The 56,946-nt window shown below is 69.4% G+C and carries 43 protein-coding genes, 1 tRNA gene and 5 pseudogenes (1 of these 49 only partly in view); 14 read left to right on the top strand and 35 right to left on the bottom strand.

Going from position 1 to position 56,946, the window contains the following annotated elements:
• From fusA to ACZ48Z_RS31155, 3 genes are all read right to left on the bottom strand, one after another.
• Window positions 1-956 carry the start of an elongation factor G gene (gene fusA / locus ACZ48Z_RS31165; RefSeq protein WP_468739219.1) on the bottom strand. 1,093 nt of this gene lie to the left of the window's left edge, so only the first 956 of its 2,049 coding nucleotides appear in the window; it begins with the start codon at window positions 954-956; the stop codon falls past the left edge of the window.
• Window positions 957-1,481: 525 nt separating this feature from the next.
• Window positions 1,482-2,585, bottom strand: coding sequence for a serine hydrolase domain-containing protein (locus ACZ48Z_RS31160; protein ID WP_468739218.1), 1,104 nt, complete (start codon window positions 2,583-2,585; stop codon window positions 1,482-1,484).
• A 581-nt stretch (window positions 2,586-3,166) separates the two neighbouring features.
• Window positions 3,167-3,251 (bottom strand) — tRNA-Leu (locus ACZ48Z_RS31155).
• A 159-nt stretch (window positions 3,252-3,410) separates the two neighbouring features.
• Between ACZ48Z_RS31155 and ACZ48Z_RS31150 the strand changes: the two genes are divergently transcribed.
• Window positions 3,411-3,836 carry a PAS domain S-box protein gene (locus ACZ48Z_RS31150; protein ID WP_468739217.1) on the top strand — a complete coding sequence of 142 codons (426 nt, stop codon included), beginning with the start codon at window positions 3,411-3,413 and terminating at the stop codon, window positions 3,834-3,836.
• Between the two features lie 67 nt (window positions 3,837-3,903).
• Here ACZ48Z_RS31150 and frc read toward each other — a convergent pair whose 3' ends face one another.
• Entirely contained in the window at window positions 3,904-5,061 is a 1,158-nt protein-coding gene (gene frc / locus ACZ48Z_RS31145) for a formyl-CoA transferase (RefSeq protein WP_468739216.1), read from the bottom strand.
• A gap of 2 nt (window positions 5,062-5,063) precedes the next feature.
• Between frc and ACZ48Z_RS31140 the strand changes: the two are divergent.
• Both ACZ48Z_RS31140 and ACZ48Z_RS31135 read left to right on the top strand, forming a co-directional pair.
• A pseudogene (locus ACZ48Z_RS31140) lies at window positions 5,064-5,441 on the top strand (MFS transporter); the annotation flags it as partial.
• Between the two features lies 1 nt (window position 5,442).
• A pseudogene (locus tag ACZ48Z_RS31135) lies at window positions 5,443-6,857 on the top strand (OFA family MFS transporter).
• 352 nt (window positions 6,858-7,209) lie between these two features.
• Here the strand turns inward: ACZ48Z_RS31135 and ACZ48Z_RS31130 are convergent.
• A complete protein-coding gene (locus tag ACZ48Z_RS31130) occupies window positions 7,210-7,884 on the bottom strand; it encodes a GntR family transcriptional regulator (RefSeq protein ID WP_468739321.1) in 675 nt (224 codons plus the stop codon).
• A 211-nt stretch (window positions 7,885-8,095) separates the two neighbouring features.
• Between ACZ48Z_RS31130 and ACZ48Z_RS31125 the strand changes: the two genes are divergently transcribed.
• The gene (locus tag ACZ48Z_RS31125; RefSeq protein ID WP_468739215.1) at window positions 8,096-9,067 is read left to right on the top strand and encodes a 2-dehydropantoate 2-reductase; all 972 of its coding nucleotides are present in this window, start codon (window positions 8,096-8,098) and stop codon (window positions 9,065-9,067) included.
• A gap of 371 nt (window positions 9,068-9,438) precedes the next feature.
• Window positions 9,439-9,873 (top strand): annotated as a pseudogene (locus tag ACZ48Z_RS31120) (molybdopterin dinucleotide binding domain-containing protein); the annotation flags it as partial.
• Between the two features lie 290 nt (window positions 9,874-10,163).
• On the opposite strand, the gene ACZ48Z_RS31115 reads toward ACZ48Z_RS31120, so the two are convergent.
• From ACZ48Z_RS31115 to ACZ48Z_RS31050, 14 genes and pseudogenes are all read right to left on the bottom strand, one after another.
• The gene (locus tag ACZ48Z_RS31115) at window positions 10,164-11,204 is read right to left on the bottom strand and encodes a sugar phosphate isomerase/epimerase family protein (RefSeq protein WP_468739214.1); all 1,041 of its coding nucleotides are present in this window, start codon (window positions 11,202-11,204) and stop codon (window positions 10,164-10,166) included.
• Between the two features lie 56 nt (window positions 11,205-11,260).
• Window positions 11,261-12,658, bottom strand: coding sequence for a nucleotide pyrophosphatase/phosphodiesterase family protein (locus ACZ48Z_RS31110; RefSeq protein WP_468739213.1), 1,398 nt, complete (start codon window positions 12,656-12,658; stop codon window positions 11,261-11,263).
• Window positions 12,655-13,824: a metabolite traffic protein EboE gene (gene eboE, locus ACZ48Z_RS31105; protein ID WP_468739212.1), complete on the bottom strand. Its 1,170-nt coding sequence runs from the start codon at window positions 13,822-13,824 to the stop codon at window positions 12,655-12,657. The genes ACZ48Z_RS31110 and eboE overlap by 4 nt, the downstream gene beginning before the upstream one ends.
• A 3-nt stretch (window positions 13,825-13,827) precedes the next feature.
• A complete protein-coding gene (locus tag ACZ48Z_RS31100) occupies window positions 13,828-14,676 on the bottom strand; it encodes a TatD family hydrolase (RefSeq protein ID WP_468739211.1) in 849 nt (282 codons plus the stop codon).
• Complete coding sequence (locus ACZ48Z_RS31095) at window positions 14,676-15,410, bottom strand: EboA domain-containing protein (RefSeq protein ID WP_468739210.1); 735 nt, start codon at window positions 15,408-15,410, stop codon at window positions 14,676-14,678. Before ACZ48Z_RS31095 ends, ACZ48Z_RS31100 begins: the two co-directional genes overlap by 1 nt.
• On the bottom strand, window positions 15,407-16,315 hold the full coding sequence (locus tag ACZ48Z_RS31090; protein WP_468739209.1) for a sugar phosphate isomerase/epimerase family protein: 909 nt from the start codon (window positions 16,313-16,315) through the stop codon (window positions 15,407-15,409). The genes ACZ48Z_RS31095 and ACZ48Z_RS31090 overlap by 4 nt, the downstream gene beginning before the upstream one ends.
• 409 nt (window positions 16,316-16,724) lie before the next feature.
• Window positions 16,725-16,925, bottom strand: a pseudogene (locus ACZ48Z_RS31085) (inositol-3-phosphate synthase); the annotation flags it as partial.
• A 95-nt stretch (window positions 16,926-17,020) separates the two neighbouring features.
• Window positions 17,021-17,170, bottom strand: a pseudogene (locus ACZ48Z_RS31080) (3-keto-alpha-glucoside-1,2-lyase-like domain-containing protein); the annotation flags it as partial.
• Window positions 17,171-17,317: 147 nt separating this feature from the next.
• The gene (locus ACZ48Z_RS31075; RefSeq protein WP_468739208.1) at window positions 17,318-18,316 is read right to left on the bottom strand and encodes a sugar phosphate isomerase/epimerase family protein; all 999 of its coding nucleotides are present in this window, start codon (window positions 18,314-18,316) and stop codon (window positions 17,318-17,320) included.
• A 15-nt stretch (window positions 18,317-18,331) separates the two neighbouring features.
• Entirely contained in the window at window positions 18,332-19,534 is a 1,203-nt protein-coding gene (locus ACZ48Z_RS31070; RefSeq protein ID WP_468739207.1) for a Gfo/Idh/MocA family protein, read from the bottom strand.
• Between the two features lie 106 nt (window positions 19,535-19,640).
• The gene (locus tag ACZ48Z_RS31065) at window positions 19,641-20,693 is read right to left on the bottom strand and encodes a substrate-binding domain-containing protein (protein WP_468739206.1); all 1,053 of its coding nucleotides are present in this window, start codon (window positions 20,691-20,693) and stop codon (window positions 19,641-19,643) included.
• Between the two features lie 17 nt (window positions 20,694-20,710).
• The gene (locus ACZ48Z_RS31060) at window positions 20,711-21,730 is read right to left on the bottom strand and encodes an ABC transporter permease (protein WP_468739205.1); all 1,020 of its coding nucleotides are present in this window, start codon (window positions 21,728-21,730) and stop codon (window positions 20,711-20,713) included.
• A complete protein-coding gene (locus ACZ48Z_RS31055) occupies window positions 21,727-23,247 on the bottom strand; it encodes a sugar ABC transporter ATP-binding protein (protein WP_468739204.1) in 1,521 nt (506 codons plus the stop codon). Before ACZ48Z_RS31055 ends, ACZ48Z_RS31060 begins: the two co-directional genes overlap by 4 nt.
• A gap of 192 nt (window positions 23,248-23,439) precedes the next feature.
• A complete protein-coding gene (locus ACZ48Z_RS31050; RefSeq protein ID WP_468739203.1) occupies window positions 23,440-24,621 on the bottom strand; it encodes an ROK family transcriptional regulator in 1,182 nt (393 codons plus the stop codon).
• Window positions 24,622-24,914: 293 nt separating this feature from the next.
• On the opposite strand from ACZ48Z_RS31050, the gene ACZ48Z_RS31045 reads away from it, so the two are divergent.
• Window positions 24,915-25,757: an NAD(P)H-binding protein gene (locus tag ACZ48Z_RS31045; protein WP_468739202.1), complete on the top strand. Its 843-nt coding sequence runs from the start codon at window positions 24,915-24,917 to the stop codon at window positions 25,755-25,757.
• Window positions 25,758-25,760: 3 nt separating this feature from the next.
• Here ACZ48Z_RS31045 and ACZ48Z_RS31040 read toward each other — a convergent pair whose 3' ends face one another.
• From ACZ48Z_RS31040 to ACZ48Z_RS31025, 4 genes are all read right to left on the bottom strand, one after another.
• Window positions 25,761-26,438: a GntR family transcriptional regulator gene (locus tag ACZ48Z_RS31040; protein WP_468739201.1), complete on the bottom strand. Its 678-nt coding sequence runs from the start codon at window positions 26,436-26,438 to the stop codon at window positions 25,761-25,763.
• A gap of 174 nt (window positions 26,439-26,612) precedes the next feature.
• Window positions 26,613-27,551 carry a beta-ketoacyl-ACP synthase III gene (locus ACZ48Z_RS31035; protein ID WP_468739200.1) on the bottom strand — a complete coding sequence of 313 codons (939 nt, stop codon included), beginning with the start codon at window positions 27,549-27,551 and terminating at the stop codon, window positions 26,613-26,615.
• A 148-nt stretch (window positions 27,552-27,699) separates the two neighbouring features.
• Complete coding sequence (locus ACZ48Z_RS31030; RefSeq protein ID WP_020141330.1) at window positions 27,700-27,837, bottom strand: MFS transporter small subunit; 138 nt, start codon at window positions 27,835-27,837, stop codon at window positions 27,700-27,702.
• A complete protein-coding gene (locus ACZ48Z_RS31025) occupies window positions 27,803-29,137 on the bottom strand; it encodes an OFA family MFS transporter (RefSeq protein ID WP_468739199.1) in 1,335 nt (444 codons plus the stop codon). Before ACZ48Z_RS31025 ends, ACZ48Z_RS31030 begins: the two co-directional genes overlap by 35 nt.
• 381 nt (window positions 29,138-29,518) lie before the next feature.
• On the opposite strand from ACZ48Z_RS31025, the gene fdhD reads away from it, so the two are divergent.
• A complete protein-coding gene (fdhD, locus tag ACZ48Z_RS31020) occupies window positions 29,519-30,367 on the top strand; it encodes a formate dehydrogenase accessory sulfurtransferase FdhD (RefSeq protein ID WP_468739198.1) in 849 nt (282 codons plus the stop codon).
• Window positions 30,368-30,478: 111 nt separating this feature from the next.
• Here fdhD and ACZ48Z_RS31015 read toward each other — a convergent pair whose 3' ends face one another.
• A complete protein-coding gene (locus ACZ48Z_RS31015; RefSeq protein WP_468739197.1) occupies window positions 30,479-31,006 on the bottom strand; it encodes an isochorismatase family protein in 528 nt (175 codons plus the stop codon).
• 19 nt (window positions 31,007-31,025) lie between these two features.
• Entirely contained in the window at window positions 31,026-31,463 is a 438-nt protein-coding gene (locus ACZ48Z_RS31010; RefSeq protein ID WP_468739196.1) for a MarR family winged helix-turn-helix transcriptional regulator, read from the bottom strand.
• Between the two features lie 89 nt (window positions 31,464-31,552).
• On the opposite strand from ACZ48Z_RS31010, the gene ACZ48Z_RS31005 reads away from it, so the two are divergent.
• Together ACZ48Z_RS31005 and ACZ48Z_RS31000 are read left to right on the top strand one after the other, a co-directional pair.
• Window positions 31,553-32,470, top strand: coding sequence for a quinone oxidoreductase family protein (locus tag ACZ48Z_RS31005; RefSeq protein ID WP_468739195.1), 918 nt, complete (start codon window positions 31,553-31,555; stop codon window positions 32,468-32,470).
• A gap of 198 nt (window positions 32,471-32,668) precedes the next feature.
• Window positions 32,669-33,898 (top strand): DUF4185 domain-containing protein, encoded by a 1,230-nt coding sequence (locus ACZ48Z_RS31000; protein ID WP_468739194.1) that lies wholly within the window; start codon window positions 32,669-32,671, stop codon window positions 33,896-33,898.
• On the opposite strand, the gene ACZ48Z_RS30995 is transcribed toward ACZ48Z_RS31000, so the two are convergent.
• Window positions 33,834-34,850: a bile acid:sodium symporter family protein gene (locus ACZ48Z_RS30995; protein WP_468739320.1), complete on the bottom strand. Its 1,017-nt coding sequence runs from the start codon at window positions 34,848-34,850 to the stop codon at window positions 33,834-33,836. The two genes, ACZ48Z_RS31000 and ACZ48Z_RS30995, sit on opposite strands and share 65 nt — an antisense overlap.
• A 183-nt stretch (window positions 34,851-35,033) precedes the next feature.
• Between ACZ48Z_RS30995 and ACZ48Z_RS30990 the strand changes: the two genes are divergently transcribed.
• Together ACZ48Z_RS30990 and ACZ48Z_RS30985 are read left to right on the top strand one after the other, a co-directional pair.
• Window positions 35,034-35,897 (top strand): LysR substrate-binding domain-containing protein, encoded by an 864-nt coding sequence (locus tag ACZ48Z_RS30990; RefSeq protein ID WP_468739193.1) that lies wholly within the window; start codon window positions 35,034-35,036, stop codon window positions 35,895-35,897.
• Window positions 35,898-36,542: 645 nt separating this feature from the next.
• Window positions 36,543-38,369, top strand: a complete 1,827-nt coding sequence (locus ACZ48Z_RS30985; RefSeq protein ID WP_468739192.1) for an AMP-dependent synthetase/ligase — start codon at window positions 36,543-36,545, stop codon at window positions 38,367-38,369.
• Window positions 38,370-38,376: 7 nt separating this feature from the next.
• Here the strand turns inward: ACZ48Z_RS30985 and ACZ48Z_RS30980 are convergent, their stop codons facing one another.
• Genes ACZ48Z_RS30980 through ACZ48Z_RS30960 form a run of 5 tightly spaced genes read right to left on the bottom strand, consistent with a single transcriptional unit; the run spans window position 38,377 to window position 47,891 of the window.
• Window positions 38,377-40,407, bottom strand: a complete 2,031-nt coding sequence (locus tag ACZ48Z_RS30980) for a PQQ-dependent sugar dehydrogenase (RefSeq protein WP_468739191.1) — start codon at window positions 40,405-40,407, stop codon at window positions 38,377-38,379.
• Window positions 40,408-40,418: 11 nt separating this feature from the next.
• Window positions 40,419-42,668 (bottom strand): alpha-galactosidase, encoded by a 2,250-nt coding sequence (locus tag ACZ48Z_RS30975; protein WP_468739190.1) that lies wholly within the window; start codon window positions 42,666-42,668, stop codon window positions 40,419-40,421.
• On the bottom strand, window positions 42,665-45,904 hold the full coding sequence (locus ACZ48Z_RS30970; protein WP_468739189.1) for a glycosyl hydrolase family 28 protein: 3,240 nt from the start codon (window positions 45,902-45,904) through the stop codon (window positions 42,665-42,667). Before ACZ48Z_RS30970 ends, ACZ48Z_RS30975 begins: the two co-directional genes overlap by 4 nt.
• A gap of 12 nt (window positions 45,905-45,916) precedes the next feature.
• Entirely contained in the window at window positions 45,917-46,708 is a 792-nt protein-coding gene (locus tag ACZ48Z_RS30965; protein WP_468739188.1) for a Tat pathway signal sequence domain protein, read from the bottom strand.
• Window positions 46,709-46,712: 4 nt separating this feature from the next.
• Window positions 46,713-47,891 (bottom strand): glycoside hydrolase family 88/105 protein, encoded by a 1,179-nt coding sequence (locus tag ACZ48Z_RS30960; RefSeq protein ID WP_468739187.1) that lies wholly within the window; start codon window positions 47,889-47,891, stop codon window positions 46,713-46,715.
• Between the two features lie 298 nt (window positions 47,892-48,189).
• Here ACZ48Z_RS30960 and ACZ48Z_RS30955 point away from each other — a divergent pair, with 298 nt between their 5' ends.
• Window positions 48,190-49,026, top strand: a complete 837-nt coding sequence (locus tag ACZ48Z_RS30955) for an aldo/keto reductase (protein ID WP_468739186.1) — start codon at window positions 48,190-48,192, stop codon at window positions 49,024-49,026.
• 95 nt (window positions 49,027-49,121) lie between these two features.
• On the opposite strand, the gene ACZ48Z_RS30950 is transcribed toward ACZ48Z_RS30955, so the two are convergent.
• Together ACZ48Z_RS30950 and ACZ48Z_RS30945 are read right to left on the bottom strand one after the other, a co-directional pair.
• On the bottom strand, window positions 49,122-49,823 hold the full coding sequence (locus ACZ48Z_RS30950) for an SDR family oxidoreductase (RefSeq protein ID WP_468739185.1): 702 nt from the start codon (window positions 49,821-49,823) through the stop codon (window positions 49,122-49,124).
• Between the two features lie 294 nt (window positions 49,824-50,117).
• Window positions 50,118-51,050, bottom strand: a complete 933-nt coding sequence (locus ACZ48Z_RS30945; RefSeq protein WP_468739184.1) for a class I SAM-dependent methyltransferase — start codon at window positions 51,048-51,050, stop codon at window positions 50,118-50,120.
• Between the two features lie 114 nt (window positions 51,051-51,164).
• On the opposite strand from ACZ48Z_RS30945, the gene ACZ48Z_RS30940 reads away from it, so the two are divergent.
• The gene (locus tag ACZ48Z_RS30940; RefSeq protein WP_468739183.1) at window positions 51,165-51,977 is read left to right on the top strand and encodes a phytanoyl-CoA dioxygenase family protein; all 813 of its coding nucleotides are present in this window, start codon (window positions 51,165-51,167) and stop codon (window positions 51,975-51,977) included.
• Between the two features lie 18 nt (window positions 51,978-51,995).
• On the opposite strand, the gene ACZ48Z_RS30935 is transcribed toward ACZ48Z_RS30940, so the two are convergent.
• Complete coding sequence (locus ACZ48Z_RS30935) at window positions 51,996-53,711, bottom strand: glycoside hydrolase family 6 protein (protein WP_468739182.1); 1,716 nt, start codon at window positions 53,709-53,711, stop codon at window positions 51,996-51,998.
• Window positions 53,712-53,776: 65 nt separating this feature from the next.
• The gene (locus ACZ48Z_RS30930; protein ID WP_468739181.1) at window positions 53,777-55,186 is read right to left on the bottom strand and encodes a cellulase family glycosylhydrolase; all 1,410 of its coding nucleotides are present in this window, start codon (window positions 55,184-55,186) and stop codon (window positions 53,777-53,779) included.
• Window positions 55,187-55,594: 408 nt separating this feature from the next.
• On the opposite strand from ACZ48Z_RS30930, the gene ACZ48Z_RS30925 reads away from it, so the two are divergent.
• A partial coding sequence (locus ACZ48Z_RS30925) for a glycoside hydrolase family 48 protein (RefSeq protein WP_468739180.1) occupies window positions 55,595-56,946 on the top strand: 1,352 nt, incomplete at its 3' end.

Raw genomic sequence — 56,946 nt, 5'->3', positions numbered from 1 at the left:
GGGGTGGCGTTCACCTTGAACGCCAGCCCCGCGAAGGGCGCCGAGGGGTCGGCGTGCCGTTCCTGCTCCTCGCCGTCGTGCATGCCGCGTACGGCGGGCACGTCGAGCGGCGACGGCAGATAGGCCACCGCGGCGTCGAGGAGCGGTTCGATCCCGCGGTTGCGGTAGGCCGAACCGCACAGGACGACCACGCCGTCGCCGCTGTGGGTGAGGTCCCGCAGGGCGGCGGTGAGGGTGTCGGCGGAGAGCGTCTCCCGGTCGCAGAACTCCTCCAGCGCGGCCGGGTGGCGTTCGGCGACGGCCTCCTCCAGGGCCCGGCGTCGCCGTAGGGCCTTCTCGCGCAGACCGTCCGGCACGGGCCCTTCCGCAGCCGACTCGCCGGCGTCGGTCCAGGTCAGCGCCCGCATCCGGATGAGGTCGACGACGCCGGTGAAGCCGTCTTCGCTGCCGATGGGCAACTGCACGACCAGCGGGGCCGGATGGAGCCGCTGCCGGATCGACTCGACGGCCGTGTCCAGGTCGGCGCCGGCGCGGTCCAGCTTGTTGACGAACGCGATCCTCGGCACACCGTGCCGGTCGGTCTGCCGCCACACCGACTCGCTCTGCGGCTCCACGCCCGCGACCGCGTCGAACACCGCGATCGCCCCGTCGAGCACCCGGAGCGAGCGCTCCACCTCGTCGGCGAAGTCGACGTGCCCGGGGGTGTCGATCAGGTTGATGCGGTGTCCGTCCCACACACAGCTCACGGCCGCCGCGAAGATGGTGATCCCGCGGTCCCGCTCCTGCGGGTCGAAGTCGGTGACGGTGGTGCCGTCGTGGACCTCGCCGCGCTTGTGCGTGGTTCCGGTGGCGAACAGGATCCGCTCGGTGACAGTGGTCTTGCCGGCGTCGACGTGGGCGAGGATGCCGAGGTTGCGGACGACGGCGAGCAGGTCGGTGTTGATGGTGGTGCGCACGGCCCAGGGCCTTTCGGGTGATGTGATGACAGGGCGGCGCGATGGCCCGTACGACGGCATGACGGCTCGTCAAGATGACTTGCTAAGACAGGAGTTGAGAGGTCAGACAGTCGTCACGGGCGTCCGGTGCCGGCCGCGCAGCGGGCACCGGAGGGCCGAGGACACGAGGATCACGTCGTACGACGTCCGGGGAACGGCGACAGCGCTGCGCACGCACACGGCCGTACTCCCCTCACTCGTCGTTCCTCGTCATGGGCTGCGTGGTGAGTGTAGGGAAAGGGGCAGGGGGGGGGGGGGGGGGGTTTCTCCCCCCCCCCCCCCCCCTTTCGTGGGTTTCCTGTCTCAAACCCCGCAAGTCCTCTCAGGGGGAAACGACGAGGTCCCACCCCCGCTTGTTTTTGCCCGGGTCCCGCCCCTCTCTCTTTTGTTTCTTTGCGTGGTGGGGGGGGGGGGGGGGGGGGGAGGGGGGGGGGGGGGGGGCCGTTTTCTTCCCCCCCCCCCCCCCCTGCCTGTGGCGGGTTCGTCCTATCGCAGGCCCTGAAGGCCGTCGTAGGCGGACATGACGAGGTCCAACCCGCGTGTGTCGTCGCCGGGTTCACGCATCTGGTTGGTCACGTACGCCACCACCATGCGGGCCTCGGGCTCGATCATGACGAGGGAACCGCCCCAGCCGCCCCAGCCGAACGTGGTGCCGAAGAGGCCGAAGCCCAGTCCGTACCGCTGTGTCATGCCGATCACGCGGTCCTCGCCGCTGAACTGCTCCTCCCTCGCCCGCTCGGCGCCCGCCGCCGACAGCAGCCGTACGCCACGGACCGTCCCCACGCACGCAAGCGCGGACTGGACGAGCGCGACGGAACGGGCGTTGCCGAATCCGCTGGCGGCCGGGATCTGCGCGCGCCGCCAGGCCACGCTGTTGCCGTCCCTGACGCGGATCGCGGTGCCTTCGCTCGGCGGAGCCTCGGCGGCGGCCGCGCCCGCGGTGTAGTCCTCGTCCCGGGAGGGCGGCGGGACGGTGCGGGCGACGCGGTGGTCGTGTTCGGCGGAGAGTCCGATGTGGAAGTCGGCGCCGAGGGGCCCGGTCACCTCGTGGGCCAGGAACTCGCCGACGCTGCGGCCGGTGATCCGCCGCAGGACCTCACCGACCAGGAAGCCCTGGGTGAGCGAGTGGTAGCCGGCCGCGGTGCCCGGCTCCCAGAGCGGCACCTCGGCGGCGAGCCGTGCGGTGGCGGCCTGCCAGTCGTAGATCTCCTCGACCGGTCCGGTCCAGTGGGGCAGACCGGCCGTGTGCGAGAGCAGGTGCCGTACCAGCACCTTGTCCTTGCCTTCGGCGGCGAACTCCGGCCAGTACCGGGCTACCGGGGCGTCCAGGTCGAGATCGCCGCGGTCGGCGAGGATCAGCGCGCACAGCGCCGTCATCGTCTTGGTCGTGGAGAAGACGTTCGTGATCGTGTCCCGCTCCCACACTGCGGACCGGTCCGCGTCGGCGAAGCCGCCCCAGACGTCCACCACCGGTTCGCCGTCCACGAAGACGGCCACGGCACCGCCCACGTCCCCGGCGTCCAGCAAGGCAGCCAGCGTGTTGGGCACCGAGGAGAACAGATCGTCGTACGAGCCCTGAATGTCGGCCATGCCGGGTATTCAGCCCCCGGCGGACGGGCCGCGTCAATCGAATTACGGCGTACCGGGGAAAAGAGCACGGTGCATACCGTCTCCCGTACGGCGGGCGGCCTTTGAGTGGAGGACAACGCCGCGGCAGCTCACTGCGCCACCCGGGCGGGACGCTGTTCCGGCGGGGCAGGCGCAATGATCGTGGGAGCCGCTCCGGGCGGCGCCGGAGCCTCCGCTCCGAGCACCTGGCAGCGTGAGAGGCCGTGCCAGGACCACAGAGCGGCCGTCCACGCGCAGAGCAGCGCGTCGACGAGGTCTTCGCGATGCTTGTAGAGGGCGTCCCGTTCGGGCGAGGGTCGATCTTTCGGCGGCCGCCTCGGTCATCCATGCGATGGTTTCCTCGACACCCCGGGTCCAGCCGCAGTCGAGCACCGTGCCGGTCCCGTCGATGACCGCGACACCCGTCTCGTTGGGCCCGCCCCGTCTGCCGGTCCGCGCCCAGGCCAGGTCGATGCCGATGAATCGCCGCATTCCCATGCACCGGTGGTACCAGAGGAGTTCCGAAACGCAGAAGACCCCTGCTCAGCAGGGGTCTTCGCCAGTGTCCGAGGGGGGACTTGAACCCCCACGCCCGATAAAGGGCACTAGCACCTCAAGCTAGCGCGTCTGCCATTCCGCCACCCGGACAAGGTGTCTGCCGCCTGGCCGGAGGTGTTCCCCGCGGCGACACGGACAACAATACCAAGCTTTGGGAGCCCCCTTCACCTGCATATCCGTCCCGCAAGAGGGGCCTGAAGACTGTATTCTGTATACTGTCGTCTCCGATGGCTCCGGCTCGGAGGCGACATGGAAGATCTGGATTCCGCGGTGGTGCTGGGCATGGCAATCCAGGCGCCCGACGGTGTGGTGATCATCGACAGCGAGGGGCTGATCCGCTACTGGAACCGGGGTGCGGAACGCATCTTCGGGTTCCCGGCTGCCGAGGTGGCGGGTCGAAGTCTGGACGTCATCATTCCCGAGAGGCACCGCAAGCGGCACCAGGACGGCTTCGAGGCCGCCGTGGAGCGGGGGTACAGCAAGTACGGGGACGCGGACCTGCTGAACGTTCCGGCGCTGACCGCGGACGGCCGCACACTGTCCATCGAGTTCAGCGTGGTACTGCTGTCGGGCCCCGACGGCAGCAGCTACTGCGGCGCGGTCGTCCGGGACGTCACAGCGCACCGTGAGCGGGAGCGTGAGCTGATGCGGCGCCGGTCCGAGGCCTCGGCCTGAGTTCCACCGGACAGCGTGGAAGCGGCCGTCGCCTTCGGGCCACGGCCGCTTCCACACCGGCTCCACGTCAGACGATGACCCCGCTCTCCTTCAGCCGGCCGATGGTCTCCTCGTCGTAGCCGAGTTCGACCAGGACCTCGGAGCTGTGCTCGCCCAGCAGGGGCGCCCCCACGATGTCCGGCTGGAAGGACGAGAACTTCACCGGGCTGCCCACGGTGAGATAGGTGCCGCGGCCCTTCTGCTCGACCTCGACGACCGTGCCGCTCTTGCGCAGGTCCTCGTCGTAGGCGAGTTCCTTCATGCTCATCACCGGGGCGCAGGGCACCTCCCACTCACGCAGGATGTTCACCGCCTCGTACTTGGTCTTGTCCGCGAGCCACTTCTCGATCTCCTCGAAGATCTCGAAGATGTGCGACTGACGGGCGCGCGCGGTGGCGTACTCCGGGTGCTCGGCCCACTCGGGGCGGCCGATCACCTCGGCGGTGCGCTTCCAGTTCTGCTCCTGGACGGTGAAGTAGATGTACGCGTTCGGGTCGGTCTCACAGCCCTTGCACTTGAGCACCCAGCCGGGCTGCCCGCCGCCGCCCGCGTTGCCGCCGCGCGGGACGACGTCGGTGAACTCGCCGTTCGGGTACTGCGGGTACTCCTCCAGGTAGCCGACCCGCTCCAGGCGCTGCTGGTCGCGCAGCTTGACCCGGCAGAGGTTGAGCACGGCGTCCTGCATGGACACGGAGACCTTCTGGCCCCGGCCCGTCCTGCCCCGGTCGATGATCGCGGTGAGGATGCCGATCGCCAGGTGCATCCCGGTGTTGGTGTCGCCGAGGGCACCGCCGGAGATGGTTGGCGGGCCGTCCCAGAACCCGGTGGTGGAGGCGGCGCCGCCCGCGCGCTGGGCAACGTTCTCGTAGACCTTGAGGTCGTTCCAGGAGGACTGGTCGTTGAAGCCCTTGACCGAGCCGAAGATCAGTCGCGGGTTGAGCTCCTGGATGCGCTCCCAGGTCAGACCCATGCGGTCCAGGGCGCCCGGGGCGAAGTTCTCCACCAGCACGTCGGCGTCGGTGATGAGCGTCTCCAGGACCTCCAGGACCTCCAGGCCCTCGGCGGTCTTGGTGTTGATGGCGAGGGACCGCTTGTTGCTGTTGAGCATCGTGAAGTAGAGCGCGTCGAGGTCTTCGATGTCCCGCAGCTGCTTGCGGGTGACGTCGCCGCCGTTGGGGCGCTCCACCTTCAGGACGTCTCGGTGTCCTGATCTCGGGCCGGATGGGCATCATGCCGTTCTTCCTCTTCTGCTCGATGGTCTCCGGCTTCGGCGGTGGCGCGATCTTCCCGCTGTTCGCCGCGATGACGGCCGACTACTTCGGTGAGAACAACAACGCCTCCAACTACGGCATGGTCTACAGCTCGAAGCTCATCTCGGGCCTGGTGGGCTCCGGCGTCGGCTCGATCGTGGTCGGCGTGTGGGACTACGAAGGCGCGTTCGTCCTGGCCGGATGCATCGGCCTGGGCTCCGCGGTGCTGGCGACGTTCCTGAAGGCGCCGGGCAGGCCCAAGACCAGTCGCAGGACCGTCCCCAACCCGCAACCGCTCGGCGAGGAAATGGCCTGACATGACGGCAGATCCGTACGCAGCACACAGCGAGACCGACAAGACCGCACACCCCACCGCCGCGCACCGTCCCTACCGAGAAGTGACCGACGCGGGCGGCCGCGTCTACCGGGTCGGCGAGACCGACCGGGACATCCTCGGCCACTCCCGCAAGCTCATGGTGTATCTGCCCTGGCTCACCATGATGGCCATCAGCGTCTTCGAGTTTGCGTACGGCTCGGCCGAGGACACCCTGTCCCACGCCCACGGCTGGACGCAGAGCAACACCTTCTGGATCCTCAGCGTCTGGGTCTTCTTCCAGGCCGGCATCGCCTTCCCGGCGGGCTGGAAGACGGAGAAAGGCATTCTGACGGCTCGTCAGGCCATGTACATCGGCTCGGGCATGTGCATGGTCGGGTTCCTCGCACTGTCCCACCTCGACGACGTCCTGCTGGCGATCCTGGGATTCGGCGTCGTCGGAGGCATCGGCGCCGGGCTGGTCTACGCGACCTGCATCAACATGGTCGGCAAATGGTTCCCCGAACGCCGGGGAGGAGGACCGGGTTCGTCAACGGCGGCTTCGCGTACGGATCACTGCCGTTCATCTTCATCTTCAACTACGGCTTCGACACGGCCAATTACCACCGGGTCCTGGACCTCATCGGCTGCTACATCCTGATCGTGGTCGTCGGGTGCGCGTTCTTCTTCAAGGATCCGCCCAAGAACTGGTGGCCCGCGGACATCGACCCGCTCACCTACGGCGGCAACGGGAAGGGAGCCGTCGCGCTCGCCAAGAACCCCCCGGCGGTACGGCAGTTCACGCCGAAGGAGGCCATCAGGACCGGCATGGTTCCCCTCATGTGGGTCGCCCTCGTCATGACCGCGGGAGTCTCGATCTTCGGCATCTCCTTCCAGGTCGACTACGCGAAGGAGGTGGGGTTCGGCCCGCTGGTGGCGGCCTCCTCCATGGACGTCATGGCGGTCATCAACGGCGTCGGCCGCGGGGTGGTGGGCTGGCTGTCCGACAAGTGGGGCCGCAAGTCCACGCTGGTGTTCGTGATCGTCGTGCTGGGTCTCGCCCAGTTCGGTGTGATCTGGGCGGGCGACATCAAGAGCCAGTCGCTGTTCCTGGTGTTCGCGTTCCTCTCCGGGTTCGGCGGCGGCGCGTTCTACCCGTTGTTCGCGGCGCTGACCCCGGACTACTTCGGGGAGAACTTCAACGCCTCCAACTACGGTCTGGTGTACAGCGGCAAGCTGATCAGCGGTCTGTTCGGCGGCGGCCTCGGCTCCCTGGTCGTCGCGGCCTGGGGCTACGACGGGGCGTACGCCCTGGCCGGCGTCACCTCCATGCTCGCGGCGGCGATCACCCTCCTGCTACGGCAGCCGGGGCGGACGCGGGGCGGCACCCCTGCGTCGCAGCCACAAGCGGCGGCCTGAGTACGGCAGTCCGGACATCAGGCGGCCCTCCCCCACGACGTCTCGTTCGGGGAAGGACCGCCTGATCCGGCTGCCTGCACGAGGGAACGGTGCGTCCGAGGCGGCTGCCTGCGGTAGGGGGCCGGGGTGTCTGCGCCGGCCGCCCGCGCAGGAAGCGAGGGCACGTAGCCGGTAGCCGGCGCAACGAGGGCGAGACGCCTGAGCTGATTACGCCCGCGGAGGCGCAGGGCGTTGGAGCCGTTTGTCTGCGGATGCGGCTGCCCGCTGAAGGAAAGGAGCACTGAACCGTGCGGCTGGGCTGCGGCTATTCGCGGAAGAGACGGAGCCGCTGAAAACCGATCTGTCCCGTCGGCTACTTCTCCCGGTCGTGGTACATCTTCCGCGTGTGTTCCGTGTGCTCCCGCATGAGGTCGGTGGCGCGTTGTTCGTCGCGGTCGGCGATGGCAGCGATCAGCTCACGATGCTCGATCCAGGACTGCCGACCACGCTGACGAGCGATCGGCGTGTAATACCACCGCACCCGACGATCCACCTGCGCCGCCAACTCGGCAAGAACCGCATTGCCCGCCAACTCCATCACCTTCGCATGCAACCGGGCATTCAAAGCAACCGCACCATCCACATCATCCGCGGCAACCGCCTCCTCACCCCGCGCACACAACTCCTCCAGAGCGGCAATGCCCGCACTGCCCGCGTTCGAGGCGGCCAACCGAGCCGCCTCCGCCTCCAACAACGTCCGCACAGTGAGGAGTTGATCGGCCTCCTCGTCCGTCGGCTCATGCACGAACGCCCCCTGCGCAGGCCGCAGATCCACCCACCCCTCCGAGTTCAACCGCTGCAACGCCTCCCGCACCGGCTGCCGCGACACCCCCAGATGCCCAGCCAACTCACTCTCCACCAAATGCTGACCCGGCAACAGCGCCCGCGTAGTGATCAGCTCCAACAACGCCCCATACACACGATCACGCAACGGACCAGGACGCTCAAGCCTGGGCACCGCCCCGTACGGCAGTCCTGTCGTCGGCAACATCGCGGTCCCTCCTGAACAGCGTCGCCGCTGCATCTGAGCCGATTATGAATTGGCTTTCGCCTACAGTCTACGGCGCACAACCGCCGGGAGCGCGGGCCGTACCGTGGCGTATCGGCAGCTCACCGGCTTAGTGACGTCACGACCCTTGCTGAGCAGTCGACAAAGTCGGCAGTTCCTCGGTCACCCTCACCGAACGGAGCTCCCACCCATGAAAGTCGCAATCCTCGGCGCCGGTGCCATCGGCGCCTACGTCGGCGCAGCGCTCCATCACGGCGGTGCCGACGTCCACCTCATCGCCCGCGGGCCCCACCTGGCAGCCATGCGCCGGCACGGAGTCCAAGTCCTCAGCTCCCGCGGCGACTTCACCGCCCACGTGCACGCCACCGACGACCCGGCCGAGATCGGCGCGGTCGACTACGTCTTCCTCGGGCTGAAGGCCAACTCGTACGCGGCGTGCGGGCCGCTCATCGAGCCCCTTCTCCACGACTCGACCGCGGTCATCGCGGCCCAGAACGGCATCCCTTGGTGGTACTTCCACCGGCACGGTGGCCCGTACGACGGCCACCGCATCGAGAGCGTCGACCCCGGCGGTGCGGTCAGTGCGGTGCTCGCGCCCTCCAGGGCCATCGGATGCGTCGTGTATGCGGCCACCGAGCTGGAAGCTCCCGGTGTCGTACGGCACCTGGAAGGCACCCGGTTCTCCATCGGTGAGCCGGACCGCAGTCTCTCCCAGCGGTGTCTCGCCTTCGGTGAGGCCATGCGGGCGGGTGGTCTCAAGGCCCCGGTCGAGGCGAACCTACGTGACGACATCTGGCTCAAACTGCTCGGGAACATCTCCTTCAACCCGATCAGCGCGCTGGCCCGCGCCACCATGCGGCAGATGTGTCTGCACGGCGGCACCCGCAAGGTCATCGAGACCATGATGGCCGAGACACTCGCCGTCGCCGAGGCCCTCGGCTGCACCGTCGGCGTCTCCATCGAACGGCGTCTCGCCGGCGCCGAACGGGTAGGTGATCACCGCACCTCCACCCTCCAGGACCTGGAGCGCGGCAAGCCACTCGAACTCGACGTCCTCCTCACGGCCGTCATCGAGCTGGCGGAGATCACCGGTGTGGACATCCCGACCCTGCGCACCGTCCATGCCCTCTCCGGCCTCCTCGCCCTCCGGTCCGCCGCATGACGGAACCGGGTACCCACGCCGTCGGTGCCGACGGTCGGCTCCGGCCGAACGCCGGCAGTCAGGTCCCGATGGCTCACGCGATCGGCCGGGAGATCATCCGGGCGGGCCTGATCGACCGGAGGTTCATCGAGCGTGCGACCTCCGGTTTCACGGAGTACGAAAGGCTCGTCGAGCCCTGGACGTTGTCGCTCGCGGCGAAGGTGACGGGCGTACCGGCCGCTGCCATGAGGGAGTTGGCGCACGCCTGCGCGCTGGGTGAACCGTCGCGGGCCTTCGATATGGCCGAGCAGTGCGCTGACGGCCGCCGCGCTCAGTTCAATCTGTCACTGCTCACCGGCCGCGATCACACCGATGGGGAGGAGCGCACATCCTTCCACCTCGTCGAGCACGCCCCTCCCGTCGACCTGACGGACGAGCGCTACCCGGTCCGGCTCACCGAGGGACGTCGCGGTGGCTCCTCCAACACACGGCTGCGGAAGGGACGTTCGGCGTCGTCGCTGCGGCGCACCGAGTGCATCGAGCTGAGCCCGGAGAACGCCGAGCGCTACGGCGTGGTGGTCGGCGAGGAGGTGCGGGTCGTGACCCGGCGAGGTTCGACGACGGCGCCGGTGTGGGTGGATCCGGTGCTGCGGCCCGGCTTGGCGTTCATGACGGTGCCTCCGCCGGTCGCAATGGACACCAACCGGCTTGCGGCCGACGCCGGTTGTCCGATCGCCGGGGCCACGGAGTTCGGCGCCGTAGCGATCAGGATCGAGAAGCGGCCCGGTGTGGCGTTGCGGAATGGAAGCCGGACATGGGACGAGTGACGGACGGCCCGTCGACAACCTCATCGGCTGCACACTCCGGAACGGGAGCCTCCTCCCTGGGACATCGCCCCGGCCGCAGAGGTCGGCCTGATCCTGGTCGGCCCGATCCTGGTCGGGCTCCTGCATACCAGGGCGGCCACTCCATGAACGTGTACGCGGGCGAGGACCGTATCGCCCTGTCGGCCGCCACGGCGGTCCGGGGCTGACGGTGCCCGCATACACGATGGCGGGGCCCCGACCGGCGGGGAGCGCCCCCTGCGCCCTCGGGGCCCTGCCTCAGTCCTGCACGGTCAGCACTTCTCCCGCAGCGAGTGCAGATACGCGCTGGAACGCCGTGCGAAGCTGAACGAGTCGGTGGGCTGGTCGTGCTCGGCCTGCCAGTGGTGGGCCAGGCGCTCCCCCCGTAGCCGGGTCACGGCGGAGATGAACTTGTGGTAGTCGATGTCGCCGTCGCCGACGTCGGTCATGCGGTAGCCGTAGGTGTTGGCCGGGTCGCTCACCCCGTCCTTGACGTGGAAGAGCGGGTAGCGGTGGGGCTGCTTGAGGACGTAGTTCAGGGGCTCGAAGGGGGCGGGGGTTCCGTCGGGCCGCTTGGAGAAACGGAACTGGCCCGAGTAGGCCCAGAAGATGTCCATCTCCAGGAACACCAGGTCGGGGTCGGTCTCCTTGAGCAGCACGTCGTAGAGACGGACCTTGGGGTTGTCGGTGGCGAAGGAGAACTCCTCGGAATGGTTGTGCTGGTAGAACTTCATGCCGCGTGCCCTCGCCGCCGCACCGTAGGTGTTGAACTCCTCGGCGGCGCGCTTCCACGCGTCGACGGTCGAGCCGTAGCGGAAGGGTCCTGAGGCGGTGCCGATGTGCTTGAGGCCGAGGGCCTGGGCGTCGTCGAGGACCTTGGTGAGGTTCTGGGCGAAGGTGTAGGCGTTCGGGTCGTCCGCGTAGTAGCCGACGTGGCTGCCGATCGGGTTCAGGCCGTGGTTCCGGGCCAGCCGTTTGAGCTGGGCGAGGGTGATCGGTCCGGCCGAGCCCTGGGTGTAGCCGGCGAACTCGACCTCGTCGTAACCGTACTTCTCCAGTTCGGCGAAGACGGGGGCGAATCCGAGGGTGGAGACCTTGTCACGGAGGCTGTAGAGCTGGATGCCGAGGCGGCCGGGGGGCAGGACGGGGCGGCCGCGGCCGGATGTCTTGTCGGCTGCCTCGGTGGCGGCGGTCGCCGGGACGGCGGCGGCACCCAGCAACGCGGCCGCGGTGGCACCGGCGGCCACGCCGAGCATGCCTCGTCTGGTCAGGCGGTGGGTGAGTTCGGGGTCGGGCTGGGACAAGCGGCTCATGTCTGAATCCTCAGGTCGGGGGCGTTGTCAGTGGCGGGTGTTTCACTGGGGACCAGTCAGGAAAGACCGGCCAGTCGAAGCAAGAGTGACTTGACGTCGGTGGCCGCGATGCGGTCGCCGACGGCGCGGGGGGTGGAGCAGATGAGGAGCGGACCGTCGTCGTCGCTCTCTGGGAGGCGGCCGTGGCTGCCGCGAATAGGTGACGGGTCGAGGGGCACGACCGCCATGCGATAGCGCAGGCCGAGTTTCTTGCGGGCCAGTGCGGTGGCTGCCTTGACCTTGACGTAGGGGTCGAGCGGGTCCATGAAGAGTTCGACCGGGTCGTAGCCGGGTTTGCGGTGGATCTCGACCAGCTGCGCGAAGTCGGGCGCGCGGTCGTCGTCGAGCCAGTAGTAGTACGTGAACCAGGCGTCCGGTTCCGCGACGGCGACGAGTTCGCCGGAGCGCGGATGGTCGAGGTGATGGGTCTTCTTGCCCTCGTCGTCGAGGAGTTGCTCGATGCCGGGCAGGCCGTCGAGGGCGGCGCGGGTGGCGTCGAGGTCTTCGGGGCGGCGCACATAGACGTGGGCGATCTGGTGGTCGGCGACGGCGAAGGCACAGGATGCCATCGGGTCGAGGTACTCCATGCCGTCCTGGGTGTGCACTTCCAGGAGTCCGGCGCGGCGTAGTGCGCGGTTGATGTCGACGGGGCGGTCCGCGCGGGTGATGCCGTACTCGGACAGCGCGACGACCGTACGGCCTTCCGCGCGGGCGTCGGCCAGGAGCGGGGCCAGTGCCCTGTCCAGGTCGGCGGCGGCCTTCAAGGCGCGTGGGTCGTCGGGGCCGAAGCGCTGGAGGTCGTAGTCGAGGTGAGGGAGATAGCAGAGCGTCAGGTCGGGGTGGCGGGTGCCCATGATGTGGCGGGTCGCGTCGATGATCCACTGGCTGGAGACCAGGTCCGCGCCGGGCCCCCAGAAGTGGAAGAGGGGGAAGGTGCCGAGTTTTCGGGTGAGTTCGTCGTGCAGGGCCGGGGGCCGGGTGTAGCAGTCGGGTTCCTTGCGGCCGTCGGCGTAGTAGACGGGGCGGGGGGTGACGGTGAAGTCGGTGTCGGCGCCCATGGCGTACCACCAGCAGATGTTGGCGACGGTGTAGCCGGGGTGGGTGCGGCGGGCGGCGTCCCAGAGCTTGTCGCCGGCGACCAGGCCGTTGTGCTGACGCCACAGGAGGACGTCACCGAGCTCGCGGAAGTACCAGCCGTTGCCGACGATTCCGTGCTCCGACGGGTGGGTGCCGGTGAGGAAGGTGGACTGGGCTGCGCAGGTGACGGCGGGCAGCACGGTGCCGAGCGGGGCCTGGGAGCCCGACTGAGCGAGGGACTTGAGGTGGGGCATGTGGTGGAGGAGCCGGGGGGTGAGGCCTACGACGTCGAGGACGAGGAGAGGGGTCGGTCCCGCCTCCTGGGGCTGGTGGCTCATGGCAGCTCCTTCAGGCCGAGGTCTGTCAGCAGGTCGCGCGCGAGGGTGAGTTCGGCGGCGATGCCGTCGGCGAGCTGGGTGCGGCCGCGGGGGCGCAGTTCGGGTGGGAGGGCCTGCCAGGTGTAGGTCTCGACCTCCAGATGGCGGGTGAGGGGGTGTGGGCCGCCGACGAGGCGGGTCAGCGCGGACTTGAGTACGGGGAGCGTGGAGGTGAGGGGTGTGGCGGGGGACGCGTGCAGCGGGACGTGGAAGTGGGCGCGCCAGGGTGCGCCCTCGGGCAGGGTGCCGCCGGCGAGGGCCTCGCCGAGGTCGTCGGTGCCGCGCAGGCCTGCGGAGGTGGCCGTGCGGGTCTGGTGCAGGAAGCGGGGTTCGTCGAAGGCGGCGAGTGCCTCGCGGACCTCGGGGAGATGGGGGTGTTCGGCGTGCAGGGCGGCGGAGAGCTGGGTCTTGACGACGGGTACGCGGGCCGCGGTGAGTGCGTCCAGGGCGGTGTGCGGGTCTTCGAAGGAGGTGGCGAGGTGGCAGGTGTCGACGCAGATGCCGATGCGGTCGTGGGCGATCGCGGTCAGCGGGGCGATGGCGTCGCCGGTGGTCTCGACGACGCAGCCGGGTTCCGGTTCGAGGCCGACGCGGATGGAGCGGCCGGTCAGTTCGTGGAGGGCGTCGAGGCGTTCGGCGAGGGTGCGCAGGGCGGTGTGGGCCTTGTCGGCGCTCGCGTCGTCGTAGGGGGTGCGCCAGGCGAGCGGCAGGGTGGAGATGGTGCCCTCGGTGACGTCGTCGGGCAGGAGTCCGGTGAGGACGCGGGCCAGGGCCGTGGTGTGGTCGAGGCGTTCGGGGTCGGTCCAGTCCGGCTTGTAGACGCGGTACTTGACCTCTTCGGCGCCGAAGCCGTCGTAGGGGAAGCCGTTGAGGGTGACGACTTCGAGGCCTCGGCGGTCGAGTTCGGTGCGCAGGGCGCGCAGCGCGGAGGGGTCGCTGACCAGGGCGTGGGCTGCGTCGCGGGCGAGCCACAGGCCGATGCCGAGGCGGTCGCGGCCGAGGCGGCGGCGGACGGGTTCGCAGTGGTCGCGGAGTTGAGCGAGGACGCCGTCGAGGGTTTCGGCGGGGTGCACGTTGGTGCAGTAGGCGAGGTGGACGGTGGTGCCGTCGGGGTGGCGGAAGCGCATGGCTCACGCCCCGCCGCGGAGGATGGAGTTGCCCTCGTGGGTGCCGTCGGTGGCCGTGACGTCCAGGTTCAGACGGCCGCTGAGGCCGTAGAAGGCGACGGGGTTGCGCCACAGCACCCGGTCGACGTCGTCCTCGGTGAAGCCTTCGGCGAGCATCAGGTCGCCGACCTTGCGCGTCTTGAGGGGATCGCTGCGGCCCCAGTCGGCGGCGGAGTTCACCAGGACCTGTTCGGGGCCGTAGGAGCGCAGGAGTGCGACCATCCGTTCCTCGTCCATCTTGGTGTCCGGATAGACGGAGAAGCCGAGCCAGCAGCCGCTGTCCTTGGCTTCCTTGACGGTGGTCTCGTTGAGGTGGTCGATCAGGACCCGGTCCGTCGGCAGGGCGGATTCGCGGACGGCGTCGAGGGTGCGGCGCAGACCGGCGAGCTTGTCGCGGTGCGGGGTGTGGACGAGTGCGGGCAGCCGGTGGTCGGCGGCGAGCTGGAGCTGGGCGGCGAGGGCGGTGTCCTCGGCGGGGGTCATGGAGTCGTAGCCGATCTCGCCGACGGCGACGACCTGGTCCTTGACGAGATACCGGGGCAGTTCGTCGAGGACCGGGACGCAGCGCGGGTCGTTGGCCTCCTTGGGGTTCAGGGCGAGGGTGCAGTGGTGGGCGATGCCGTACTGGGCGGCGCGGAAGGGCTCCCAGCCCAGCAGGGAGTCGAAGTAGTCGAGGAAGGAGGCGGGAGACGTGCGGGGCTGGCCGAGCCAGAAGGACGGTTCGACGACGGCGCGGACACCGGCGGTGTGCATGGCCTGGTAGTCGTCGGTGGTCCTCGACGTCATGTGGATGTGGGGGTCGAAGATGCGCATCAGGACTCCTTGCCGTGGATGCCGTCGGAGCCGTACGGGCCGTGGTCGGCGGCCGGCTCCGATGGGGTGGCGGTGGGGTCGGTCAGGGTCAGGACGCGGTGCAGGTCGTGGGGCACGAGGCGGCCTGCGGCGGTGCGTTCGGCGGCGTAGTCGGCGAGCATGCGGGCGAGTTCGGCGTCCGCGTGGGCCCGCCGGTCCAGGTCCGCCACCTCGGCCACGGGTACGCCGGTGAACAGGCACTTCAGGACGGCGTGGCGCCAGTGGTGGGCGTCGAGGTGGCGGGCTGCGTAGGGGCCGACGGCGGCAGCGAGGAGGCGCGTGTCGTTGCTGCGCAGGGCGTCCTCGACGAGCGGGAGTGCCTCGGGGCCGGGCACCAGACAGGGCAGGGCGTGCAGGACGGCGCGGCGTTCTGCGGCGGTGCCCTGGGCGTAGACCCGGGTCAGGGCGTCGGTGTCGGCATGGGCCGCGTGCAGGATCAGGATGCGGACGGCGTCGGCGTGTTCGGGGCCGCAGCGGCGTCCGGCTTCGGCGAGGCGCAACTCCCATACGGAGATGGGGCCGTGGGCGCCGGGGTGGGCGGCGGCCTCGTCGAGGGCTTGGTCGAGCCAGGCGCGGGCGGTGCCGTCGAGGTGGGCTGCGAGGTGTTCGCGCAGGTGGGCAGGCGGGGTTCGGGCGAGGGTGGTGCCCGGGGTGCCTGCCGTGGAGGGTGCCTGGTGGGCATGGGAGTGGGTCATGGAGTGCTTCCTTGTGAGAGAGCAACTGCCTGTCGGAGGAACGGGAGGGAGAGTTCGGCGAAGTGGGGTCCCGCGTGGGAGTGGCGGGGCAGTTCGACGACGGTCAGGCCCTGGTAGCCCGTGTCGGCCAGGGCGGCGAGAACCGGTGGGAAGTCGATGTCACCGTCGCCGAAGGGGAGGTGTTCGTGGATGCCTCGGCGCATGTCCTCGATCTGGACGTGGCGCAGCCAGCGCCCTGCGGCGCGGACGCAGTCGGCGGGTGACAGGGGTTCGAGGCACTGGCAGTGACCGATGTCGAGGGTCAGGCCGAGGACGGCCGGGTCGCCCAGGGTGGTGCGGAGGTGGTGGAAGTCGGCGAGGGTGGCGAGGAGGTGGCCCGGTTCGGGTTCGACGGCGAGGGGGATGCCGGCGGTGGTGGCGGCGTCCAGTACGGGGGTGAGCGTCTCGGCCAGTCGTTTCCATGCCGTGTCCGGGTCAGTGCCCGGTGGGGTGACGCCGCTGAAGCAGTGCAGGGCGTGCGCGCCCAGGTCGGCGGCGACCTGGACGGCCCGGACCAGCAGGTCGACGCGGCGGCCGCGGTCGTCCGGGTCGGGGTCGAGCAGCGAGGGGCCGTGTTTGCGGCGCGGGTCGAGCACATAGCGGGCGCCCGTCTCGACGGTGACCGTCAGGCCGAGTGCGTCCAGTCGGTGCGCGAGGCGGCGGGTGCGGGCGGCCAGGTCGGGGGCGAGGGGGTCCAGGTGCATGTGGTCGAGGGTCAGACCGACACCGTCGTAGCCGAGGTCGGCGAGCAGGGAGAGGGCGTCGTCGAGGCGGAGGTCGGCGAGGCCGTTGGTGCCGTAGCCGAAGCGGATCGGGTGGCCGCCGGGCGCCGGTACGGGTTCGCGTGGAGCCAGGGGACCGGTCATGTGACGCTCACCTTTCTCACGAACCGTCGGGCCGGGCGGGTGAGGGCGGTGCCGAGCAGAACGGTGGCGTGCGCGCCCCGGGCACCAGCGCCGGCCGTGGCTGTCGTGCAGGCGGCGGCGGGGGCGGGGGCGGTACGAAGTGGGGTGCGGGGGCCGAGTCGGCCGGGGTAGCAGTCGGGTCGCGGCGCGTGAACACCGCTCGTCCACAACGGACTTGGCCTCTCGGGTGTGCGGTCCGGCGCTGCTGTTTCGTTCGCCGTCACCGTCGGTGCCCCGAACCATCGGTGCGGCCGGAAACGTGGTCCTGTTCCCGGCTGTGTCCCGGCCCGTTCCCGGGGTTCCCTGTCCGGAGGCGCTCGGCGAACCCCACGAGCGCCGCGTACTGCTCCCCCAGTACCGAGGACCCCTCCGTGTCGTGGCCGCCGAAGATCCGGGAGGACGGGGTGGGCAGGCCGGTCCCGGCGAAGGGGGGTGTCTCGGTGAGCAGGCCCGTCAGCGGGTGCAGGCCCCCGGTCATGGCGGCACAGCCCGCGACGACCGTTGTGGCGACGGAACCGCGGGCACCGATCAGCCGGACACCGACGCGCGGGGCGGAATCGGACGCGGACATGGCAGCCTCCTTGTCGAACATGTGGGCGTGCAGACCCTGCGCGGAAGGGGATGAAGACGGCGGGCGGGAGTCCGGCGTCCCCCGCCCGCCGCCGCTCAGTGGCCCTTGACGGGCAGTTCCCTGATCCGGATGTCGCGGAAGGACATCCGGTCGTCGGCTCCGTGGTTCTGGATGCCGACATGCCCGTCACGCAGGCTCCGGACCGGATCGGTGTTGTTGAAATCGTTGATCTTCGCGCCGTTGAGCTAGACGCGGATGTCGGTGCTGGTGGTGCGGTCGTTCCCGTGCACGGGTGCCTCCGGAATGGGGCCGGTCGTACGGGCGGGTGCGCAAGCCGGGATGCGCCGTCATCCCGGGGAGTCAGGAGCAGCTCAAGGAGCCTCGGAGGAAGCTCAGTTGCCGAACGCCGCGTCGAACGAGGCCGACGGAGGCTCGAAGTCGTATGCCTTCAGTCGGGTCAGTGCCTCGGGTGCGCCTTGGAGACGGTCCATGCCGGCGTCCTCCCACTCGACCGAGATCGGGCCCTGGTAGTCGATGGAGCGCAGCATGCGAAAGACGTCCTCCCAGGGAACGTCGCCGTGTCCGGCGGAGACGAAGTCCCAGCCGCGGCGCGGGTCGCCCCAGGGCAGATGGGAGCCGAGGCGGCCGTTGCGGCCGTCGAGGCGCTTGCGGGCCTCTTTGCAGTCGACGTGGTAGATCCGGTCGCGGAAGTCCCACAGGAAACCGACCGGGTCGAGGTCCTGCCACACGAAGTGCGACGGGTCGAAGTTGAGACCGAAGGCCGGCCGGTCACCAACCGCCTTCAGCGCACGCTGGGTTGTCCAGTAGTCGTAGGCGATCTCGCTCGGGTGAACCTCGTGCGCGAACCGCACACCCTGCGCGTCGAACACGTCGAGGATCGGGTTCCAGCGTTCGGCGAAGTCCTCGTAGCCCCGCTCGATCATCGACTCCGGGGCGGGCGGGAACATGGCGACCAGATGCCAGATGGCGGACCCGGTGAAGCCGATGACGGTGTCGACGCCGAAGGCGGCCGCGGCCCTGGCGGTGTCCTTCATACGGTCCGCGGCGCGCCGGCGCACTCCTTCCGGGTCTCCGTCGCCCCACACCTCGCCGGGCAGGATCGCCTGGTGGCGCTCGTCGATGATGGCGTCGCACACGGCCTGGCCGACCAGGTGGTTGGAGACGGCCCAGCACTTGAGTCCGTACTTGTCGAGCATGGCGTGCCGGGAGTCCAGATAGGACGGGTCGGCGAGGGCCTTGTCGACCTCGAAGTGGTCCCCCCAGCAGGCGAGTTCGAGTCCGTCGTAGCCGAAATCGCGGGCGAGGCGGCAGACCTCTTCGAGGGGGAGGTCGGCCCACTGACCGGTGAAGAGCGTGAATCGACGTGGCATTTCTCCGGGCCTTCCTCAGACGGCTATCGGTGTGTAGACGGAGTTCTTCTCGGCGCTCTCCTCCACCGCCGCGAGGACCCGCTGGACCTGGAGCCCATCGGCGAAGGAGGGTTCGGGGCGGCGGCCCTCGGCGATCGCGTGGACGAGGTCGCGGGCCTGGTGGACGAAGGTGTGCTCGTAGCCGAGGCCGTGGCCCGGTGGCCACCAGGCGTCCAGGTAGGGATGGTCGGGTTCGGTGACGAGGACGCGCCGGAAGCCCGCATGGGTGCCGGGCTCCCTGCCGTCGTGGTAGGCGAGTTCGTTGAGGCGTTCCAGGTCGAAGGCCAACGAGCCGCGCTCGCCGTTGAGTTCGATGCGCAGGGAGTTCTTGCGGCCGGTCGCATAGCGGGTGGCCTCGAAGGAGGCGAGGGCGCCGGAGGTGAAGCGGCCGGTGAACAGGGCGGCGTCGTCCACGGTGACCTGGCCGGTGCCGGCCCCGGAGACGGCGGACAGGCCTTTCACCGCGCCGTCGGCCAGGGGGCGCTCCCGTACGAAGGTCTCCGTCAGGGCGGACACTCCGGCCAGTGGCTCTCCCGCCAGGTACTGGGCCAGGTCGATGATGTGCGCGCCCAGGTCGCCGAGCGAGCCCGAGCCCGCCTGTTCCCTGCGCAGCCGCCAGGTCAGGGGGAACTCCGGGTCCACGAGCCAGTCCTGAAGGTACGTCACCCGGACGTGCCGAAGTCTGCCGAGCCGCCCCTCGGCCACCATCCGGCGAGCCAGCGCGGTGGCGGGCACCCGGCGGTAGTTGAAGCCGACCATCGCCAACTGTCCGTGCCCGAAGGCTTCTTCGGCCGCCCGGGTCATCCGCTGAGCCTCTTCGACGGTGTTGGCGAGGGGCTTCTCGCACAGCACGTGCTTGCCCGCGGCGAGAGCGGCGAGGGCGATCTCGGCATGGCTGTCGCCGGGGGTGCAGATGTCGACGAGGTCGATGTCGTCCCGCTCGACCAGGGCCCGCCAGTCGGTCTCGGCCGTCGCCCAGCCGTGCCGGTCGGCGGCCCGGCGCACGGCGTCCGCGTCCCGTCCGCAGACCGCGGCGAGCACCGGGCGCCGGGGCAGATCGAAGACGTGTCCGACGGTCCGCCAGCCCTGGGAGTGGGCGGCGCCCATGAAGGCGTAGCCCACCATGCCGACCCGGAGAGGCGGCGGCCCGGCCTCTTCTGACTGTTGCGGCTGTGCCATGCGCGATGTCCTCCTCGTCGTCGTGGCGCGGTGGGGGGTGCAGCCCGGTCCGTCGACGAACCGGGCCCCGTGTGCGGGACGCCTCACGGCGAAAGCCCGGTACGCCTCACTTGAAGCCGGTGGACATGTACTGGTCGACGTTGGTCTTGTCGACGACGGCCGAGTAGAGCGTGAGGGAGGCCGGGATCTCGAACTCGGAGAGGCCGCTGATGCCTTTGGTCTGGCCGAGTGCGCGAGCGAGGTCGATCGCGGAGGCGGCCATGGTCGGCGGGTAGAGGACCGTCGCCTTGAGGACCCCGTTGTCCTGCTTGATGGCCTGGAAGGCGGACAGCGCCCCCGCGCCGCCGACCATCAGGAAGTCGTCGCGCCCGGCCTGGTCGATGGCGCGCAGCGCGCCCACGCCCTGGTCGTCGTCGTGGTTCCACACCGCGTCGAAGTCCGACTGCGCCTGCAGGAGTTGGGCCATCTTGGCCTGCCCGGACTCCACCGTGAACTCGGCGGCCTGGCGGGCCACCTTCCTGATGTTCGGGTAGTTCTTCAGGGCGTCGTCGAAGCCCTTGGTGCGCTGCTTGGTGAGTTCCAGGTTGTCGAGGCCGGCGAGTTCGATGACCTTGGCGTTCGACTTCCCCTTGAGTTTCTCGCCGATGTAGTTGCCGGCGTTGAGGCCCATGCCGTAGTTGTCGCCGCCTATCCAACAGCGGTACGCCTGCGGGGTGTTGAAGATCCGGTCGAGGTTGACCACCGGAATCCCGGCCCGCATGGCCTTCAGCCCGACCTGGGTGAGGGCCTTGCCGTCGGCGGGCAGCACCACCAGGACGTCGACCTTCTTGTTGATGAGGGTCTCGATCTGGCCGATCTGCGCGGCGGTGTCGTTGGAGCCCTCGGTGATCTCCAGGGTGACGTCCGAGTACTTCTTCGCACGGTTCTTGGCGTTGTCGTTGATGGCGTTCAGCCAGCCGTGGTCGGCCTGCGGTCCGGCGAAGCCGATGGTGACCTTCTTGCCGGGTGAGTCGGCGGCGGCCGGCTGGTCGTTCGCGGCCGGTTCGTCATCACCGGAGTCGTTGCTGGTGCAACCTGCGAGGAGGGCTCCTGCTCCGACTGCGGCGCTCCCGAAGAGCAGTCCCCGGCGACTGGTGAAGCGGCTCGTGTGCTGTGGCATGGCGGTGAACCCTTTCCTCAGGTCGTGCTTGCGGTACGGCGCTGGACCAGCACGGCGGCGACGATGATCGCGCCCTTGGCGATCTGCTGGACGTCGCTCTGCAGGTTGTTCAGGGCGAAGATGTTGGTGATCGTGGTGAAGATCAGGACGCCGAGCACGGATCCGGTGATGGTGCCGCGGCCGCCGCTGAGCAGGGTGCCGCCGATGATCGCGGCGGCGATGGCGTCGAGCTCGTAGAGGTTTCCGTTGGTGTTCTGGCCGGAGCCGGACAGGATGATCAGCAGGAAGGCCGCGATGCCGCAGCACAGCCCGGACAGCAGGTAGAGGTAGAGCCGCTGACGGCGTACGTCGATGCCGGCGAGGCGGGCGGCCTCGGCGTTGCCCCCGACGGCGACGGTGCGCCGGCCGAAGGTGGTGCGGTTCAGCACCAGCCAGCCGATGATCGTCACGACCGCGAAGACCATGACGAGGGGCGGTACTCCGAGGACGTACGCGTCACGCTCACCGAGGTCGAGCACGGAGGACACGGTGACGATCTGCGTCCGGCCGTCGGTGATCTGGAGGGCCAGTCCCCGGGCCGAGGCGAGCATGGCGAGGGTGGCGATGAACGGGACCATCCCGCCGTACGCGACGAGCAGTCCGTTGACCAGGCCGCAGCCGACTCCGACGATCACCGCGGTGAAGAGGATGCCCGCGAAGCCGTACTCCTGCGTGGCGACCGTGGTGGCCCACACCGAGGCGAGGGCGACGATCGCGCCGACGGAGAGGTCGATGCCGCCGGAGGTGATGACGAAGGTCATGCCGACGGTGACGACACCGATCACCGAGGCCTGGGTGAGGACGAGTTGGAGGTTGCGGGTGTCGAGGAACTCGTCGGGCTTGGTGATGCCGCCGATGATCACGAGGGCGGCGAGCACACCGAGGAGGGAGAGGGTGCGGACGTCGGTGCGGGCCAGCGTGGAGCGCCACGCCCGTGGTTCACTCGTCGACGGCACCTTGTCTGCGCTGTCCCTCGGCGGGGACACATGCTGCGTCATGACGCCGGGCTTCCTTCCATGACGAGGTCGAGTACACGGTGTTCGTCGAGCTCACGGGCGGGTGCCGTGTGGACGACACGGCCCTCGCGGAGCACCAGGACGCGGTCGGCGAGGCCGAGCACTTCGGGGACCTCGCTGGAGACCAGCAGGACGGCCAGGCCCTCGTCGGCCAGTCGCCGCACGACCGCGTACAGCTCGGCGCGGGCCCCGACGTCGACTCCCCTGGTGGGTTCGTCGAGCAGCAGGACGCGGCAGCCGCGCAGCAGCCAGCGGGCCAGGACGGCCTTTTGCTGGTTGCCGCCGGACAGGGTGCGGATCGGCGCGGAGGGGTTGTCGGGCCGCAGCGACAGTTCGCGGGTGGCCGCCCGGGCCGCGCCGGATTCGGCCGCCCGGTCGATCCAACCGGCGCGTGAGAAGCGGGACATGGAGGAGAGGGAGACGTTGCGGGTGACCGACTCCAGCATCAGCAGGGCTTGTGCCTTGCGCTCCTCGGGGGCGAGTCCGATCCCGGCACGGACGGCGGCTCGGACGCTGCCGGGCCGCAACTCCCGACCGTCAACGATCACTTGGCCGGCGGTGGGCTTGCGGGCGCCGTAGATCGTTTCCAGGATCTCGGAGCGTCCCGAGCCGACGAGTCCGGCGAGGCCGACGATCTCTCCCGGGTGGATCACGAGGTCGAGGGGTTCGAACTCGCCTTGCCGGGCAAGTTCTTGGACCTCCAGAAGCGGCTTGCCGCCGTTCACCGCCGCCGCCGGACGCTCCGGGAAGACGTACTCGACGTTGCGGCCCGTCATCAGCGCCACGACCTCACGCGTCGGTGTCGACTTGGCGGGCAGCCCGACCGCGACGGCCCGGCCGTCCTTCAGGACCGTCACCCGGTCACCGATGCGCCGGATCTCCTCCAGGCGGTGCGAGATGTAGACGACGGCGACGCCCTCGGCGGTCAGGTCACCGACGATCCGGAAGAGGTTGTCGACCTCGTCCGGGTCGAGGGCGGCGGACGGTTCGTCCATCACGATGAGCCGTACGTCGTGCGAGAGGGCCCGTGCCATGGAAACGATCTGCTGCTGAGCAGCCGACAACTCCCCCACCAGGCGGGCAGGATCGATCTCGGGGTGGCCAAGGCGCTTCAGCAGCCGGGCTGTTGACGCCTTCGCGACTCTGCCTCGTACGACGAAGCCGGCGGCCGTGGGTTCGTGTCCTAGGTGGACGTTCTCGGCCACGGACAGGTGCTCCACCAGGTCGAGTTCCTGGTAGATGGTGGCGATGCCGAGACGCATGGCGGCGATCGGCGAACGGAGGGTGACCTCCTCACCGCGCCAGCGGATGGAGCCGGTGTCGGGCTGGTGGGCGCCGGCGAGCACCTTGATGAGGGTGGACTTCCCGGCCCCGTTCTGGCCGAGCAGACAGTGCACTTCACCGGCCTGGACGTCGAGGTCGACGCCGTCGAGGGCCCGGACTCCGGGGAACGACTTGGTGATGCCGGACATGGTGAGCAGCGGCGGTTCTGGTGCCATGCGTATTCCCCTTGGCGGGCGTGCGGGCCGGTTTCAGGGCAGGGCGAGGCAGGGCGCCGAGCAAAAGCGCCTTACGTCACAAGGCGAGTGCGCGGGACCGGGAGGTCGGTTCCCGGACTGCGGACGGGGCTACCGGGTCTGCGAGCGTGGTTGCCGGGATTGCGAGCGTGGTTGCCGAGACTGCGAAGGTGTCTATGCGGGCGAGAACAGGTGGTCGCTGATGAGCCGGGCCGCGCCGATGACGCCGGCGGTGGGGCCCAACTCCCCCAGAACGATGGGCAGGTTGCGGGTCGCCAGTGGCAGCGACTGACGGTAGACCTGGGTGCGGATGGCGGCGAGCAGGGTGTGGCCGAGGCCGGTCACCCCGCCGCCGATCACCACCAGGCCCGGGTTGAAGAAGCTGACCAGTCCGGCGATGACCTGGCCGGTGCGGTTGCCGCCCTCGCGGATCAGCTCCAGAGCGGTGGCGTCACCGGCGGCAGCGGCGGCGGCGACATCGACCGCCGACAATCCGCCGTTGGCGTCGAGACGCGAGGCGAGTTCGTCCGACCGCCCCTGCTCGACCGCCTCCACGGCGTCCCGGGCGAGGGCGGCCCCGCTGAAGTGGGCTTCCAGGCAGCCCCGGTTGCCGCAGGCACACGGGCGGCCGTCGGGCACGGCCTGGATGTGCCCGATGTCCCCCGCGCTGCCGGTCACCCCGCGGTGGACCTCACTGCCGACGACGATGCCGCAGCCGATACCGGTGCCGATCTTGACGCAGAGGAAGTCGCCCACGGAGCGTGCGACGCCCGCGTGCATCTCCCCCATCGCCATCAGGTTCACGTCGTTGTCGACCATGACCGGGCAGCCGAGATCCTGGCTGAGTGCCTCCCGTACGGGGAAGCCGTCCCAGCCGGGCATGATCGGCGGAGCCACCGGAACGCCTTCGGGGAAGCGGACGGGTCCCGGGACGCCGATGCCTGCGCCGTCGAAGCCCTCCGCGAGTCCCGATGCCCTCAACTTCGCTGCCATGGACAGGACTTGCTCGAAGACCGCGACCGGGCCCTCTCGGACGTCCATGGGCTGGTTGAGGTGTCCCAGGATCTCCAGTTCGGCGTTGGTGACGGCGACGTCGACCGAGGTCGCGCCGATGTCGACGCCGAGGAAACGCAGTTCGGGGGCAAGCCGGATGTTGTGGGAGCGGCGCCCGCCACGGGAGGCGGCGAGTCCGTCGGCCACGATCAGGCCCGTCTCCAGGAGCCGGTCCACCTCCACGGCCAGCTTGGACCGTGACAGGTCGACCTGATCGCCCAGTTGCGCACGGGAGTTGGGTCCTCCGTCGCGCAACAGTTTGAGCAGCCGGGCCTGGTGCCCGTTCGCGGGTCGTGCCGTCATGCGTCTCACGAACCCCTCCCCGCCTCATCCGGCCACCGGTTTCCGGTCTTTCGAGGGGAACGTAGCAGTGGCTGCCGAACCTGGGAAGAAGCTGTGCAGAGATTGATGCCGACTTTCTCCACTCGCAGGACAAAGACGCGACGGGCTCTGGCGCCCCGGCCGTCCGGCCCGCAGGATGGGCATCGTCGGCCATCCGGCACCGCAGGGCGGGCACCTCAGACCGGGCACGTCAGGCGGGCACCTCAGACCGGGCACGTCAGACCGGGCACCTCGGGCCGCAAGAGGGGGAGCGCATGTTTCTGGTGACGGGCGCGACGGGGAACGTGGGTGCCGAACTCGTGCGTGCGCTCGCGGAGTCGGGCGAGCGCGTCCGGGCGGTGAGCCGCTCCGGACGGACCGAGGGATCACCGGCGCGAGTGGAGGCCGTGGCGGGAGATCTCAACCGGCCCGAGACCGTACGGGACGCGCTGGACGGCGTACGGGGGCTGTTCCTGATGCCCGGTTACGGCGGGCAGCGACAGATCCTGGCGGACGCACGGGCCGCGGGGGTGGAGCGGGTGGTGCTGTTGTCGGGCAGGTCCGCGGGAACGGGCGACCGGGACAACGCGGTCGCCGGTTATCTGATCGACGCCGAAGACGCGGTGCGCGCGTCGGGGCTGCGCTGGACGTCACTGCGGTGCACGAGCTTCATGTCCAACGCCCTCCAGCTCGCGGACCAGATCCGTGAGGGCGACACGGTCAGGGTGCCGTTTCCCGACGTCCGCACCGCCGATGTCGATCCCCACGACATCGCCCGGGTCGCCCTTGCCGCGTTGGTGTCGGACGACCACGCGGACCGCGCTCTCGAACTCACCGGCCCCCAGGCGCTGTTGCCCGCCGATCGCGTCCGGACGCTGGGCGAGGTCCTGGGCCGGAAGCTACGGGCCGTGGGACTCTCGCACGACGAGGCACGCGCCGAACTGGAGGCTCGTATGCCGAAACCGTACGTCGACGCCTTCTTCAGCTTCTTCGTCGACGGGACTCTGGACGAGTCGGTGGTGCTGCCCACGGTGGAGCAGGTCACGGGCCGGCCACCGCGGACGTTCGCCCAGTGGGCCCGGGCCCACACCGACGCGTTCCAGGACGCTGCCTTCTAGGAGCTACGACCGCTGACGCGCGTGGTAAGACCGACGCGTGTGCTCGGTGTGCTCCCGCATGAGGTCGGTGGCGCGTTGTTCGTCGCGGTCGGCGATGGCAGCGATCAGCTCACGATGCTCGATCCAGGACTGCCGACCACACTGACGGGCGATCGGCGTGTAATACCACCGCACCCGACGATCCACCTGCGCCGCCAACTCGGCAAGAACCGCATTGCCCGCCAACTCCATCACCGTCGCATGCAACCGGGCATTCAAAGCAACCGCACCATCCACATCATCCGCGGCAACCGCCTCCTCACCCCGCGCACACAACTCCTCCAGAGCGGCAATGCCCGCACTGCCCGCGTTCGAGGCGGCCAACCGAGCCGCCTCCGCCTCCAACAACGTCCGCACAGTGAGGAGTTGATCGGCCTCCTCGTCCGTCGGCTCATGCACGAACGCCCCCTGCGCAGGCCGCAGATCCACCCACCCCTCCGAGTTCAACCGCTGCAACGCCTCCCGCACCGGCTGCCGCGACACCCCCAGATGACCAGCCAGCTCACTCTCCACCAAATGCTGACCCGGCAACAGCGCCCGCGTAGTGATCAGCTCCAACAACGCCCCATACACACGATCACGCAACGGACCAGGACGTTCGAGTTTCGGCACGGATCCCTGCGGCAGCCCTGTGGACAACATCGCGGTCCCCCTCCTCGACGGACGGACATGCCTATTGCGTTTTGTCTACAGTCTACGGCGTTCGGGAGGCGGGCGAACCAGGAGTCTGGCTCATCACATCCTGTATGCCAGGGAGCCAGGGACAGTCCTGTATGCCAGAGACAGTTCCTGCGTGTCAGGGACAGCTCCTGCATGTCAGGGGCAGCGGACGACCTGTCCGGCGTACGACAGGTTTCCGCCGAACCCGAAGAGCAGCACCGGGTCCCCGGTGGAGATCTCGCCCCGCTCCACCAGCTTCGAGAAGGCAAGCGGGATACTCGCCGCCGAGGTGTTGCCGGACTCCGTCACGTCGCGGGCGACCACGGCGTTGACGGCGCCGATCTTCTGGGCGAGGGGTTCGATGATCCGCAGGTTGGCCTGGTGCAGCACCACTGCGGCCAGGTCGGCGGGGGTGAGTCCGGCCCGTTCGCAGGCCTGGCGGGCCAGTGGAGGAAGCTTCGTGGTCGCCCAGCGGTAGACGCTCTGCCCCTCCTGCGCGAACCGCGCGGGCTCGCCCTCGATGCGCACGGCGTGCCCCATCTCGGGCACGGACCCCCACAGCACGGGAGCGATGCCGGGTACGTCGGCCCCCTCGACGACCGCCGCGCCGGCTCCGTCACCGACGAGTACGCAGGTGGTGCGGTCGCTCCAGTCGGTCACCGCGGACATCTTGTCGGCGCCGATGACCAGCGCGCGGGTCGCCGCACCCGCCCGGACGGTGTGGTCGGCGGTGGCGAGGGCGTGGGTGAAGCCGGCGCACACCACGTTGACGTCCATGGCGGCGGGCGACGGGATACCGAGCCGGGCCGCGACCCGGGCGGCCATGTTCGGGGACCGGTCGACCGCCGTCGAAGTGGCGACCAGGACCAGGTCGATGTCGGCGGGAGCGAGCCCGGCCGCCGCCAGCGCCTTGGCGGCGGCGTGCGCGGCGAGCTCGTCGACCGGCTCGTCGGGTCCGGCGATGTGGCGGGTACGGATCCCCACCCGACTCCTGATCCACTCGTCGCTGGTGTCGACCAGACCCGCCACGTCCTCGTTCGTGAGCACCTTTGCGGGCTGGTAGTGGCCGACGGCGGCGATACGCGAGCCGTTCATGGGTGGTTCCCCTCGTTGCCTTGGGTAGCGGGATCCACCAGTCTGATCAGTGACTCACGGGTACGGGGACACGTAAGGCCACAGGAAACGGGCGCCCGAGTTGTCGGCTTCCCTCACACCCTCGGACGCCCGGGCCCCTGCCGAACGGTTACCCGGTGAACAACTGGGTCGCCTTCTGCACGAGCTCGTAGAGCCCGTAGGCGAGCGGCGCGCCCACCCAGACCCAGGCCAGGGCGATCAGCGGGCGCCGGTCAGGCGGACTCTGGCTGCTGTCGTGCTCCGACATCGGCGGCCTCCCTCGGTGCGGGGATGTGGTGACGGGCGTTGACGGGGCGGACCAGTTCGTTGGCGACGAAGCCGACGACCAGGAGTCCGATCATGATGAAGAAGGACGTCGAGTACAGGTCGGAGCCGCTCTTGCCGGCGTCCTCCTGCCGGTCGGCGATCCAGTTCACGATCAGCGGCCCGAGTACACCGGCCGTGGACCAGGCGGTGAGCAGGCGACCGTGGATGGCGCCGACCTGGTAGGCGCCGAAGAGGTCCTTCAGATACGCCGGGACGGTCGCGAAACCGCCGCCGTAGAACGAGAGGATCACCAGCGCGCACAGGATGAACAGTGGCTTCGAGGTGTCCCCGAACAGCGCGATGAGGCCGTACATCACCGCGCCCACGCCCAGGTAGACGCGGTAGATGTTCTTGCGTCCGATCAGGTCGGAGGTCGACGACCAGCCGATCCGGCCCGCCATGTTGGCCGCCGACAGCAGCGCGACGAAGCCGGCCGCGGCCGACACCGAGACCGGGGTCGAGGTGCCCTTGAAGAAGTCCGTGATCATCGGGGCGGCCTTCTCCAGGATGCCTATGCCCGCGGTCACGTTCATGCAGAGGACGACCCACAGGCACCAGAACTGGGGCGTGCGCACCGCGTTGCGCGCGGAGACCTGCGGCCCCTCGAGGGCGCTGGGGACGTTCGCCACCGGTTTCTCGCTGCGCGGCACGCGCACCAGCAGCACACCGAGGAGCATGAAGACTGCATACGACAGCCCGTGCACGAGGAACGCAAGCGCGATCCCGGAGCTGTCGGAGCCGAAGGACTCCAGCATCTGCGCCGACCAGGGCGAGGCGATGAGCGCGCCGCCGCCGAAGCCCATGATGGCGATGCCGGTGGCCATGCCGGGCCGGTCAGGGAACCACTTGATCAGAGTGGAGACCGGGGAGATGTAGCCGATGCCGAGGCCTATCCCGCCGACGAAGCCGTAGCCGAAGACGATCAGCCAGTACTGCTCGGTGGCCGCGCCGAGCGCCGACAGCAGGAAGCCGGACGAGAAGCAGACCAGCGCCACGGTCATCGCCCAGCGCGGTCCGTTGCGCTCCACGAGGGTGCCGCCGAACGCCGCGGACAGACCGAGCATCACGATGCCGAGTTGGAAGGGCAGTGCGCTCTGCGTGCCGCTGAGACCGAGCGCTGATTCGAGCGGCGGCTTGAACACGGACCAGGCGTAGGCCTGGCCGATCGAGAGGTGGACCGAGAGAGCGGCCGGGGGAACGAGCCAGCGGCTCCAACCCGGGGGCGCGACAGGGGGACTCATGATCCCGGACGGTAAGAACTAATGAGCGAGTTGGAAAGACGGCGCGTCGACGGTATGCGATGAGCGGTATGCAGGACGCGACGAACGGTCGAACCGGCCGGTTTCCGGAGCGAGGTCGGCTCGGGCGCGGACTCTTGAACCCTTGCCAACCCGTGCACATACTGTAGACAGTATTCTTCCATTACCAACTCAAGTGCCCATCCAAGTACCAACCCGAGGGGCAGTCCGACATGCGGACAGCGGGTGGCGGGTACCTGGGACGCACCGACAGCGGCCTCACACTCCACCGCTCTGCCACTCCACTACTCCACCGCTCCACCGCGCCGTGTGCAGGACAATGACATCGTGAAGGTCACCTACAGAACCGGGGCTGAGGGACATATGGGACGAGTCACGGAACGACGCAAGGTGATCCGTATCCGCGACGGGGTTGTCTCCTCCCGTCCGGACACGCTGGTGGCCGAGGAGCCCCTTGAGATCCGCCTCAACGGCAAACCCCTCGCCATCACCATGCGCACCCCCGGCGACGACTTCGCCCTCGCCGCCGGCTTCCTCGTGAGCGAAGGCGTGCTGGCCGAGCAGAGCGATCTGCAGAACATCGTCTACTGCGCGGGCGCCACCGCCGACGGCTCCAACACGTACAACGTCGTTGACGTGAAGACCGCCCCCGACGTGCGGATTCCCGACATCACCCTTGAGCGCAACGTGTACACGACCTCCTCGTGCGGCCTGTGCGGCAAGGCGAGCCTCGACGCGGTCCGTACGACGACGCGCTGGCCGATCTCCGACACTCCCCGGGTCCGTGTCGAACCCGAACTCCTCGCGAGCCTCCCCGACCGGCTCCGCGCGGCCCAGCGGGTCTTCGACCGGACCGGGGGCCTGCACGCCGCCGCCCTGTTCACCGAGGAGGGCGAACTCCTTGACGTACGCGAGGATGTCGGCCGCCACAACGCCGTCGACAAGCTGGTCGGCCGCGCACTCCAGAACGGGAACCTCCCCCTGTCGCGCGTCATCCTGCTCGTCTCCGGCCGGGCGTCCTTCGAGCTGGCGCAGAAGGCCGTCATGGCAGGCATTCCGGTGCTGGCGGCGGTCTCGGCGCCCTCTTCACTGGCGGTGGATCTGGCTGCCGAGACGGGACTGACCCTGGTGGGGTTCCTGCGCGGCAGTTCCATGAACGTGTACGCGGGCGAGGACCGTATCGCCCTGTCCGCCACCGCGGCCCAGAGTTGACCCCGGCGCCACCGCGGCCCAGAGTCGACCCCGGCGCCGTCCCCGGCCCGCGGCAGCGCACAGGCCCGCCGCAGCGCACCGTCCGCCGCCCGGCCCCGGAGCCTCCGCGTCTCAGCCGCTGGTGAAGCGCACCTGGTCCGCCGTCACCACGGTGCCCAGGCGAGGGAAGTCGAGCCGCGCCGAGGCCTCGTGTTCGGCGGCGGTCAAGGCGGCCATGGCGTCCTCGACGAAGACGAGGTCGTAGCCGAGGTCTCCGGCGGCGCGTGCGGTGGACTCGACGCCGAGGTTGGTGGCGATCCCGCCGAACACCAGCGTGGTGATGTGGCGTTCACGCAGTCGCGCGTCCAGGTCCGTGCCCTGGAAGGCGCCGATGGTCCGCTTCACGATCTCGATGTCACCATCTCGCGGCAGACCGGCGACCAGCCCTCCGCCGGGTGGCTGGTCGGCGACGCCGGGCCGCTCGACACGCACGAGCACGACGAGCGCACCGGCCGCCCGGAAGACTGCCGCCAACTGCTCCGCGGCGGCGAGGACTTCGGTGCCTTTGCGGGGCTCCAGGGGCAGCGCGACGATGCGGTCCATCAGGTCGACGAGCACGAGGGCGCTGCGCCATGGATCGAGCGCGAGGGGTCCGGTCATGACGGAACGTTATCCGCCGTCAGCCCTCCGTACCGGAGATCCGGATCAACAGCCTCATGAACTGGGCGCGTTCGGCGGCCGAGAGGGGGGCGAGCAGGTCGTCGTTGGCCTGGCGGGCAAGTTTCTCGCAGCGCTTGAGCAGCCGCGTTCCCTCGGTGGTGAGGGATACCGCGTTCTTGCGGCGGTCGCCTGGGTCCGGTTCGCGCAGGACGAGACCCGCGGACTGGAGGTCGTTCAGGATGCCGACCAGGTCCTTGGGGTCGAGGCGCACGCCGCGGCCGAGGTCGGCCTGGGCGACGGGGGCGAGGTCACGGACGGCGGAGAGCACCACGTGGTGCCACATCTTCACGCCCTCCGCGGCGAGCGCCTCGGCCACCAGGCTCCGGCCGCGGGCGGCGGCACGGCCGAGGAGCCAGCTGGGGAGGGAGCGGATCGCGGGAAGGGGTGCTTCGGCCATGTGGACAGCCTAGCCATTATTCATTGGACTGCCCAACGACTTCCCGCCTATCGTTGGGGCCACCAATGAATTCTCGGGAGGTCGGGTCGATGCGTCGTGTCCGGTACGAGTCCATGGGCGGCCCTCTGTTCCTGGAGGAGGTGCCGGTCCCCGAGCCGGGCCCGCGAGAGCTCCTCGTGCGCTGCGAGGCGGTCGGTGTCACCCTCCCCGTCGTCCGCAAGGTCACCGAGGCGGTGGAGCCGATACCGCTCGGGGGCGAACTGGCAGGAGAGGTGATGCGCGTCGGCGCGGGGGTCACGCGCTTCCGCCCCGGCGACCGCGTCACGGGCCTCTGCTTCGGCCACGGTTACGCCGACGTCGCACCCCTGCACGAGGCCATGGCCTCCCCGGTGCCCGACGACGCCTCAGCCGTGGATGCGGTCGCCCTGGTCCGCAGCGGGCTGGTCGCGCTCGGCGCGCTGGACGCTGCGCGGCCCAAGCCGGGAGACACGGCACTGGTCACCGCGGCGGCGAGCGGGGTGGGTCACCTGGCCGTGCAGCTCGCACGGGCCCGGGGCGCCTCTCGGGTGGTGGGCGCGGTCTCCGACGCGGGCAAGGCGGATTTCGTGCGCTCGCTCGGCGCCGACGCCACCGTCCTCTACACGGACGGTAGTTGGGGAGATCCCGTCGACTACGTTCTCGACGCCGTGGGCGGCGAGCTGCTGACCCCGGCGCTCTCCGCCCTCGCCGAGGGCGGGCGTCTCGTGGCGTACAGCTCGGGCGGCGGGACGATCCGGGCGTACGACCTCCTCGTCGGCGCCAAGTCCGTGACGGGCTTCCAGATGGCGCGGATCGCCCGTGAGCAGCCGGAGTTGTGCGAGCGGTGGCGGCGGGAGCTGTGGCGGATGTTCGCGGGCGGCACTCTCCGTCCCGTCGTGCACGAGGAGTTCACCTTGGAGGACGCGGCGAAGGCGCACGAGGTGATCGAGTCGCGGAACAACCTCGGGAAGGTGGTCCTGCGGCCCTGAACACCCCGGGCCGGCCCCTCCCCGCCGCACCCGCCCGCCGATACCCGATGGACCTCTCCCCGCCGCACCCGCCCGCCGGTACCCGATGTGCCCCGCGCCGCCCACGCCCCATGGACCCCGCGCCGCCCACGCCCCATGGACCCCGCGCCGCCCACGCCCCATGGACCCCGCGCCGCACACCCACTAACGTCCCGACCCGTGCCCGAGGACGGACGAGCGCGCCAGCGGACCGGCACCAGCGTCGGCCTGCTGCTGACGCTGGTGCTCGCGGCTGTGATGGTCACGGTCCTGCCCGGTGGCGACAGCGACAAGAACACCGCCGACTGCATACCGCATACTGTCCGCTCCTGGTCCGCGGACGGCCCGCTGACCGCCGAGTTCGCCCGCTACGGCGACGACGCCGCCCGAGGTGACGACTGGACCGGCGGCGACGGCACGCACTCGGTGCGGCTGCCGGACGGACGGCTGCTGTGGCTGTTCTCCGACACCTATCTCGGCCAGGTGTACGGCCCGCCCAACCCCTTCGGCGAGCCGTACACCTGGCGGGACACCACGGCGCCGCTCGTGCGCAACTCGGCGGTGCTGATGCGCGGCGGCCGCCTGGAGACCACCCTGCCCGCGCCGCTGTTCCCGGACCCGGCCCCGAACCAGTGGCGCTGGCCGGTCGCGGCCCGCGTCGAACCCCGCTCCCCCGGCTCCGACGAACAGGTCGTACGGGTGCTGCTGTGGGTGCGGACGGCCGGCTCGTCTCCGTGGATCTACGGCGTTCCCACGGCCACCGAGGTCGCCACGCTCTCGTTGCCCGACCTGCGCGTCGAGTCGATCACGAAGGTCCTCGACGAGCAGCGGGTCCAGGACCCGTCCCGGCGGGTGCTGTTCGGAACGACGCTGGTCGAGGACGGCGCGTGGACGTATGTGTTCGGGGGCGACGACGGCCGGGCCGCGTCCCGGTCCGCCTCGTCGGCGTACGTGGCGCGGGTGCCGGAGGGCGGGCTCGCCGAGCCGGGCGCCTGGGAGTACTGGGACGGCTCCGAGTGGACCACCGGCGCCCGTCCGCGCCCGGTGCTGGGAGACGGGCGGCAGACCGGGGTGGGCAGTGCCTTCTCCGTCGTACGGCAGGACGGGACGTACGTGTTGTTCACCATGGCCGCCGGGACGAAGGGTCTCGCGGCCGTGACCTCGTACTGGGCCTGCTCCCCCGCCGGGCCCTGGCACGGCCCGGCGAAGGACTTCACCGCACCCCTGCCCGAGGGCCAGGTCGCCGCCTACAACCCGCAGGTGCACCCCGAACTCGGCGGCTCCGGAGGGCTGGTGCTGAGTTACGACGTCAACTGGCTGGAGGCGGCGGGCGCTTCGGCGCAGCTCAACCGGAACGTGTCGCTGTACCGACCGCGGTTCGTGACGCTGCGGCTCGCCCCGGCGCGGTGACCTCGTCCGCGACCGGGTCGTGCGAGCGGCGCTTCGCGATCACGGCGCACACCATCAGCTGCATCTGGTGGAACAGCATCAGCGGCAGCACGGCGAGTGAGGCGTGCGCCCCGAACAGGACGCTGGCCATGGGCAGTCCGGAGGCGAGGGACTTCTTCGACCCGGCGAACTGGATGGCGATGCGGTCCTCGCGGCCGAAGCGGAGCCCCTTGGCGCCGTACCAGGTCAGGGTGAGCATCAGGGCGAGCAGGACGGCCTCGACGATCATCAGTCCGCCCAGCCTGAGCGGGCTCACCTGGTGCCAGATGCCCTGGACCATGCCCTCACTGAACGCGGTGTAGACGACCAGGAGGATCGAGCCGCGGTCGACGAGGCCGAGGACCTTCTTGTGGCGGGTGACGAAGGCGCCGATCCAGCGGCGCAGCAACTGCCCCGCCATGAACGGCACGAGCAGCTGCAGCACGATCTTCACGAGCGAGTCGGCCGAGAACCCTCCGCCGCTGTTGCCGAGCAGGGCGGCGGCGAGGAGCGGGGTGATGACGATGCCGACCAGGGAGGAGAAGGAGCCGGCGCAGATCGCGGCGGGCACGTTTCCGCGGGCCATCGACGTGAACGCGATCGAGGACTGGATGGTGGATGGCACCAGGGTGAGGAAGAGCAGGCCCTGGTAGAGGGGGTCCGTCAGGAGGACCGGGACGAGTCCGCGGGCGGCGAGGCCCAGCAGCGGGAAGATCACGAACGTACAGGCGAGGACCGTGACGTGGAGTCGCCAGTGCTTGAGGCCGTCCAGCGCCTCACGGGTGGAGAGGCGGGCGCCGTAGAGGAAGAAGAGGAAGGCGATCGCCGCCGTGGAGGCTCCGGAGGCCACGTCCGCGGTGGTCCCGCGCGCCGGTACGAGGGCCGCGAGGCCCACCGTGCCGAGCAGCAGCAGGATGTACGGGTCGACCGGCATCCAGGCCGGCCACTTCAGGCGCTTCACGGTGCTCCACTTGCTCGTGTTCGACGGCGGTAGGGGGACACGGCGGGCGCCGTCCCCCGGGACGGAGGGTCCCCCTCCATCGTCCTCCTTCACGTCTTGATCGGGAATCCCGCATACCACTCTGACTGACATCATGATTCGCGATAACCTGGTGCCATGTACGACCCGTCGCAATTGCGTACGTTCCTGGCGGTGGCGCAGACGCTGAGCTTCACGCAGGCCGCGCGACGGCTAGGGGTGCGTCAGTCGACCGTGAGCCAGCACGTACGGCGTCTGGAGGACGCGGCCGGACGGCAGCTGTTCACCCGGGACACCCACTCCGTGGAGCTGACCGAGGACGGCGAGGCGATGCTCGGTTTCGCGCGCCGGATCCTGGAGGTGCACGACCAGGCGACGGCGTTCTTCACCGGCACGCGCGTGCGGGGGCGGCTGCGGTTCGGGGCGTCGGAGGACTTCGTACTGACCCGGCTGCCGGAGATCCTCGAAGGTTTCCGCTACGACCATCCCGAGGTCGACCTGGAGCTGACCGTCGAACTGTCCGGGGCACTGCACGAGCAGCTCGCCGCCGGGAAGCTGGATCTCGTCCTGGCCAAACGGCGGCCGGAGGACCCCCGGGGTGAACTGGTCTGGCACGACCGGCTGGTGTGGATCGGGGCTGAGCGGCTTCGCCTGGACGCCGACCGGGCGGTGCCGCTGATCGTCTACCCGCCACCGGGGATCACGCGGGCCCTCGCGCTGGAGGCGCTGGAGCGGCAGGGCCGGGAGTGGCGGATCGTGTGCACGAGCGGAAGCCTCAACGGGCTGATCGCCGCCGCACGGGCGGGGCTGGGGGTGATGGCCCATTCGCAGGGGCTGGTGCCGCCCGGCCTGGTGCGGATCCCCGAGCGGGCGGGGCTGCCCGAGCTGGGGCGGGTCGACTTCGTACTGGTGCACGGGCGCCGGCTGACGGCAGCCCAGGGAGCGGCGGACGCGCTGGCCGCCGCGATCCTGACGGGCGGCGACCGCTTGCACCGACGGTGAGTAGGTCGCCGGGTTCGGAGGCCCGCCGCAAGACCCCGTCGCCGGATTCGGGTGCCCGCCGCAAGACCCCGTCGCCGGGTTCGAGGGCCCACCACAAGACCCCGTCGTCGGGTTCGGGGCCCCGTGCGCGAGTCCGTCTCGGGCGAAGCCGAGTATGAGGAGAAGGCCTCAGCGCGGCACGCACGCCTTCGCCGGGTCGGCGGACACGCCGGGCCCGAGGGCGGGAGAAGGGACCCAGCACCCCACGCACACCCTCGCCACGCACACCCCCGCCGCGCACACCCGCGCCCCGCCGCCCCCGGTGGCCGTCCCCCGCAAACCGGGTGCGCGCCCCGCGACGGAGTGACACATTCCCGGCCGACGGCGCTGACGGAAGAGGGCACCACGGCCCGGGAGTGACCGTTTCTGCAAGGTCGCGAGGCGTAGTCGGGTCGTACAGATTCGGTGGAGATTACGGCACCGAAACTTACTCAACCGTCAGTTTTCTGTCCGACCCTTCCCCATGTGAGGGTATTTTCCGGTACCGACCAGGCCATATATGAGCACCGCTCGGCTTCGGCCCCCCTCCCGCCGGATGTCGCGGTGGGGTAGCTTTCACGGCGCTGTGCGGAGCGTCACCGAGCGCCAGGGAGCGGGGAGCGGGGTTTGCGCGAGTTCACCAACCCTCCGTTGGCGTTGGCACCCCCGGTGGGCGGACTGGCCGACGTCGTCTTCGAGCATGCCCGGAACGACCCCCTGCACATCGCTCTCGGCCGTAAGGACGAGACCGGGCAGTGGCGGGACGTGACGTCCGCGGAGTTCCGCGACGAGGTCCTGGCGCTCGCCAAGGGACTCCTCTCGCAGGGCATCCGCTTCGGCGACCGGGTCGCGATCATGTCCCGCACCCGCTACGAGTGGACGCTGTTCGACTTCGCGCTGTGGACGATCGGCGCGCAGGTCGTGCCGGTCTACCCGACCTCCTCCGCCGAGCAGTGTTTCTGGGCGCTGTACGACGCCGAGTGCACGGCCGCGATCGTGGAGCACGAGGACCACGCGATGACGATCGCCACCGTCATCGACCGGCTGCCGCAGCTGCACCGGTTGTGGCAGCTGGACTCCGGCGCGGTGCAGGAGCTCTACGACGCCGGCGCCCCCATCGAGGACGAGGTGGTGCACCGCCACCGGCAGGCCGTGACCCCGGACTCGACCGCGACGATCATCTACACCTCGGGCACCACGGGCCGCCCCAAGGGCTGTGTGATCACACACGGCAACTTCATGTACGAGGCGGACACGGTCATCGACCGCTGGGAGCCGGTGTTCCACTCCAAGAAGGGCGACGAGGCGGCGACCCTGCTGTTCCTGCCGCTCGCGCACGTCTTCGGACGGATGGTGCAGGTCGCGGCGATCCGTGGCCGGGTGCGTTTCGGCCACCAGCCCCAGATGAACGCGGCCGCCCTGATGCCGGACCTCGCCGCGTTCAAGCCGACGTTCTTCCTCGGGGTGCCGTACATCTTCGAGAAGGTCTTCAACGCCTCCCGCCGCAAGGCCGAGAAGGAGGGCAAGGCCGGGCCGTTCGAGAAGGCCGTCGACGTGGCGGTGAAGTACGCGGACGCCATGGAGGCCAAGGCCTGGGGTCTGGGGCCGGGTCCGTCGGCGGGGCTGCGGATGCAGCACCAGCTCTTCGACAAGCTCGTCTACTCCAAGATGCGGGCGGCGATGGGCGGCCGTATCAAACAGGCCATGACCGGCGGTTCCGGCATGGACCGCAGGCTCGGGCTGTTCTTCGCCGGTGCGGGCGTCCATATCTACGAGGGATACGGCCTCACCGAGTCGACGGCCGCCGCGACCGCCAACCCGCCCGAGCGCACCCGCTACGGCACGGTCGGCCAGCCCATCCCCGGGATGACCGTGCACATCGCGGACGACGGCGAGATCTGGCTGTACGGCGACAACATCTTCCGGGGCTACCTCAACAACGACAAGGCCACCGACGAGACCCTGCACGACGGCTGGCTCGCCACCGGTGACCTCGGCTCCCTGGACGAGGACGGCTACCTCACCATCACGGGCCGCAAGAAGGAGATCCTCGTCACCTCCGGCGGCAAGAGCGTCTCCCCCGGCGTGCTGGAGGAGCGGGTGCGCGACCATCCGCTGGTCTCGCAGTGCATCGTCGTGGGCAACGACCGCCCCTACATCGCCGCCCTGGTCACCCTCGACCAGGAGGCCGTGGAGCACTGGCTGGGGATGCACGACAAACCTCGGATGGCCGCGGCCCAGCTGGTGCACGACGCCGACCTGGAGACCGAGGTGCGGCGTGCGGTGGTGGCCGCCAACACCCTGGTCTCGCAGGCCGAGTCGATCCGCACGTTCCGTATCCTCGCGCAGCCCTTCACCGAGGAGCACGGGCTGCTGACCCCGTCGCTGAAACTGAAGCGCAAGGCGATAGAGACGGCGTACGCGGACGAGGTCGAGGCCCTGTATCAGGCCTGACGGTCCGTCAGCTGATCGTCAGGCGAAAGATCTTGTCCGCTCCGTCCGCCGCTCCTCCGTTGTTGTCGCAGTTGGTGGTCGACAGCCACAGCTGGTCGGCGCCCGGCACCTTGGTGACCGTGCGCAGCCGGCCGTAGGTGCCCACGTAGTACGCGGTAGGCGTGCCGACGCTCTCGCTGTCGCCGCTGATCGGGATCCGCCACAGCCGCTCGCCGCGCAGGGAGGCCATGTAGACGACGTTGCGCACGATGGCGATGCCGCTCGGCGAGGCCTCCGAGACGTTCCAGGTGGCCTTCGGGTTGGTCATCCCGGTGGTGGAGCAGGTGCCCTCGCAGGTCGGCCAGCCGTAGTTGGCGCCGGGCTTGATCAGGTTCAGTTCGTCCTTGGAGCTGTTGCCGAACTCCGCTTCCCACAGGCGGCCGTTGCGGTCGAAGGCGAGGCCCTGCGGGTTGCGGTGGCCGAGGCTGTAGACATAGTTGCCGAACGGATTGCCCGGGGCCGCTTTTCCGTCCGTCGTCATGCGCAGGATCTTGCCGTTGAGGGAGTTCTTGTCCTGCGCCAGGTCGGGTGTCTGGGCCTCGCCGGTGGAGACGTAGAGGTAGCCGTCGGGGCCGAAGGCGAGGCGGCCGCCGTTGTGGTAGCGGTTCTTCTTGATGCCCTGGAGGAGGACCGTGTAGTCGCTCAGGGCGGTCCCGTCGTACGTCATGCGGACCACGCGGTTGCCCTCGGACGCGGTGTGCATGAAGTAGACGCGGTGGTTGGTGTCCCACTTGGGGTCGACGGCGACGCCGAGCAGTCCGCCCTCGCCGTTGGTGGTGACGGCGTTCGGGACGGTGCCGATCTGCGTCCTCGTGCCGTCCTTGGTGACCTTCCAGACCCGGAAGTCGTCCCGCTCGGTGACCAGTGCGGTCTTGCCGTCGGGCATCCAGAAGATGCCCCAGGGGATGGTCCAGCCGGAGGAGAGGGTGGAGACGGACGACGGGACGCCGCCGTCGGTGGCGCAGGCCTTGGTGGTGAACGTGACCGTGTTGCTCGGCTGGGAGACGTTGCCGGCCGTGTCGCGGGCGACGACGTTCAGGCTGTACGGGCTGTTGCAGGCGAGTCCGGTCAGCGTGGTCGAGGTGCCGGTGGTGACGGACTTGTAGACGGTGGTGTCACTGCGCACGTCGTAACCGGCGACCGCCCGGTCGTCGGTGGAGGCACCCCAGCTCAGTGCGGCGCTGTTCGCCGTGACGTCCGCCGCGGACAGGGTGCCGGGCTTGGTCGGCGGGGTGGTGTCGGAGCTGGGCTTGGTGGTGCAGTCGACGACGGGGCTGGCCGGGGACGTGTTGCCGGCCGCGTCACGGGCGATGACGGTGAGGTTGTAGGTGGTGCCGGGGGTCAGGCCGGTGAGCGCCTTGCTGGTCGAACTGCCGGGCGCCTCACCGATCTTGTTGCCGTGCTCGTAGAGGTCGTACGCCGTCACGCCCACGTTGTCGGTGGCGGCGCCCCACGCCAGCGTCAGCCCGTCCTCACCGATGTCGGAGCAGCTGGGCTGCCCGGGGCGGCTCGGGGCCTGGGAGTCGGTGGCGACGGCGACGCCGATGCGGTCGAGGTTGGGACCGCCGCCCGCGGTGGTGGCGGTCGCGCGGATCTTGCCGGAGCCCGCGGTGAGCGGGACGTCGACGGTCTTGGTGGCCCAGGTGTTCCAGTCGGCGGTGGCCGGAAAGGAGACGGCGGGCGACACGACCGTGCCGTTCACGGAGATGTCCATGGGACGGTCGGTCGCGGTCCCGTTGGCGTAGCGGAAGGTGACGGACGTGGTGCCCGCGGAGGCCGCGCTCACCGTGAACTCCACGTACGAGCCCGTGACGTTGGTGTAGTCGACGAAGCCGGTGCCCGTGTAACCGGTGTGGTTGGTGGCCACCGTGCCCTGCACGACGGTCGCGTCCTCGGCCTGGTAGTCGGTGGCCGCGAGCGCGGTGCCCTGACTCAGGCCGGCGAGCGGCAGGGCGAGGGCGGCGGCGAGGCCGTAGGGCAGAAGTCTGCTGATTTTCACGGATGTTCCCTTCAGCCCGTGTACTGGGTGAAGACTTTGAGGTAGTCGTACGGCTGCTGCGTCACGCCGCTGCAGGAGTCGCCGTCGGTGCCTGAGCCGCAGGGGCGGTCGCGGTTGACGGACCAGTAGGTGAGGCGCCCGATGTGGTGCTGCTGGGCGTAGGCGAGCATGGTCTTGAAGTCGGCGACGCGGACACGCTCACCGGAGTCGTCGGTCTTTCCGTTCATCGAGGACAGGCCGATGTGGGCGTAGGCGGCGGTGTCGCCGTAGCCGTAGGCCGACTTGACGCGGGCCTTGAGGCCTTCCATGGCCTGCGTGGTGAGGGTGCCCATGTTCGTGGTGCCGCCGCCGAAGTCGAACGGCATGATGCACCACACGTCGTTCGCCAGGCCCGAGTTGGCGGCCCGCTTGATCATGTCGACACCGGTGGAGTCGGGGCCGCTGGTCGTCGTGCCGAAGGTGATGACGGTCTTCAGGCCCGGGTTGTTCGCCTTGACCGTCTTCAGCGCGTCGACGACCCGCTGCCGTACGGTCGCGTTGGACCACTCGGTGTTCTCGATGTCGATGTCGAGGGCCTTCAGCTGGTAGGCGTTGATCACCTTCTGGTAGGCGCCGGCGAGGGCCGAGGCGCTGGAGCACTTCTCGCCGAGCTTCGCGCCGCTCCAGCCGCCCACGGAGACGATGACATCACCGCCGGCCCCTCTGATCGCGTTGATCTTCGCCTGGTCGTCGCCGCCGGTGAGCGGGCGGGAACCGTCCCACTTGGGGTTGCAGGTGCCGTCGGAGAGGACGAAGGCGAGCGTGAACCACTTGACGCCGGTCGCCGACATCACCGCCGTGGGGTTCTGGGGGCTGCCCCAGCCGAGGTACTCGTAGGGGGCCACGGCGAATCCCGGGGAAGCGGCCGCCGACTTCAGGGAGTTGACGGGCTTGACGCGGATGAGCCGGGTCTCGCCCGGTCGCAGGGTCGCGCTGTAGGAGTCCGCGATCACGCCCTTGTGCGCGCCGGACCACAGGTCGGTGACGTCACCGGAGCCGGTGAAGCCGGCCTGCGACCAGTTCACGCTCACCGTCGCGTTGCCCGAGGTGCCGGTGTTGAACAGGGCCACGACGTACTGGCCGTCGCTCTCCTTCTTGCTCCAGACCTGCTTGACCCCGCTGTCCACGATCCGCTTGGCGGCGACGCCGTCCCGGTCGACCCCGATGAGGCGGTCGTTGGTCAGCATCGCCTTGTCGACCGGGTCGAGATCGGTCAGGTCGGTGCCGAGCAGCAGGGGCGAGGCTGCCATCGCCCAGAGCGTGAAGTGGGACCGGCGCTGGTCGGCGGTGAGGCCCACCCGGTCGCCGTTGCCGATCTCCAGTGAGTCCAGGTCGTTCCAGCCGCCCGGTCCGGCGTACGGCTGCCAGGAGGCGGCTGCGTCGAAGCGCTTGGAGACGTGGGACCAGTCGGTGAGCGGATAGCCGCTGCCGTTGCTCCCCGGTCCGCAGTAGCACTCCACGTCGCCCTGGGTGCGCCAACTGTTGGCCAGTGTGCGCCAGGTGGAGGCGTCGGCGATCGGAAGGTTGTTGGAGAGCGCGAAGTTGATGGGCCGTCCGCTCGCCCTCAGTGCCTTGTCCCAGGCCTGGACGTCGGGGGTGTCGGCACTGCCCACCCCGTCGATCTTCAGGTAGTCGACACCCCAGGAAGCGAACTGCTTGGCCCAGGAGTTGACGAACTCCTGGGCGCCCGGCTTGGAGTAGTCGATGTAGTACATGTTCTTGCAGTTGTAGTTCTTCTCGGTCTTCGAGGTGTCCGCGATGTCCTTCGCGTGGTATGAGGTGCCCTCGATCGGCGTGTTCTTCAGCACGGCGTTCTTCGCGATGCCGGGCGTCACGTAGAAGCCGAACTTCAGGCCCTTGGAGTGGACGTAGTCGGCCAGGGCCTTGATCCCGCCGGGGAACTTGGCCGTGTCGACGGCCCAGCGGCCGTGGTCGTCGACGACGAAGCCGTTGGAGTCGCACTTCTGCCAGAAGTCGTCGAGGTTGATGTACACAAAGCCGTGGTCCTTGAGGCCACTGGCGGCCAGTGCGTCGGCCTGCGCCTTGATCTTCGCCTCGGTCGGCGTGCGGCGCACGAAGCTCCAGCTGGACCAGCCCATGGCGGGCCGGACGGACTGACCGTTGTCGGAGGCGGCCGCCGGATGGGCGGTGCCCACGAGCGGCACCACCGCGGCGAGTAGGAGGCCCGCCACCGTGGCCGCGAGCGATCTGATACCGATCATGACTGTCCCCCGTTCGCGGGTGTGGCGTACGACGTGCCGATCCACGCCTCGTCGATGCGCAGTCGCTTGTAGCGGGTGGTGTCGGTGGAGGCGGCCCAGGTGGTGTCGACCTCCAGGCGGACGTAGCGGGCGTTGGCGGCGGTGAGGTCAATGCCCTGGATTCCGCGGCGACTTGGCAGCTGCCCGGTCTTGACCGCGCTCCCCCAGGTCGAGCCGTCGTCGCTCAGGTACACCTTGTAGTCCTTGATCCGCGCGGACTGCTCGGTGTCCGCGCGGGCGTAGGCGACGGAGTCCTCGCGCTGGTTGAGGCCGATGTACTGCGCCTTTTTCGCCGAGCCGAGGTCGAAGGTGAGGTTGACGGGCAGCGTCTTGTTGCTGTCCCAGTAGGTGAGGTAGTCGCGGTCACCGGCGGCCTGGCCCGTGTGCCCGCTCGCCGAGGCGCTCGCGCTCACCTTGACGCCGGTGAGGATGCCCTGGCGGCCGGCGGTGGTGACCTTGAAGACGGTGTCGTACGGGTCCCAGGCGCCGAGCCCGGTCAGGGTGAGCACCCCTCCGGACTGGGACCACGAAACCGCTTTGCCGGTACGGAGGTTGGCGACCGAGGCGATGCGGTAGCCGTTGTCCCGGACGCGCAGGGTGCTGGTGCTCGGCGGGGTCAGGACGTGCACGTACTGCCGGTTGGCGTCGGCCTTCGCGATGGTCGTGACGCCGTAGGCGCCGTCGTTCCAGGCGCCGGGTTTGAGGCCGCCGTACATGTAGCCGCCACCCTCAGTGCCGTGCAGGGACTCCCAGATGGGGTCCAGGTAGGAGTCGGCGAAGGTGTTGAAGGCGGCCTGGTTGGCCGGGAACGTGCCGTTGACCTGGGCGGTCTCCGCCATCAGCGCCTTCACCGAGGAGCCCGTGTTGGTGATCAGGCGGCCGAGGGTGAGCGCGCGGTCGACGGAGGGGTCGGAGCCGCCGTACCACCAGGCACCGGTCGACGGGAGCTTGAAGTCGGCCTCGGTCAGGCGGGGTTGGGCGGTGTAGACGGCCTGCGGGTAGTCGTAGGCCGGGGTCATGCCCGTCTTCTGCTCATTGCTGATCATGTCCATGATCGGCGTGTCTTCGTTGTTGTTGCTGAGCGTGTAGTTCGGGCGCTTGTTGTAGATCTGCCGGTAGAGGTCGTGGCCCTCCCAGTAGGAGCTGTCGTTGTCGATCCAGAAGCCGCCGAGGTCGGGATAGCGGTCCATGACCTCGAAGAAGTTGTCGTAACTGAACTGCCCGAAGCCGTCGTTGGTGGTCAGGTCGACGTTCTTGCCCTTGTAGGAGGAGTACGCGGCCGAGTCGAGCCACTCGTGGCCGCCCTCGTCGTGCCACTGGGGGTCGTTGGTCATGTAGAGGATGACCTTCATGCCCTTGGCCTTGGCTGCCGTGACCAGCTCGCCGAGGAAGTCCCGCTCGGTGGAGCAGGAGCCGGGGATCCTGGAGGGCCAGGGACGGGCGTAGCCGAGGCGGCTGTGGAAGCTGGCGAGGACGAGGTACTGCGTGTGCAGCTTCTGGGCCTCCTTCACCCAGTAGTCGGGGCTCCAGCCACCGTTCGTGACGTCGTCCTCCCAGGCGGTGCAGCTGGTGTGGGCGGGGGCGGTGCGCAGGCCCCAGTGCAGGAAGAGGCCGCCGACGGAGTTGCGCAGGAATTCCTGGCGGGGGTTCTCCAGGTCGAGCGGCTTCACCGCCGTACTGCCGCAGTCCTGGCTTCCCGAGACCCGCAGAGCGCCGCCGGAGGTGTTGTGGCTGTCCGTCAGGCAGACGCCGGAGGCGTCCTGAAGGCCCACGTCGTACGGAGAGCTGCCGCCCTGCTGCGCGGTGAACCTGGTGAGCCGGATGCCGTCGGCCGCGTTGGCGATGAACGCGGGCCGGCCGTCGTCCGCGGCGAACTTCACCGAGCTGTCGGTGAACCGGACGTCGTCGGCGTTGTGGAGGTACCAGCCGTAGGCCGGCCGGGTGCCGATGGCCTTGGGGTTGTAGTCGTTCGGGTCGTTGCCCGGCACGCCGGTGGACACGGTGCCGTTGCCGCCCGGGACCGTGATGTCGACGTTGTTGAACGTCACGCCCTTGATGCGGTGGCCGGTCTCACCCCACAGGGTCGGGCTGAAGGACGGGCTGCTGCCGGTGGCCGTGATGTCGTCGTACGTGATGTCGCTGATCGATCCGACTCCGGGACTGTCGCCGCACCGTTTTCGCGTGCCGATCTTCTGCATGATCGGCGAGTGGACGTTCGTCATCGTGATGTCGCGGTAGTGGACGTCGGAGATCTTCGCGCCGTCCATCGACACCATGCCGAGGCCGGACTTGTCGGCGCCGTCGATACGGATGTTCTCGAACCGGTAGTCCGAGAAGTCGCCGCAGGTCTCCGAGCCGAACATGAGGGCGTTGCAGCAACGGGCCGACAGGAAGCTGTCGTTGACGCGGACGTGGCCGTTGGGGAGCTTGGCGCCGAGGGCGTAGTCGCTCTTGAAGACCAGGGCGTCGTCGTTGGCCCTGATGTTCGCGTTGGTCACCGTGACGTTCGTCGTGGAGATGATGTTCCAGCCGTCGCGGTCGCTCGCGGTGTCGATGGTCAGGTGGTCCGACGTCACGTTCTTGCAGCCGTTGACGAGCGCCGCGAAGTGGCCGCCGCGGCGGAGTGTGAGGCCGTCGCCGATCGTGAGTCCGTCGCACCGGGTCAGGGAGATGATCTTGTCGGCCTCGCCGGACTTCGGGTTGCCGGTGATCAGGTTGCCCATGCCGTCGATGACACCCTCGCCGACGAAACCGATGTCGGTCAGCCGGTCGCCGTGGATCATCGCGTCGCGGAAGTGACTGTGCCCGTAGTCCTGGTAGTCGTCGTACGGATTGGACTCGGCCTTGTCGTAGGTGTCGGCGCTGGAGCCCTGGAGGGTGGCGCCCTTGTCGAGCCGGAGCGTCACATGGCTCTTCATGTGGATGGTGTTCTTCGACTTGTAGTCACCGGGCGGGAAGCGGACGACTCCGCCGCCCGCCACCGAACTCGCGGCAGTGATCGCCTTGTTGACGGCGGGGGTGTCGTTGGCGGAGCCGTCGCCTTCGGCGCCGTAGTCACGGACGTCGAAGACGGTGGCGGTCCGGAACGGGGCCTGCCGGCCGGCCGGGGCAGCCGGGTGGCCGAGTCCCAGGACGAGGGCGACGACGAAGAGGACGGTCGCCGCCGCGCGGGCGCATGGATCAGTGGGGGGTTTCAAGGTGACGGCTCCTCAGACGAGTTGGTAGCCGCGCAGGTTGGTCAGCAGCAGATAGGTGTTCTGGAGAGAGCCGGAGGTGTCGCCGAGGGAGCGGTAGATACCCCACTTCGGGCGGACGCGGTCCGCCAGGAAGGTGTCGACGCCGGTCTTGGACGCGTCGATGACGGTCGAGCCGCCGGACTTCAGGATCCAGCGGACCGAACCCGCCGAGCCGTCGCCGACCTTGATCTGGAAGTCGACGTCGGTCCATTTGTCGTGCAGCGGGTCCAGGTCGGTGCGGCCGACGAGGATGTCGTCGATGGCGAGCTTCAGCTCGATGGTCTGCTTGCCGTTCACCCGGCGCAGGGACTGCACGACGATCGGCGAGGTGCCGTTGCCGGGCTGCTTCATCTGCATGATGTGGGTGAAGGTCGTGGTCGCCTTCAGGGAGCTCGGGATGTACATCGAGTAGGTGAGCCGCCAGGTCTGGCCCTTCGTCCACTTCAGGTAGTCGCCGCCGCTGCCGTTGCGCAGCCCGGTGGCCTCCTGGCGCTGGCGGTCGGTGGAGGTGTCGCGGTCGACGGTGTGCATGTCGAAGCGCCAGTTGTTGCCGGTGGCGTAGATGTGCGGCGATCCGGCGGGGTGCGAGTCGGCGCGGTCGTCCTCGATCGTCTCGAAGGCGCCGAGGCCGTCGCCACTCGCGGACGGGGCCCACTTCTGCTGCCAGGAGGCGGCGTGGGCGGTGGTCGCCTGCGGCAGACCGACCGCGGCCGCCGTGGCACCGCCCAGCGCGGCGCCGAGCAGCACCCTTCGTGATGAGTTCATGACACTAATCACCTCGCAGTTGTTCGTTCATGATCAGGAAGGCGCCCAGGCCGTGGAAGTCGTTCACGGCCCGGGTGCGGGCGACGTAGTACGCGTAGTCGCCGACATTCGTGCCGACCGAGACGTCGGCGAGTTCGGTACGGCCGTCCGAGCCGACCGACAGCTTCGCCAGGACCCCCTGGTAGCCGCGCCGGGCCACGGCGGCGTAGCGCGGGGCCAGATAGCCGCGCTCGGCGCCGCGCGAGAGGGCGTAGGTGAACATGCTGGAGCAGGACGTCTCGGTCCAGTTGTCGCTTCTGCCGCCCTTGTCGATCACCTGGAACCAGCGGCCGGTCGCCGGGTCCTGGTACTTCTCCAACCCGGCCGCCAGCTTCCGCAGGATCGCGAGGAGTTGGGGACGACGCGGCTGGTCCGCCGGGACGGCGTCGAGGACGTTGACGATCGCCATGGAGTACCAGCCGACGGCCCGGCACCAGTGCTCGGGGGCGAGCCCGGTCTCCGGATCGGCCCAGCTCACGCTCCTCGACTCGTCGTAGGCGTGTCTCAGCAGGCCGTTCGCGACCTGGAGGTGGCCGCCGTAGACGGCGAGCTGCCGCGCCGCCTCGGCGTCCGTGCCGGCGCTCTCGCCGAACTCCGCGCCGTACTCGACGAGGAACGGGTTCACCATGTAGACGCCGTCCGCCCAGAGTTGGTGGGCGCGGCTCGCGGTGTCGGCATGCCAGAAGCCGCCGTCGTCCGTGCGCGGGTAGGTGGCGAGGCGGTCGAGGATCTTGCGCGCGGCGGTGCGGTAGCGGACCTCGCCCGTCTCGTGATGGAGGATCACCAGCAGCCGGCCCGCCTGCATGCTGTCCAGGCTGTTGAACGACTGGCCGATGGAGCCGTCGGCACCGACGAACCGGTCGACATAGCTCTTGATGTACGCGAGGTAGCGGGCGTCGTGCGTGCGCCTGTAGGTGAGGTACTGGCCGTAGAGGTACAGGCCGACCGGGTAGGACCAGCCTCCGATGGTGCTCGGTGTGTAGCGGGCCATGGTGGAGTCGACCATGGCGACGGACCAGTCCCGGTCCGGGCCCGGGCCGGTGGCTGGGCCGGTGGGCGGGGGTGCGGCCGCCGGCAGGGTGACCAGGGTCACGGCGGCGAGCGCGAGGGTCGTCAGTGCCGAACGCAGACGACGGCGTCTCATGTTCCTCCCTCTCCGTGAGTCAGGAGACACGGGAAACATCGGATGAAAGCCAACACGGATTCACATACATGAACCGAGTTCATGATTCCGCCCGTTGGCGCGATCCAGAGTCGCGGCAGGACCGCCGACGGTCAATGGTCTGTACCGAAGAGATCGGATGCATTTCCGGCCAATTTCGGCCATCGCCCGCTGACCGGCGGGTCAGTTCGGACGGATTCCGCGGTCAGGAATGCATCACGGCTCGTGATCGTTGACGATGGGAGTGCCATCTGACGACAACCGTAAGGATCAAGAGCTCGTGAGCAGCAAGGTCCCCCCGATCATCCTCAACAACGGCGTCGAGATGCCCCAGCTGGGTTTCGGCGTCTGGCAGGTGCCGGACGACGAGGCTGAGCGCGCGGTCACCACGGCGTTCGAGGCCGGGTACCGCAGCATCGACACAGCGGCGATCTACGGCAATGAAGAGGGCACCGGCAAGGCCATCGCGGCCTCCGGACTGGCCCGTGAGGACATCTTCGTCACCACCAAGCTCTGGAACGGCGACCAGGGCTACGACTCGACTCTGCGCGCCTTCGACACCTCGCTGGACAAGCTCGGCCTGGAGTACGTGGACCTGTATCTGATCCACTGGCCGACGCCCGCCCGCGACCTGTTCGTCGACACCTACAAGGCGTTCGAGAAGCTGCACGCCGACGGCCGCATCAAGGCGATCGGTGTCTCCAACTTCGAACCCGGCCACCTGGAGCGGCTGATCGCCGAGACGTCCGTCGTCCCGGCCGTCGACCAGATCGAACTGCACCCGCACCTTCAGCAGCGGGCGGCCCGCGAGTACCACGCGGAGCAGGGCATCGCCACCGAGGCCTGGTCGCCGCTCGGCTCCGGCAAGGGCCTCCTGGAGGTCCCGGCCATCGTGGCCATCGCCCAGAAGCACGACCGCACCCCGGCCCAGGTCGTGCTGCGCTGGCACCTCCAGCTCGGCAACGTCGTGATCCCGAAGTCCGTGACCCCGTCGCGGATCAAGGAGAACATCGAGGTCTTCGACTTCGCCCTGGACACCGAGGACCTGGCGGCGATCAGCGCGCTCAACGAGGACCGGCGCCTCGGCCCGGACCCCTCGACGTTCAACAGCGCCTGACAGCAGGCCGGTTCGGCCGGCGGTGCGTCACCCCTGCGGCTTGTCGCCGCTCGGGTGACGCACCGCCGGCCGTTGTGCGTGCGGGCGGCCCCGGGTCAGTTGGGCTGCCCGATCGGCCGTACGACGACGGTGTTGATGTCGACGCCCTCGGGCTGCCGTACGGCCCACACGATCGACTCGGCGATCTGGTCGGCGGTGAGGAGATGGCCGGGCGGAAGGCTGCCGTAACTGTCCCAGAACGGCGTCTCCACACGCCCCGGAGCGACCAGGGTGACGCCGACGCCGAACCCGGTGACCTCGCGGCGGGTGTTCTCGGCGAGCCCGGTCACCGCCCACTTGGTCGCCCCGTAGATGTTGCCCGGGGTGTTGACGAACCCGGCGACGCTGCCGATCAGGACGATCCGGCCGCGGGTCTCCTTGAGCGCGTCGATGGAGGCGCGGACGAGGAGTGCGGGGCCGAGGACGTTGGTGAGCACCATCTCGGTCCAGCCGGCCGGGTCGCCCTCGGCGACCGAGTCGTGGGTGGCGAAACCGGCGTTGGCGACGACCGTGTCCAGCCGTCCGAACTCCTTGAGCGTACGGTCGACCGCCGACCGGATGTCGTCGTAGTCGGCGGCGTTCCCGACGAACGTGAGCAGCCCGTCCGGGTTGCCGAGCTCCTCGGCGAAGGCGCGCAGACGCGGCTCACCGCGTCCTGTGACGGCCACCCGGTGCCCGGCGTCGAGCAGTTGCCGCGCGACCGCGGCGCCGATGCCGCTGCCGCCGCCGGTGATGAGCGCGACCGGTGAGTCGGACATGGCTTCCCCCTGTGTTCGGTTGTGATCCCGTGGACGGCAGGGAGTACATCAGTTGGAGCGTTCTCGAAGTCAAGTGCCGCAGGTGCGGCGGTAGTCGGCCGAGGGGACCAGCGCCGCCGCTGTGGGTCGGGCAGATGAGGTGTCGTGAGGTGCAACTCGGTGCCGTCCGGGGTGAATCCGAGGTCGAACACCGGGCCGTCCCCGGCGGGCGGGGTCGCTCTGATCACCGAGTGCCGCAGGCAGTTCGCGGCCGCCCCACGACATGGGGCGGCGCGTCCGGCGGTGCAGCCGGCCTCAGCCGGTCCGCACCGCGGTGTGCACTGTGTGCGCGGCCAGCACGAAGACGTCCGCCCGCCGGTGCACGCTCGCCTCGTCCTCGGGATCCAGCAGCCGGTCGAGTGTCTCGCGGTCGTCCGACTCCAGGTGCTCCCCGAAGACATCCCGCAGCCGCCCGAGCGACGCGGCGATGTAGGCACGGGCGCGGTCGGTCGTCGGCGCGGGCAGGTCCAGCAGGAAACTCCGCGTACCGGTGGGGCGCAGCCCCGCCGAGGCCATCAGCGCGGGCCAGTCCTCGACCTCGGCGACCGCGTCGGACAGCCCCGTCCGCATCTCGGCGAACCACTCCTCCTCCAGCGCGTCGAGCCGTGCCTGGAGTCCGGGCCGGCCGATCCCGATGTCGCGGGGCAGGAAACGCGCCGGCAGCCCGCCCTCCATCAGCGCGAGCGTGCCGCCACGGGCGAGCCGTGCGGCGAACGCAGCGATTCCGGCCCGCTGGTCGCCGAGGTGGTGCAGACTCCGGCTGGCCCACAGCAGGTCGACGGGGTAGTCCAACTCATCGAGGGCTCCGGGCAGTTGACCGGCGACGGTGCCGAAGCGGTCGGCGACGCCCAGCCGGGCGGCCCGGGCCAGGGCGCGTTCCAGGAGCGGCTCGGCTCCGTCGACGGCGACGACCCTGGCCCCCGGGAACGCCTCGGCGAGCAGACAGGACAGCACCCCCGGTCCACTGCCCGCGTCGACGATCAGCCCCGGCTCGGTCTGCTTGTGCCCGAGCCAGGCCAGGGCCCGCTCGTACAGGGGCGTGAACAGCTCCGCCTGGGTCTCCAGGTGCTGGGCCATCCTGGACCAGTCGATGTCGGTGTGGTCGTGGTGCTGGTGACCGTGGGTGCCACCGTTACCGTGCTCTTCGTGATCGTGCTCTTCGTGATCGTGATCGTGATCGTGCGCCATGGTGTCAGCCTCTCCTCGGGATGCCGCCAGCGTGCGCCGACGCACCGCGAAGGGGCCGGCACTGTTGCCGTGACAGCAAAAGAGGATGGCAAAGCGGACGCAAAGGAAAAGGGGATGCGTCCGGCATCGTGTGTCCTCCACGATGACCCCATGGACGACGAACTGGTGGAACGCTTCCTCGACGACGGATTCGTGAAGATCGAGGGAGCCTTCGCGCCCCGCGTCGCCCAGCACTGCGCGTCGCTGCTGTGGCGGGAGACGGGCTACGCCCCCGAGGACCGGGCCTCCTGGAAGGACCCGGTGGTGTGGGTGGCCGACATGGCGCAGGGCCCGTTCGCGGCGGCCGCCAACTCCCCTGCCCTGCATGAGGCGTTCGACCTGCTGGTGGGCGAGAACCGCTGGCAGGCCCGCTATTCGCTGGGCAGCTTCCCTTTGCGGTTTCCGCACGCCGAGGAACCGGACGACGCGGGCTGGCACATCGAGGGAAGCTACCTTCCCGAGGACGCGCCCGTCGGCCGATATCACACCAACCTGCGCTCCAGGGACCGCGCGCTGCTGATGCTGTTCCTGTTCAGCGAGGTCACCGAGGCCGACGCCCCGACCCGGATCAGGGTGGGCTCCCACCTCGACGTACCGCCGATCCTGGAGCCGTACGGCGAACAGGGTGCGTCGTTCCTGGAGTTGGGCCCGAAGGTGGACAAGGCCTCAGCGCATCGCCCGCTCGCCCACGCCACCGGCGGCCCCGGGGACGTCTACCTCTGCCATCCCTTCCTGGTCCACGCGGCCCAGCCGCACCACGGCACGCGCCCCCGTTTCATGGCACAGCCACCGCTGCTCCCGTCGGTTCCCCATGAGCTGGAGCGAACCGACGGGGACTACTCAGCGGTGGAGTTCGCGATCCGCCGGGGCCTGGCCCAGGACAACTGACCAGACCCCGGCACGACGTCAGAGCGCCGGGTACGCGTTCTTCATGAGCTCCTGGAACTGCGCCGAGAACCAGTGCCCCGACAGCGGGGCGTTCGGCAGCGCACCGGACATGTTGTTGTTGTTCCGCGGATTGCCGGTGTACGTCGGGTCGCACATCCGGTCGAAGCCCTTGCCCTCGTCGTTCGCGATCGCCGAGCTGGACCCGTCCGACTCGCCCGGAGGCTTGATCCACACGTAGGCGTCGATCCCGGCGGCCGGGCTGGCCTTCGGCCGCTCACCGAGACCGGCACCCGCCTGGTTGCACCAGTTGCCGACGTGGATGCGCCGGTCGAGCTTGCCGCCGTTGACGTAGGTGTCCACGTCCGTCATGGCACCGGGGCCGGTGGGCCGGGCGGTGCCGCCCCAGCCGTTGCGGGAGGTGTCGATCAGCATGCCGACGCCCGAGGGGAAGCCCTGGTTCACGGCCTCCTGCCGGAACGCCTGCGCGTAGGAGAGCTCGTCGACGTACCGGTTCCAGTCGACCCACTTGGACTCGCGCACGGACTTGCCGTTCACGGAGTCGTTGATGGTGAAGTTCGGCTCCTTCAGCGCACTGTAGTTGGCGGTGTTGGTGATGAAGCCCTGCACGTCGTTGACGGTGGCGCCCTCGGCGGTGGCCGCCTGCTTGATGGTCTGGACGGTCGCGGAGAAGTTGTCGTCCCAGCCGAGCCAGCCGTGGTGCCCGGCGTCCACGTAGTTGTAGACGTTGGGGGCGTCACCGAGCTTGTTGAGCGCGTAGCCGACGCCCTTGACGTAGTTGCCGTTGGCCTTCATCGTGTCGCAGTTCGCGGTGGCGGTGGCTCGCGGCGTGACGTTGGTGACGAGGTTCGGCAGCGAGTCGAGCTCGACCGTGTTGACGATCCGCAGCGAGGCGTACTTGGGGTCGGCGAGAATCGCGGCGATCGGGTCGATGTACTGCGTCTTGTACTTGTCGATCTCCGTGGGGCCCAGTTCGCCGTTGGAGGCGAGGGCCGAGCAGTCGCGTCCGGGCAGGTCGTAGATGACCAGCTGGACGACGAGCTCTCCCGAGCCCTTCTGCTTCAGTGCCTCGTCGAGGTGGGCGCGCAGGCCCATCTTGCCGCCGGCGCCGTTGATCGCGGCGATCCGGTCCAGCCACACGCCGGTGGGCTGGTTGGAGATGCGGCTGCCGCCCGGCTCGGCGGCGGCGTTGGCGGCCCACTCGGGGTTCACGTACACCTTGGCGCCCGCGTACGGGTTGTCGACCCGGGTGCCGGGGGTGCCGGGGTCGGTCGGGCCCGGGTCGGTGGGGCCGCCGCCGTCGACGTTGCAGGTCACCCCGTCGAGGGTGAAGGTGGTCGGCAGGGCGTTGGTGCCGCTGTAGGTGCCCTGGAAGCCGAAACTGACCGAACCGCCGGTGGCGAGCGTGCCGTTGTAGCTCTCGTTGGCGGCGGTGACGGCGGTCCCGCTCTGGCTGATCTTGGAGTTCCAGAAGTTGGTGACCTTCTGGTTCCCGGCGTACGACCACTTCAGCGCCCAACTCGACTTGGCGGCGCTGTTGTTGGTGATGGTGACGGCGGCGGTGAAGCCGGTGTCCCACTGGTTCTGCACCTTGTAGTCCACGGCGCAGGGGACGGCGGCGAGGCCTGCGTCCCCGGGGGCCACGGCGAGCGCGGTCCCGGAGGCCCCGGCGACGAGCGCCAGGGCAGCGAGGAGCGCTGTTCTCGTACGGCTCATGAGTGAGGGTTTCCTTCTCGGTCGCGGGTGTTGTCCGTCGAGCGGGTGGTGCCGTTGAGGGGGTGCTATCCGTTCAGGGCGCGCAGATGGTCACGCAGCCCGGTCCCGAACGCTGTCGGTGTGCCGTCGTAGCTGCTGATCAGGGACGGTCCGGAGGAGCAGTCCCAGGTGTTCCAGGTCCAGCCGAGATACGACAGGGAGCGGTCGTCGAACCACTTCATGACCTGGTCGATGAAGCCGTGGGAGCAGGTGTTCTCGCCGATCTCCCCCGCCATGAGGGGGACTTGGGCGGCCACCGGGGCGAGCGTGGAGTTCCAGCAGCTCTCGTTGGAGCAGGCGTTGAAGTTGTACACGTGCCAGGCGGCGCCCAGATTGCCCGTCGGGTCGGTGGGCTTGTGGGTCAGCCACTGGCTCAGGTCGTTGGACCAGGTGATCCCGCCGGCCAGGATCACGTTCGTGGCGCCGGTGCTGCGGACACTGTCGACGAGATCCTGCATACCGGCGACCTCGTACCCGATGCCGGGGCAGGTTCCGCCGTCCCGCCAGCACTGCCACGCCTGGGTGGTCGTGGAGGTGGCGCGGTCCGGGTAGGGCTCGTTGAACAGGTCGAAGACGACGGTCCTGTCGCCCTTGAAGGTGTTCGCCACCGAGGTCCAGAAGGCGGGTGTGTACTGCATGTCGGGCATCGGCTTCTGGCAGCTGGCGTGCACGTCGGAGCAGCCGGCGGAGTTGCCGGTGTACTGCCCGTAGGTCCAGTGGAGTTCGACCACGGGTGTCAGGCCGTGGGCCTTGACCCTGGCCACCAGGTCCTTGACGGCGTTGATGTAGTTGGTCCCGGCGTAGGCCGGGTTGATGTTGGACAGGCCCAGCCAGCACTCCTCGTTGAGAGGGATGCGGACCGTGTTCGCCTTCCAGTCGGCGATCGCCTTCACCGAGGCGTCGTCGACCGGACCGTCGAAGATGCCGCGGCCCTGGACGCACATGAACTCGCCGCCGGACCGGTTCACACCCAGGAGTCGGCGGGTACCCCCGTTCGCGTCCACGAGCTTGTTGCCCAGGACGCGCAGGACGGGGGGTGCCGTGTCCTCAGGATTCGTCGGGTCCGGAGTGGGGGACGGCCCGGTGTCCGTGTTGCAGACCGTGCCGTTGAGCTTGAACGAGGTGGGTACGGCGTTGCTCCCGGACGAGGACGCGATGAATCCGGCGCTGACGCTCGCTCCGCTGCCCAGCGAGCCGTTGTAGCTCTCGTTGGCCGCGGTGACCGTCGTACCGGACTGGGACCATTTCGCGTTCCAGCCCTGGGTGAGCTTCTGGCCGCCGGCGAAGTCGAAGGTGAGGCTCCAACTGGTCACGGAGGCCATGTTGTTGGTGATTTTCACGGAGCCCTGGAAGCCGCTGCCCCACTGGCTGGTGACGGAGTACTCCACCGAGCAGGCGGGGGTGGCACCGGACGCCGTGACCACCGGTACGGTCACGGCCCCGATGAGGGAGATCGCGCCGACGGCGGCTACTGCGCCTACCCGGGGGATGAGCCCCGGACCCCCGGCCGACAAACGGGCCGGCCGACGTGACCGGCGCGTCCGTCGCGGGGCGGGCCTGAGTAAAGGTACTGAACGCGGGGGGTGTCGCATGAGCGACTCCTTGCAGATCAGCGCGCCGTAACGGACGCGTCGACTGATGGAACCGCTCCCACTGGTGTCCAAGAAGTTAGCGCCAAGTGACGGCAAAGAACAGAGGCGTCACTTGACTTTTCCGGGGCCACATTCGTCGAATCTTTTCGACTCTTCAAGCGTCTTGACCCCTCACACCCTCATCCTCACTATGGGAGCGCTCCCACTGGTTCAAGCCTTGACTTCTCCGAGCCGCACAAGGAGGAACCAGCAATGCCCCCCACGAGGAGACACCGGCCTGCCCGGCGATTGTGGACCGCTGTCGTGGCGGCCCTGGCACTGCCGTTCGCGATGCTGAGCGCGGCTTCAACTCCCGCACAAGCAGCGGCAGTTCAGTGCAGCGTCGACTACAAAACCAATGACTGGGGCTCCGGTTTCACCGCGGATCTGACGATCACCAACCGCGGCGCGGACGCCATCAACGGCTGGACGCTCACGTACAGCTATGCCGGCAACCAGAAGCTGAGCAACGGCTGGAACGGCACCTGGACCCAGTCCGGCCAGGCCGTCTCCGTCACCGCTGCCACGTACAACGCGAACATCGCCGCGGGCGCCGCCGTCACCACCGGGGCGCAGTTCAGCTACAGCGGCACCAACGCCGCCCCGACCAACTTCGCGATCAACGGCACGAGTTGCACCGGCGCGCACCAGCCGCCGATCACGGTCCTGACCAGCCCGGCCGCGGGCGCGGCCTACACCCAGGGCACGGCCGTTCCGCTCGCCGCGACGGCCGCCGCCGCGGACAACGCGACCATCAGCAAGATGGAGTTCTACGACAACACCACACTGCTGGGCACCGACACGACGGCGCCGTACTCGCTCTCGGTCTCAAGTTTGACCGTGGGCAGTCATTCGCTGCTGGCGAAGGCGTACGACAGCCTGGGCGCGTCCGGTGAGTCCACGCCCGTGGGCATCACGGTCGTCTCGGGTCCCGCGATCGTCGCGTCGGCCACCCAGGTGCCCGTCCAGCAGGGCAAGACGGGCACGTACACGCTGAAGCTGTCGACGCAGCCCTCGGCCAACGTGACGGTCACGACCGCCCGCACCAGCGGCAACACGGGCCTCACGGTGACCGGCGGGGCCTCGCTCACCTTCACCCCGTCCAACTGGAGCACCGCGCAGACGGTGACCATCACGGGCAACGCCTCCGGCACCGGTGCGGCGACCTTCGAGTCGACGGCGACCGGGCACGCCAAGGCCTCGGTGACGGTCACCCAGATCGCGGCGACGGGCACGTACAACGCCCGCTTCCTGGATCTGTACGGCAAGATCACCAACCCGGCGAACGGCTACTTCTCCCCCGAGGGCATCCCCTACCACTCGGTCGAGACGCTGATCGTCGAGGCGCCGGACCAGGGCCACGAGACCACCTCGGAGGCGTACAGCTACCTCCTGTGGCTGCAGGCCATGTACGGCAAGGTGACGGGCGACTGGTCCAAGTTCAACGGGGCCTGGGACATCATGGAGAAATACATGATCCCCACCCACGCCGACCAGCCGACCAACTCCTTCTACAACGCCTCCAAGCCGGCCACCTACGCGCCCGAGCTGGACACCCCCAACGA

It is taken from the genome of Streptomyces sp. NPDC031225 (assembly GCF_055570355.1).
The sequence above is the reverse complement of the archived record's forward strand: the minus strand, read 5'-3'. Positions and strand labels throughout refer to the sequence as shown.

What these genes read in the sequence shown, in the direction of transcription:
- ACZ48Z_RS31160 (WP_468739218.1), bottom strand. Translation starts at nt 2,585, where the DNA reads ATGGCCGACATTCAGGGCTCGTACGACGATCTGTTCTCCTCGGTGCCC.
- ACZ48Z_RS31150 (WP_468739217.1), top strand. Translation starts at nt 3,411, where the DNA reads ATGGAAGATCTGGATTCCGCGGTGGTGCTGGGCATGGCAATCCAGGCG.
- ACZ48Z_RS31125 (WP_468739215.1), top strand. Translation starts at nt 8,096, where the DNA reads ATGAAAGTCGCAATCCTCGGCGCCGGTGCCATCGGCGCCTACGTCGGC.
- ACZ48Z_RS31115 (WP_468739214.1), bottom strand. Translation starts at nt 11,204, where the DNA reads ATGAGCCGCTTGTCCCAGCCCGACCCCGAACTCACCCACCGCCTGACC.
- ACZ48Z_RS31110 (WP_468739213.1), bottom strand. Translation starts at nt 12,658, where the DNA reads ATGAGCCACCAGCCCCAGGAGGCGGGACCGACCCCTCTCCTCGTCCTC.
- eboE (WP_468739212.1), bottom strand. Translation starts at nt 13,824, where the DNA reads ATGCGCTTCCGCCACCCCGACGGCACCACCGTCCACCTCGCCTACTGC.
- ACZ48Z_RS31100 (WP_468739211.1), bottom strand. Translation starts at nt 14,676, where the DNA reads ATGCGCATCTTCGACCCCCACATCCACATGACGTCGAGGACCACCGAC.
- ACZ48Z_RS31095 (WP_468739210.1), bottom strand. Translation starts at nt 15,410, where the DNA reads ATGACCCACTCCCATGCCCACCAGGCACCCTCCACGGCAGGCACCCCG.
- ACZ48Z_RS31090 (WP_468739209.1), bottom strand. Translation starts at nt 16,315, where the DNA reads ATGACCGGTCCCCTGGCTCCACGCGAACCCGTACCGGCGCCCGGCGGC.
- ACZ48Z_RS31075 (WP_468739208.1), bottom strand. Translation starts at nt 18,316, where the DNA reads ATGCCACGTCGATTCACGCTCTTCACCGGTCAGTGGGCCGACCTCCCC.
- ACZ48Z_RS31070 (WP_468739207.1), bottom strand. Translation starts at nt 19,534, where the DNA reads ATGGCACAGCCGCAACAGTCAGAAGAGGCCGGGCCGCCGCCTCTCCGG.
- ACZ48Z_RS31065 (WP_468739206.1), bottom strand. Translation starts at nt 20,693, where the DNA reads ATGCCACAGCACACGAGCCGCTTCACCAGTCGCCGGGGACTGCTCTTC.
- ACZ48Z_RS31060 (WP_468739205.1), bottom strand. Translation starts at nt 21,730, where the DNA reads ATGACGCAGCATGTGTCCCCGCCGAGGGACAGCGCAGACAAGGTGCCG.
- ACZ48Z_RS31055 (WP_468739204.1), bottom strand. Translation starts at nt 23,247, where the DNA reads ATGGCACCAGAACCGCCGCTGCTCACCATGTCCGGCATCACCAAGTCG.
- ACZ48Z_RS31050 (WP_468739203.1), bottom strand. Translation starts at nt 24,621, where the DNA reads ATGACGGCACGACCCGCGAACGGGCACCAGGCCCGGCTGCTCAAACTG.
- ACZ48Z_RS31045 (WP_468739202.1), top strand. Translation starts at nt 24,915, where the DNA reads ATGTTTCTGGTGACGGGCGCGACGGGGAACGTGGGTGCCGAACTCGTG.
- ACZ48Z_RS31040 (WP_468739201.1), bottom strand. Translation starts at nt 26,438, where the DNA reads ATGTTGTCCACAGGGCTGCCGCAGGGATCCGTGCCGAAACTCGAACGT.
- ACZ48Z_RS31035 (WP_468739200.1), bottom strand. Translation starts at nt 27,551, where the DNA reads ATGAACGGCTCGCGTATCGCCGCCGTCGGCCACTACCAGCCCGCAAAG.
- ACZ48Z_RS31030 (WP_020141330.1), bottom strand. Translation starts at nt 27,837, where the DNA reads ATGTCGGAGCACGACAGCAGCCAGAGTCCGCCTGACCGGCGCCCGCTG.
- ACZ48Z_RS31025 (WP_468739199.1), bottom strand. Translation starts at nt 29,137, where the DNA reads ATGAGTCCCCCTGTCGCGCCCCCGGGTTGGAGCCGCTGGCTCGTTCCC.
- fdhD (WP_468739198.1), top strand. Translation starts at nt 29,519, where the DNA reads ATGGGACGAGTCACGGAACGACGCAAGGTGATCCGTATCCGCGACGGG.
- ACZ48Z_RS31015 (WP_468739197.1), bottom strand. Translation starts at nt 31,006, where the DNA reads ATGACCGGACCCCTCGCGCTCGATCCATGGCGCAGCGCCCTCGTGCTC.
- ACZ48Z_RS31010 (WP_468739196.1), bottom strand. Translation starts at nt 31,463, where the DNA reads ATGGCCGAAGCACCCCTTCCCGCGATCCGCTCCCTCCCCAGCTGGCTC.
- ACZ48Z_RS31005 (WP_468739195.1), top strand. Translation starts at nt 31,553, where the DNA reads ATGCGTCGTGTCCGGTACGAGTCCATGGGCGGCCCTCTGTTCCTGGAG.
- ACZ48Z_RS30995 (WP_468739320.1), bottom strand. Translation starts at nt 34,850, where the DNA reads ATGCCGGTCGACCCGTACATCCTGCTGCTGCTCGGCACGGTGGGCCTC.
- ACZ48Z_RS30990 (WP_468739193.1), top strand. Translation starts at nt 35,034, where the DNA reads ATGTACGACCCGTCGCAATTGCGTACGTTCCTGGCGGTGGCGCAGACG.
- ACZ48Z_RS30975 (WP_468739190.1), bottom strand. Translation starts at nt 42,668, where the DNA reads ATGATCGGTATCAGATCGCTCGCGGCCACGGTGGCGGGCCTCCTACTC.
- ACZ48Z_RS30965 (WP_468739188.1), bottom strand. Translation starts at nt 46,708, where the DNA reads ATGAACTCATCACGAAGGGTGCTGCTCGGCGCCGCGCTGGGCGGTGCC.
- ACZ48Z_RS30960 (WP_468739187.1), bottom strand. Translation starts at nt 47,891, where the DNA reads ATGAGACGCCGTCGTCTGCGTTCGGCACTGACGACCCTCGCGCTCGCC.
- ACZ48Z_RS30950 (WP_468739185.1), bottom strand. Translation starts at nt 49,823, where the DNA reads ATGTCCGACTCACCGGTCGCGCTCATCACCGGCGGCGGCAGCGGCATC.
- ACZ48Z_RS30945 (WP_468739184.1), bottom strand. Translation starts at nt 51,050, where the DNA reads ATGGCGCACGATCACGATCACGATCACGAAGAGCACGATCACGAAGAG.
- ACZ48Z_RS30940 (WP_468739183.1), top strand. Translation starts at nt 51,165, where the DNA reads ATGCGTCCGGCATCGTGTGTCCTCCACGATGACCCCATGGACGACGAA.
- ACZ48Z_RS30935 (WP_468739182.1), bottom strand. Translation starts at nt 53,711, where the DNA reads ATGAGCCGTACGAGAACAGCGCTCCTCGCTGCCCTGGCGCTCGTCGCC.